Source organism: Campylobacter sp. MIT 12-5580 (genome assembly GCF_005406235.1).
Classification (GTDB): domain Bacteria; phylum Campylobacterota; class Campylobacteria; order Campylobacterales; family Campylobacteraceae; genus Campylobacter_D.
Genome location: NZ_NXLK01000011.1, coordinates 1 through 42,004, shown reverse-complemented (window position 1 = coordinate 42,004; position 42,004 = coordinate 1). Strand labels below are relative to the sequence as shown.

Genomic DNA, 42,004 nt, shown 5'->3' with positions numbered 1-42,004 from the left:
AGCCTTACTTAGCTTTTTAGCATAGGCTAAATTTGCAAAAGGATTATTAAGACTTGCTAGTCTTGAACCTATAGCCATATCATTGCTTAGATTCATTGTAGAGCTTACTGAACTTGAGGCTGAGTTTGCATTGGCTTGGGAGGTGGCGTTTGAGTTGATGTCATCAAGCGTTTTTGCGAAATTATCTTTGCTTAAAGCTATAGACACAGCTTCATTAAGACTTGCACTACTTGTAAGTATGCTATCAAAGATTTGATTTGCTGTAGTTTTATCGCTTGCCAAGTTTAAAGCTGAAGCTACACCTTGAAGGTTAGCACTATCTAAGAAAATGGCTCTTCTGTCATTGCTTACTCCAGCTCCTGCAGCTAATGAATCAAGTTTTTGAGTGATTTGAGTGCTGAGTTCTTTTTCTGCTTCGCTTGCATTTGGATTGAGTATATCAGCGATTTGTTTTCTAAGATCATCACTATAGTTGAAGTTGTAAGAGCTGCCAGCTTGATTTTCTACATTTTGAGCTTCAGCGATGAGAGTTGTTAAAGAATTGATTTGAGCGTCTAAATCAGCTACGATTGCATTTTGTAATGTAGTATCTATACCGCTTCCGCTTGATTGGACTTCTGTTTTTATGATTTCAAGTTGTTCTTTTTTCAAAAGAAGTTGCTTACTGAGTTTTTTCACTTCATCAGTAACCTTGCTTGTCATTAATAAAGATTTTTTATCTTCTGAGAGGCTGAGGGAGTATTCAAATAGATCTAAGCTGTTGCTTGTGCCAGCGTCATCGATAAACACATCAGCTGCTACTTCTGAGTTAAGTTGCTCGCCAAATTGCTCTTCAAAGCTTGAATAATCATTTGTTAAAATATCTCTATAACTTTGAACAAGCTGCAAGGATGTTCCACCGCCATTACTTGTTGTAACATCAGCGTTAAAGCCTCCATTGGCTCGTATTAAAAACTCGTTTGTAAAGCTTAGATTTCCAAGATTTTCTCTTGCAAAAACAAAACCTGTGTTTGTAATGTTTGCTGTGCCAGTAACTACGAATTGATCAGCTTTAGAATTCCCAACAAATTGAAATGCTGTTTCATTGGCTACTAAGTTGCCATTTACACGCACAGCTCCTGAAGTGATACTGCCATCTGGTAATCTTTGATCTGTTGCTACAATCACCCTAGAACCATAAGTGTGAAGAGTGCCACCACCAAAAGTATCAAAAGCTCCTCGATCTCCTTGAAGTGTTAGGTTGCCATTAAAAGTGCTTGTTCCATAAAAAGCTTGAAGGATCATATTTTTAAATGTAGTGTTTTTCGCTGTAATAGTAGGGCTTGAAATATAGGCTGGCTCGCCTGATCCTGAGCTAGCTGTGTTATTGTTGATAATAAGAGCATGTTCGCCCAAATCCATTCTTACACCACCTAAAATATCACTCATATCACTAATGTTTGAATTTATAGTAAGATCGTCATTTTTATATGCGTCTTTTAAAGTCGAAATTTGTGTGTTTGAATCGATATCAAAGTAAGTATCGATATTTGTTTTATCTTGTCCAGCATAATCTAAACTAATATCTACCGCACCTAAATTTGAAATTCCCAAAACAGCCAAAGTTGCTATACTTAAACAAAGTTTCTTACTCTGCACCTTTTTTAACTTCATAGTGTCTCCTTAAAGAAAAATTAAAATATCCATAAAATACTACCCCCCCCCCCCTGAAAAAATGCTTAAATTTAATATTTTTTTAAAAAAACTTGAATTTGAGGAGGAAAATTTTAAGTGATGATGGAAATTTTTAGATTAAAAATGAAGTTGGGTTTTGTGGATTTTGTGTATTGTTTTGCTTTTTTGGATTTATTTTTAAAAATAGTAAAACTTGCCTTTACTTAATTTTTGCTTATCACTCTTTGATCTTAGTTCGAAATGCCATAGCCTTATGCAAAGAGATAAAATCCACATTTTCAAGGCTCACGCCGCTTGGTATGCCTTGGGCGATTTTTGAGAAATGAAGATGAAAGTCTTTGAGTTTTTCCTCGATAAAAAAGATCAAAGCGTCTGAATTTATAGTGTGTGTGAGAGCAAAAATCAGTTCTTTGCAAGCATTTTCACTGATGAAATTTCTAAGCTTTAGCACAAGTTCATCACTGATCTCATCAAAGATAAAATAAAGCCCATCAAAACTTCCGCTTTCTTCAAGTATAAGTATATCTTTAGCACTTTGCACCACACAAAGTAAGTTTTTATCGCGGTTTTCATCACTACAAATTTCGCAAAGCTCATTTTCACTGAGGTTGCCACATTTTTGGCAGGGTTTGATAAAGCGGACTGCATTTTCTATATTGTGGGCAAGTTTTAGAGCAAGAGTGTGATTTTCAAGGAGCGTATAAGCAAGTCTTAGGGCTGTTTTTTTGCCTATACTTGGGAGGTTTGCAAAACTTTGCACGAGTTCGTTGAATTTTTCACTGCTATTGTGTGGCACTATTTTTTTCCTGATTGATTTGAAATTGATGAAAGCCATTTATGTATGCGTAACCAAGACTAAAATTATGCATCATACAAATTCTTTCGATGATATACAGCCCAAGCCCCATACCCTCGCTTTTGTTATCCTTATCTCTTGTAAAGGCTTTGAAGTATTCTTGAATGCTTTGTTTTAAAGGGGCTGCTTTGTTTTTAATCACGAAATGATCTTTATAGCATTCTACTATACAACTTTCATCATCTGAATGCTTAATCGCATTATCAATAAGGTTTTTAATCACCAAAGGAAAAATTTCAATATCAGCTTTAAAAATAGCGTCTTCAAAAAGCTTTACTTGTACTCTTTGTTCAAAGTCATCTCGCATAAGAAAAATTTTTGCTTCTTTTAAAAGCTCTGAAAAATGGTAGTTTTTAAATTGTAAATTATAATTTTTTGAAAGCAGGCTTTCTACTTTTGCAAATTCATTAATGAGTGAATTTAAACGTTCAAAAATCGCTATTAAACGTCCTTTTTGCTTGTTTTCTTCTATCATTTCAGCGATAATTCTTCCCTTGCCTATGGGTGTTTTTATCTCGTGCATTATAGTGCGTAAGAAAAGCTGTCTTGACTCTATGAGTTGGTGATTTTTATTCATAGTGTTGTAAAACTCAGTAGCGATTTTGCCTATCTCATTGTTTTGATAACCTTGAGGCGAAAAGCTCTTACCACTTGCCGTTTGGGCAACTTCAAGGCGAAGTTTTGTAAGGGGTTTTAAAGAGTTAATGATAGAAATATATAAAAAAGTCGTTAAAGCCAAAGAAAGCAAAAAGCCCAAAAAGATAAATTTAAAAGAGGTATTTTCTTTGTTTGATTCTAGGATTAAATCGTGATCTTGGTTTTGCACCTGTAAAAAAAGCTGATTGTTGTAAGAAATGGAAGTAAAAACCCCAAAATTTGTAGCAACTTTAAAAATTTCATTGCCCTTACTTTTGATCTTATTTGAGAGTTTTTCACCTTTGACGATACTAAAACTATTGCTTAGCAGGTAGTTTAGCAAGTCTATATTTGAGTTTTCATTGTAATTGCTTGTGAGTGATTTGATAACATTTTTTTGTCTTAGGCTTTGATTTTCATGGTGTATATCCATTTCAAGAATGATAGAAAGGGCAAATAAAGCACAAACGAGCAAAAAAACAACGATAAATAAAACACTAACTTTAGTGCGAATAGAATAAGATCTCATCCTATGAGTTTATACCCTATGCCCCTTACCGAAAAAATATGCTTTGGTGTCTTTGAGCTATCATTAATCTTTGTTCTTAAACGTCCGATGATGACATCAAGACTTTTTGAGTCTTTGTCTTTGAGGCTTTTGCAGTGTTGCACGAGCTGTTCTCTTGAAACTGAAAAACCATGCTGGCGGATAAGATAATCAAGGATTTCATACTCAGCTGGAGTAAGGGTTAAAACATTGCCATTATATGAAATTTCATGTTTTCTTTCATCAACTCTAAAGCTTGAATTTATAGTTTGATTGCCATGATCGCTTTGTTTTTTAGAGCGACGAATAAGACTCATAATCCTTGCATACATTTCTTTTGGATCATAAGGCTTTGGCAGATAATCATCAGCCCCGATTTGCAAGCCAACGACTTTATCGCTGATATCTCCACGAGCTGAAGAGATGATGATGGGAATATCACTTTTTTGTCTGATCTCGCGGCACACCTCAAGTCCATCAATACCAGGCAGGGTAAGATCTAAGATCAAGCAATCGTAATTTTTAATGCTTGAGCTAAGCCCAAGATATGGATCTTCATAGTTGGTAACCTTGATGTTAAATTGCGCAAGGTATTCAGAAAGCAAGGTAGCAAAATCTGGATCATCTTCTATCATCAAGACACTAATCATTCCTCTTCCTCCATGCTTTTGTAATGAAAAATAAATTTTTGATGTAGCTATTATAACAAAGATTAAATAATAATTATAAAAAATTTGGTAAAATACTTTTTTTAAAATTTATAACGAAACAAAATAAAGGAAAAATAAGTGGAAATAAGTTATTATGAACTTCTTGAAATTTCGCGTGATGCTGACAAAGAAACGATAAAAAAAGCCTACAGAAAACTTGCATTAAAATACCACCCAGATAGAAATCAAGGCGATAGCGACTCAGAACAGAAGTTCAAACTTATCAATGAAGCCTATGAAATTTTAAGCGATGAGAAGAAAAGAGCTTTGTATGATCGCTATGGAAAAGAAGGCGTGAAAGGTAGCTCTGGAGGTGGTTTTGGTTTTGAGGATTTTGATTTGGGCGATATTTTCTCAAGCTTTTTTGGAGGTGGCTTTAGCAGAGGTTCAAAACAAAAAGCAAATCCAGAAAACAAATACAGCCAAAACGCCAAAACTCAAATTCAAATCAGCTTTAAAGAAGCGGTATTTGGTTGTAAAAAAACGCTTCATTTTCATTATAAAAGTTTTTGTAAAACTTGTGATGGTAGCGGTTCAAAAGACGGAGCTTTGCAAACTTGCCCAACATGCAATGGTAAAGGGCAAGTTGGTTCTACGCGAGGTTTTATGACTTTTGTGCAAACTTGTTCAGCGTGTAATGGCATTGGGCAGATCATCAAAGAAAAATGCCCAGATTGTAAAGGTGCTGGCTTTAACGAACTTGAGGAAAAAACTGAGCTTGAAATTCCAGAGGGTATTGATAATGGTATGATTTTGCGAGTGCAAGGCAAGGGAAATATCCTTAAAAATGGCACTAGAGGGGATTTGCATATCGTTGTTTTGGTTGAAGAAGATGCTAATTTTATCAGAGATAATCTTGATATTTATATCGAATTTCCGGTATTTTTCACTCAAGCTGCTTTAGGACAAAAGATCAAAATCCCTACTATAAGGGGCTCTGCTTTTTTAGAACTTCCTGTTGGAGCAAAGGACAAGGATCATTTTGTGCTTGAAAATGAGGGCGTAAAAGATATACACAGCAACAAAATAGGCAGGCAGATCGTGCAAATTGCTGTGCAGTTTCCAAACAAGCTAAATGAAGAGCAAAGAACTTTGCTTGAGGAGCTTAACAAAAGCTTTGGCGTAAGTGAAGATGGACTTCATCAAGAACAAAAAGGCTTTTTTGATAAACTTGCTTCGTGGTTTAAATAAACTTTGTGCTGATTAAAGCGAATAAAATCAAGGCACAAGAAACCAAAATCAGTAAAATTACGCACAAAAAATGGTTGTTTTCATAACTTTATTGTGTTATAATCATACTTTTAAAATTCACAAGAGCTGTTTTTGTCTTTTGTGGGGGTTTATTTTCTAGGAAAAAAATGCTAAAAAAACACCTTTATATCGCAAGCGATCATGCGGGTTTTGAGCTAAAAAAAGCTCTTTGCGCTTTCTTTAAGGAACAAAATTTTGATTTTGATGATCTTGGCACTCATGATGAAAAAAGCTGTGATTATCCAGATTATGCACATTTGCTTGCTTCAAAGATCGATGAAAACAGCTTTGGCATACTTATTTGTGGTTCAGGTATTGGTATGAGTATAGCCGCAAACAAACACAAATGTGTCCGCTGTGCTTTGTGTAACGACTTAACAGCTGCTAGACTTGCTAGAGAGCATAATAATGCAAATGTTCTTGCGCTTGGGGCGCGTTTTGTGAGCGTTGATCGTGCAAAAGAGATTGTAAAAGAATTTCTAAATACTGAATTTGAAGGTGGCAGACATACTCAAAGAGTGCATAAAATCGAGGAAAAAGAATGTTGTTAGATTGGCTTGTTTTAACCTTATTGATTTGTTTGTGTTTGTATCTTACTGTTATGCTTTTGTATTACAAAACCTTGCTAAGTAAAGAAAAAATTTCAAAAGATTTTATCAAAAATAACCTTGATGACACTGAAATCGTCATTCGCAAGCTTCAAATTCAGCTTCAAAGAAGCTTAGGAAATATAGATATTTTAACTGAAGAACTCAATAAAATCAAAAGCGATTTAACCTCGCTTCGAACAAGAAATTCCCAGTATAGATTAGAAAATGACAAGCTCAGGCAAAGGATTAAAGAGCTTGAAGCTAAGATAGAGGCATTATTATGACAAAACTTACCCAACAAGAGCAAGAATTTCTTGCTTCAAGGATTAGAACAATTCCTGATTATCCTAAAAAAGGCATACTTTTTAGAGATATTACCACCTTACTCAATGACAAAGAAGCTTTGTTTTTCTTGCTCGATCATTTAGAGGATCGCTATAAGGATAAGGAACTTGATTTTATCGCTGGCACTGAAAGTAGAGGCTTTATCTTTGCAGCTTTACTTTGCGCAAAGCTTCATCTGCCTTTTGTGCCAATAAGAAAGCCCGGCAAACTTCCTTATAAAACCTTTAGCTGCGAATATACTCTTGAATATAGACATGACATTTTAGAAATTCATCAAGATGCCTTTGATAAGGTAAAAGATGCTAGAGTGCTTTTGGTTGATGATTTAATCGCCACTGGAGGCACAGCTCTTGCTTCTTATGAACTTATTAAAAAAGCAGGGGCTCAATGCGTCGAAGCTTGTTTTTTAGTCGATCTTGTTGCACTTGGCGGGTCTGAAAAATTGGCTAATCTTACTTCAGTGTATAGTGTCTTGGAGTTTTAAGTATGGAAGAGTATTTAAAAGAACTGCTGTATAATTATCAGCATTTAGCTTATATTATCATCTTTTTGTGGTGTATTTTAGAAGGTGAGTTGGCTTTGATTTTGGCTGGAATTTTTGCTCATGAAGGACATGTAAATTTAGCTATGATTATCTTTGTGGCTGGGCTTGGTGGCTTTGTGGGCGATCAAATTTATTTTTATATAGGCAGATACAATAAAAAATACATTCAAAAAAAACTTCGCTCGCAAAGGCGAAAATTTGCTGTAGCACATTTGCTCTTGCAAAAATTTGGCTGGCCTATCATCTTCATACAAAGATATATGTATGGTTTTAGGACGGTGATTCCTATGAGTATAGGTATCACTCGTTATAGTGGGAAAAAATTTGCCTTTATTAACCTCATCTCAGCTTGGGTTTGGGCGGCTATCACCATACTTTTGGCTTGGTTTTTTGGAGAAGAAATTTGGAAATTTGTGAAGTGGGCTGAGGAGCATTGGTATTATGCGGCTATACTTATCATCAGCTTTTTATCATTAATGATTTTTGGCTTTAAGCAAATGGAAAAAGCGATATTAAGAAAAAGGAATAGAACATGAAGATTGAATTCAGTGAAAAGAAACTTAGCGCTATTAAGGCTGATTTTGAACTTGTCTTTGTGCAAGATAAAAATCTCAAGCCTTTTAAGGAAAGCAAGGCTTTGTTTGATTTGCAAAACTACACAGGTGAGGGACTTTGCCTTGATAGTGCGAATAAAAAACTTTTTGTAGAGCTTAAAAGTCTTGAGTATGAGGATATTCGCCTAGCTTTTGCAAATGCGTATAAAGCCTTAAAAACACTTAATATTAAAAGCATAAAAAGCCCTTGCGTAGTTGGAAAATGCACTTTTAGAAGCTTTGCAAGTATGGTTGAGGGCATTGAGTTTGCAAGCTATGATTTTAATAAATACAAAAGTGAAAAAAAGCCTACTAAACTTGAAACCCTCATCATCTCAAAAGATGAACTTAATGGCAAAACTTATGAAGCTAAAGATGCAAAAGAAGGCTTAGAAGCTGGCAGAATTTTAAGCAAGGCAAGTCATTTTACCAAAGATATAGTCAATGAAATCCCAGAGCTTTACACTCCGCTAAAAATGGCAGAAGACGCTACAAAACTAGCAAAAGAAAATAAAAATATCACTTGCAAAGTGTATGATGAAAACTTCCTTGCTAAAGAAAAAATGAATGCCTTTTTAGCAGTAAATAAAGCCTCTATCCACCCACCTCGCCTCATTCACCTAAGCTATAAAGCTAAAAATGCTAAGCAAAAAGTAGTATTCGTAGGCAAAGGACTTACTTATGATAGCGGAGGTTTGAGCTTAAAGCCGGCTGATTATATGCTAACTATGAAAGCAGATAAAAGCGGAGCAGCTGCAGCTATGGGTATCATCAAAGCTGCAGCTGAACTTGAACTGCCTTTTGAAATTCATGCCATTTTAGGAGCAACTGAAAATATGATAGGAGGCAATGCCTTTAAGCCAGATGATGTGCTTATCTCAAGAGAAGGCGTGAGTATAGAGGTGAGAAATACAGACGCTGAGGGACGTTTGGTTTTGGCTGATTGTCTTTCTTATGCTCAGGATTTAAAGCCAAATTTACTCATCGATATGGCAACCTTAACAGGAGCTTGCGTAGTAGGACTTGGAGAATACACAAGTGGCATTATGGGTAATAACGAGGACTTGCAAAATGACTTTTATCAAGCGAGCAAAAAAAGCGGAGAATATGCTTGCGTTTTACATTTTAATCCTCATCTAAGAGAACTTATCAAATCAAATATAGCCGATGTAAGTAACACAGGCACAAGCAGATACGGCGGAGCCTTAACAGCTGGGCTATTTCTCGATAAATTTGTCCGCAAAGAGTATAAAGATAAATGGCTTCATCTTGATATAGCAGGACCTGCTTATGTGGAAAAAGCTTGGGGCTATCAAAACTTTGGAGCAGGAGCAGCTGGGGTAAGAATGTGCATAGCGTATCTTTTAGAGCTTGCAAGAAAAGATGAGAAAGAGAAAAAGGGCTTAAAAAAATGAACCTTTCAGTAGGTATAGTAGGCTTACCAAATGTTGGTAAATCCACGACTTTTAATGCCCTAACCAGATCCCAAAATGCTCAAAGTGCAAATTATCCTTTTTGCACCATAGAGCCAAATAAAGCCCTTGTTAATGTGCCAGATACTAGGCTAAAAGAGCTTGCTAAGATAGTAAATCCTCAAAAAATCTTGCATTCTGTGATAGAATTTGTAGATATTGCAGGACTTGTAAAAGGAGCGAGCAAGGGCGAGGGCTTGGGCAATAAATTCCTCTCAAATATAAGAGAAACCGAGGTGATCTTACACCTTGTGCGTTGCTTTGATGATGGAAATATCACTCATGTTGAAGGCGAGGTTGATCCTATAAGAGATATAGAAATCATTCAAACCGAGCTTATCTTAGCTGATATTGAACAACTTAGCAAAAAAATAGAAAAGCTAAACAAAGAAGCAAGGGCAAATGCTAAGGGTGCAAAAGAAAGCCTAGAGCTTGCTAATGCTTTGTTAGAGCACCTCAATAAAGGCTTAAGTGCGAGCAGCTTTGAAGACAAAGAAAATGAAGCTTTTAAAAGCCTTAACAAAGAACTCCGCTTACTTTCAGCCAAAGAAGTGATTTATGGGGCAAATGTTGATGAGGCAAGTTTAAGCAAGGAAAATGCTTATGTAAAGGCTGTGAAAGAATACGCCAAAACGCATCATCATGAAGTAATCATGCTGTGTGCAAAGATAGAAGAAGAGCTTGTTGGACTAAGTGAAGAAGAGGCAAACGAGCTTTTAGCATCTTTAGGCGTAAAAGAAAGTGGCTTAAATAGTATCATTAAAATCGCTTTTCATAAACTAGGGCTTATTAATTATTTTACCGCTGGTGAGATAGAAGTAAGAAGCTGGACTATTTATAAAGGCGATAAAGCCCCAAGAGCAGCAAGCGTTATACACAATGACTTTGAAAAAGGTTTTATTAAGGCTGAAGTGATAAGCTATGAGGACTTTATCACTTGTGGGGGAGAAGCCAAAGCAAAAGAAGCTGGCAAACTTCGCCTTGAAGGCAAAGACTATGTGGTTCAAGATGGCGATGTTATGCATTTTCGCTTTAATGTATAGCTAGAATTTATTTCTCTGGCTTGTGAATTTATAAATTTGGCGAGCCAGATTTTACATACTTTAAAAGCTTATCTTTTGTAAATTTGAAAAATATTTTCAAGAAAAGCAAATTTGCATTGACTTTTTGTTTTTTTTTTTTTTTGATAAATTTGAAATCATTTTTTTACAAAGGATTTCTATGAAAAGTTTAAAACTTTTAACTTCAACCCTCATCTTAGGTGCTGTGCTTACAGCTTGCTCTTCTGATTCAGACTCTGGAAATTTTAAACCAAAAAATGAATGGCAAGAAAAAGCTTTTGAGCTTGTAAAAGATGAGGAAAAAAATGCACAATTTTTAAGCTATGAAGAAATAAAAGCAAAATATAATATCCCAGCAAATGCTAAAATTTGTAAGGCTGAAGTGCATATAGGCACACCAACACCCGGAATTAAAGGAATGATCTTTCCTATAGCTTTTACTGATAATATAGAGGACTATGATAATTTTAAAAATGGAAAATATAAAGATTTTTATATCCCTATTTTTTATATCAATAAATACAAAATTGATGGTAAAGATATTGTAGAAGAACGCGCTCAAATATTAGCTTACAATAAAATACTTGGCTTATTTTCTACAAGTATGCTTTTGCCTAAAATTGATCCTAAAAGTATCGATCCAAAAACTTGCGAATAAGCAAAAAACAAGAGGCAAAAATTTTGCCTCTTGAAAAAATACAATTTAAAATTCAGCCATAACACATAAAACAAAAACTATATTTTAAATTTTAAAAAGATACAACAACGCACACAATTTCTTTAATGCTTTTAAAATTGGAACGAAAATTGCTTTTAAGCTTTTAAATTTAAAGACAAGGAAAGACAAATGAAAGCAGCGTTGATGATACTTGCACTTTGTATCGCAAGCTTTGCGGTGCAGGTTAAGGATGTGGCAAACACCGTTGGTGTGCGTGATAATCAGCTTATAGGATATGGGCTTGTAGTGGGGTTAAATGGCAGCGGAGATGGCACAAACTCACAATTTACCATTCAATCCATATCAAATTTACTTCAAGGTATGAATATAAAAGTCAATCCAGATGACATAAAGTCTAAAAACACCGCAGCTGTTATGGTTACAGCAAAATTACCGGCTTTTGCAAAAAGTGGGGATAAACTTGATATAACCGTTTCTTCTATGGGCGATGCAAAGTCTTTGCAAGGTGGCACACTTTTGCTTACAGCATTAAGGGGGATAGATGGTGAAATTTATGCTATCGCTCAAGGTGTTGTTTCAACAGGAGGCATTACAGGAGGAGCTGGTGGGCGTGGTGGCAATCACTCTACAAGTGCTTCTGTTTTAGCTGGAGCAAGTGTTGAGCGAGAAATTCCTCAAAATTTTAGTCAAAGTGATAATCTTACTCTAAGCCTTAAAACAGCAAGCTTTAAAACAGCAAATGATATAGAAAAGGCATTGAATTTTGCTTTTGATAGCGAGATCGCTCAAGCGCTTGATTCACGCACCATTCGCCTTACAAAACCAGATGAAGTTTCATCGGTTGAATTTATGGCAAGGGTTTTAGAACAAGATATAGACTTTGTGCCAGAAAATAAAGTCGTTATTGATGAGCGAAGTGGAACTATCATCTCTGGAGTAAATGTCGAGGTTGAGCCTATCTTAATCACGCATAAAGAAATCACCATCAAAATAGAACCAAACACTCAAGCACCACTAGCAGCAAACGAACTTGATATGAAAGATGGCGGTATCATCGATCCTACATCAAATACCCTAAGGATCAATGCAAATAAAACAACCGTAGCAAATGTAGCAAGAATGCTTAATAAACTCGGTGCAAGCCCAAATGATATTATTTCTATCATGCAAAACCTCAAAAGAGCAGGGGCTATTAACGCTGATTTGGAGGTGATTTGATGAAAGTGGATAATTTTATAGCAAGCTTTAATGCTCATACGCCAAATTTATATAATGCAAATAAAGCTCTTAAAAATGAGGTTGAGCCGAGCAAAACACAAAGCCAAACACAAGAAGATGCCGAATTTGATAAGGCTTTAAAAGAGCAAACTGATGCGTTTGAAGCCTTTTTGATTAAAACTGTGCTTGATATTTCGATGAAAAATAAAGCTTCGATTTTTGAAAAAGACGCAAGCGATGATATTTATACTTCTATGTATAATGATACCATGAGTAAGGCTTTAAGTGGTGGAATGGGCTTTTCACAATTATTGTTTAATTTTTTGAAAGAAAGGGCTTAAGTTTTTTCGCATTTAGTCGATCTAGCTTGTAGAAAAGAATACTTAAGGGAGTCTAGGATGATAAATGCGCTTACACAAAGCTTCGTAGGAAGCACGGCGACAAATGTTTCGCAACTAAATAAAGAGTCAAAAACAAATGAGACTCAAAAAACGGAAAATGAAAGGCTATCAAAACTAGCCGATCAGATCAAAAAAGGCGAATATAAGCTTGATATGAACGCAACCGCTCAGGCTATCAGCGATTCGCTACTTTAATAAGATCATTTCCCTTTTTTTGAGTTTGGGCTCTAAGAAAGGGAAAAAATGATCAAGGATTATCTTCGTAAAAGCAATGAGCTTTTAGACGAGCTTATCTCTCAAACGCAACTTGATATAGCCAATATCAAAGAAGGAAAACACAAAAGTGTTCCTGAAAGTGTTGAAAACAAAAACCGACTTATAGCTGAATTTAAGGCTGTGAAAAAACAGCTTGATGATACTCTTATTTCTTTAAGTGATAATGGGAAGAAAAACCTTGCTGAATTGCTTGATGAAGAGGATAAAGCTGAACTTGGAAATTTTAAAAATAAGCTTGAAAGCCTCCATACTATCAATAAAGAATACGCCAAACTTGTAATCGTTGTAAAAAATTTCTTTGATGGACTTTTAAACAATATGTTTGATCAAGGAAGTGGAACGAATAATGCTTATACAAATTCAAAGACAGATGTAGCTTCTCTTTTTAAGCTCAATGTATAAAGGATAAATCATGAGTATATTTGCTACTTTAAATAAGGGTGTTACAGGATTAAAAGCCTCAGAAATTCAAATCGCTACTGCAGGAAACAACATCTCAAATACCAACAGCACTTTTTATACGCGTCAAAGAGTGATACAAACGACTGCTGGGCATTATAATGTGCAAGGTGGCTTAGAAATCGGTATGGGGACAAATGTCGAAACCATAGTTAGACTTCACGATGAATACTCTTATAGCAAGCTAAAAGATGCAAGCACACAGCTTGAATTTACAAACTATATGAAAACGAAGCTTGAAGAGATAGCCAAGCGCTTTCCGGATATACAAACAAATGGTATTTTAGCGGATTTAGAAGCATATAATCAAGCATGGAATGATCTTTCTTCAGCTCCAAATGATGGTGCTGTTAAAGAAAATTTAGTCAAAGTTGCTCAAAGTTTTACAGAACATTTAAATAGCACTTATAAAGATATGCTTAAGATCGAGCAAACTATAAATGATGAGATTAAGCTTACGGTTGATGAGATTAATTCTATAGGCGAAGAAATCGCTAATATCAACAAACAAATCGCCAAGCAAGAAGTGCTTGATACAGATCACGCAAACGAACTTAGAGACAAGCGAGATGAACTTGAACTTACACTTTCAAAACTTGTTGATGGTGTGGCAACGAAGACGATTATGGGACAAAGTAGCCAGCTTGAATCAACCATGACAGATGGGGGCAAATACTATAATCTTACCTTGCACGGACATGTGATCGTAAATGGCTCAAATTTTGTTCCATTGAAAATCATCACAGATGAAGTTAGCGGAAGTCATAAAATCGTCTATGAAACAACTGATGAAAGGATCACTGATCTTACGACAAGGATTTCAGGTGGTAAGCTAGGCGCACAGCTTGAGCTTCGAGGAAGAACTTATATCAAAGATGAGCAACGTTATGATGGCGGTATGATTCAAGAGTATAAAGATATGATGAATACTTTCACAAAAACACTCATTACGCAAACAAATAATATCTACGCTTCATCAGCAAAAAGTTCTCTAAGCTCAGATACCCTGCCTCATCTTGATAATAATACAAGTTTAATAAGTTATGATAAAAACATACAAATAGGCACTTTTGATTTGGTGTTGTATGATGATAAGGGCAATAAAGTCAATACTAAAACTATTACCATAGATGTTAATACAACTATGCAAGATCTTGTCAATCAAATCAATTCAAACACTGATGATAATGCAAATAACAATGGACTTGATGATATAGATGATTATCTAAGAGCGACTTTTAATTATGATACTCGAAGCGAATCTGGACTTTTTCAAATCAATCTTATCAATCCAAACTATAAAATCGCCATAGAAGATAAAGGCACAAATTTCAGTGGCTCTTTAAATATAGGTGGTTTTTTCAGTGGCTCAAGTGCAAGTGATATTCGTGTAAAAACAGAATACCTAAGCGATCCAAGCAAGCTTAGAGCAAGCTATAATGGTGCTGATGGGGGCAATGAAGTAGCAAATGCCTTACAACAACTTCAGTATGATGAGGTAAATTTTTACAATGAAGATGGCACTATAGTCAAAAAGTCTTTGGATGGATACTACCGCCTTTTTACAGGAAAAATCGCAACTGATGGCGAGACAAACAACAACACTCACGCTACAAATACGACTTTGTATAATTCTGTGTATGAAGAATTTCAGTCTTTAAATGGCGTTAATACAAATGAAGAATTAGCAGCTCTTATTCAATATCAAGCAAGCTATGGAGCGGCTTCAAAAGTCGTTACCACCGTCGATCAAATGCTTGATACCTTGCTTGGACTTAAGTCATAAGTGCTTGCTTTAAAGAAAAGGCTAGAGCACTTTGCGCGTGAGAAAAACACGCTTGAAGCTCTAGCTCTTGCTCCTGATCCTTTGCAGATTGCTAAAGCTCATCAAGATGAGCTTATAAGTCTTATTTGTGCTTTGTTTGCGTATGGAAATGCTAAAAATATAGTGAATTTCTTACAAAAACTTGATTTTTCCGTGCTAAAACTTGATGAAAAGGCGATAAAAAGCTATTTTTCACAAGCTAAACTTAAATACCGCTTTGAAAACAGCAAGGATATAGAGCAAATTTTCATTACCCTAAGACGTTTCGTGCAAAAATACACACTTAAGGATTTTTTCACAAAAAACTATCAAGAAAAAGGCGTGATATACGCACTTAAAGCATTTATTGATGAAATTTATCGTTTGAATCCATATAGAAGTTATGGCTATGAGTTTTTCTTTTCAAAGCCTTTTTTAAACGAACCAAAATCACCCTTAAAACGTTACAATATGTATCTTCGCTGGATGGCGCGAAAAGATGCTTTAGATATGGGGCTTTTTGATGAAATCAAAGCTAAGGATTTGTTTATCCCGCTTGATACACATACGCACAAAGTCGCTTTAAAACTAAAACTTATGCAAAGAAAAAATTATGATTTTAAAGCCGTGCTTGAGCTTACTCAAAATTTGCGTCAATTTGATCCAAACGATCCTATAAAATACGACTTTGCACTCTATCGCTTGGGACAAAGTAGAGAGTATATGAGTTTGTAAAACTTATATTTTATTTATTTAGCTTTATTTTGTCTTAATTTTTTTATCCTACGCACATCGATAAAAATGAATTTGATAAGCCCCCCCCCCCTTCCAGCGATTATTATAAGCTTTAATAAAAGCTTCACCAAGTTTATATGATAAATGTTCTTTGAGTTTTAAAGCTTCTTTATAGTCTGCATAAGTTTCAAGTGGAGGAAGTTTTAAGCTTGGATTATTTTTTATTTTTTCTTGATAAATTCTTTGCTCTTCTTTGTGTTTATCTTTGATATAAGATAATACATAAGGCATTCTTATATATCCAAGTAAAGATTTTGAATTTTCTATCATCACCATGCCCATTTTATATGAAAGATGATTATAAATTCTTTGTTTTGCACCTGTTCTTATCAGCAATTCTTGTGCAAGTTTTTGTTCTGTATGTTTATTTATGGTAAGTAAATTGATCTTTTCTTGTTCTAGCTTTTTCTTTTCTTGGGCGAGTTTTTGTAATTTGTAAGCAAAATCTACATTAAGCTTGATTTTTTCATCTAAAAGCTCTTCTTTGAAAACAGGTGTTTTAGAAGCCATATCCCACCACAAATCAAGATAGTTGTTATAATAAAATATGCTATCAGCATAGCCTCCACGAAAATTCATATAATCATAAAGCTGTAGCCAAGGCTTAGGGCGTATATAATGAATGATTTTTACTCTTTGTTTAAACTGCTTGAAATCCTCGTAAGCAAAGATATCTTTTTTATCTGAATCATGAGTTTGAAGCCAATAATTATAATATATTGGAATTTTTAAAGTATCATTAGCGCATATTGCATTAAATATATCTTGATCGGAGTAAATTTTTCTATTGGGATTTTTAGCAAATTCTAAGCATTTTTGCTTTAAAGTTCTTGCATTCCAGTGTTTGAGATTAAAATAAATAAAACCACAATTTATGCTAAGATTGTTTGTATTATTCTCAAACATATAAGCTGTTATTAAGCTTTTATCTTTAAAATCAAGGCTAAAAAGCATTCGTATATCTTTCATTACAAGCATATCAGCGTCGATAAAAAGGCAGGTTTGAGCTGATACAAAATCACCCACAAGTAAATTATAATATGTTGCATAGCAATTTTTCCATTTTGGCACTTTAAGTTCTTCTTCAAAAAGTTTATCATCAACAAGATGAATTTCAAGCTCGCAAGGATATATTTTGTTTAATTCATCAATGCAATTTTTAAGCTTTGCTCTTGAATGCTCGCTGATGGCATTGATGATGATATGAAAAACATAGCCTTCTTTTTGCTCAAGCTGACTTAAGCTTTCATAGTCCAATCTTGCATAATTTTCAAGCTCTTTATCTAAGGCTAAATGAGTAAAAAAATCCTTAAAAACAAGAGTAGTATCAGTATGTTTAACTATGCTTGTCATAGTAACAGCACAATATTTAATGTATTTTTCATCTATGGTAAAAGCTATGTGAAACATTTATTCTCCTTTAAATTTATGTTTTGACAAAAATTACCCAGTTACCAATGGCTAGTGGTATAAAATCAAGTTTGTATTTTTCACTAAACTCATCAACGGCTTTTTTTACTCCGCTATGTAATGAAAAATATCCAGCCACGCAAAGCACCCCATTTTTTACTAAACGAGGATAGAAAAACTCTAAACCCTCTAATACAGGATTGTATAAATCCGGATCAAGATTAACCAGACAAAATTTTTTATTTTCTAGCCCTTGTGTGGTTTGTGGAAACCAACCTTGCTTGATAATGACTTTTTGAGGATTTGGCATTTTGCTTAAAACCAGCTCTTTAGAAGTGTTGCTTAAATGCCCTTCTCCAAATTCTTTGGCAAAAACATTGTCTCCTTTTTCAATATCATCTTTTGCATAGCCTTCAAAGGTATCAAAAAGATATAAGCTTTTATCTGGAAAGTATTTATTGAATCTTTTTGCAGTATCGCCTTGATATACACCAAGCTCAGCTATACTTCCTTTAATATCCTTTTGGGCAAAAATTTGAGCTAATTTAGCTAAAAATTTTTCAAGTGGTTCATAATAACTTTGATAAAAAGGATTAATGATCTTATCTTGAGCTATGTTAAACTCATCTTTAAGTTGCTTTATAATGTCTTCTCCACAAACTGAAGCTACAAAAATTTGATCAAAATTTGTTTGTGTTAAGATTTGAGGTGCTTGCACCATAAAGCTTTTTTCTTGCAATTCAATCATCGTGCCATGCTTTTTTGAATCATTATCCACAAAAAAGAGTATTTCATACCCCCCCCCCCAGCCTATTATTTAAAATTTGAGCAGCGACTTCTCTACCGCCAGTAGCTGCACCAAAGATGATGATTTTTTTCATTGTTTCTCCTTTAAAATTTGATTTGCTTTTTCTAAATCCTCTTTAGTATTTATATCAAGGCTTTCTTTTTCGTTCATTATATAAGGCAGGCTTTTTGGGATTAAAAAGCTTTTGTATTTTTTGAAAAGTTCTGTTTTTACTATATAAATTGCACCATTGCTCATAAAAACTTCAGGCAAAGCTTGACGAGGTGTGAAAGGAAAGTCATTATTACAAATTCCTTTTAAGTCCCCATTTTCATCTAATATAAAAGCTTTTAACAGCTCTTTGTCAGCTAGCTTAACACTCATTAAGCTATTGGCATTTTCGCTTTGAAATTTATGAAAGGCTTCATCAATGTGCTTGTGTGTTCTAAAAGGTGAAGTTGGTTGAAGTAGGATAATATTTTCAAAACCCTCAAAATGCGTTAAGGCGTGCAGTATCAAGCCATCGCTTCTAGCATTATCTGTTGCAAGTTCTTGAGGGCGAAGCAAAGGTTTAATGTTGTTTTCTTTAGCATAGGCTAGATATTCTTTAGAATCACTACTTAAAACAATTTCATCTATACAAGTAGCTTTTTTAGCTGCTTCAAAAGTGTAATAAAGCAAAGGCTTGCCATCAAGTAGGGCAAGATTTTTGTTCTTTATGCCTTTTGAGCCAGCCCTTGCTGGGATTATCGCTAGAGTCATGACTTTTCCTTAACCAAAACTGGCTTTGCCAAAGTCAAATTCGTTACAATCATATCTTGGCAGAGCTTGTGGACGCATTTTTAAGTCCTCTAACTTTGTATCTCTTGATTCTACATTGAAAGAAAAAGCTACACCAAATTCACTTAAGCTTTTTTCAGTAAAGTCTGTAAAGGTGTGAAATCCCCCATAAGGATAACAAAAAAGCTTTGTTTCAAGCTTTGTCAAAAGCTGTTCTAAAAAATCAAAAGAATGATGAATTTCTTTGATTTGCTCATTTTCACTCAGCTTTGAAAAGACAAAATGCTTAACGCTATGAGAGCCAAGTATCATTTTGTTTTCATGCATTTTTATAAGTTCTTTTTCACTCATATAGAGATTTTTAAATATAAGCTCATCATTTGCAAATTTTTTCACAAGTTCATCTAAAATTTGTTCCCTAAATTCATATTTTATATAATAATTAAACATTTTTTTAAAATCCTGCGTTGCTTCATCATTATCTTGTTTTGTGTAGGTTTTGGCTTTGAAATTTTCTAGCTTATCCATTTCAAGCATATTTTCACAAACTAAGTTCCTAGCTTCTTTCATCAAAGCCCCCCCCCCCTATCTTGCCTAGTAGATAATGAATGCGGTGCACATCAAGTGCTTTTTGTCTTTCATACACTCCTGTTGGGATAAAAAATAAACCAAAAATTCCTCTTTTTAAAAATTCTGGCAAAACAAAATTATAATGATCGATAAAGCCATCATCAAAGCTGGGTAAAATTTTATTTTTTACTTTAGCAAAGATATGCTCATCATGAGGATTTTCACAAAGTGCTAAAAAATCCTCATATTTTACAAAGCCAAATTTTTGCCCAAAAAAGTCAAGCTGCTTTTTAAAATTTTCAACTGAAAGATAGCGAAAATACGGGAAGTTTTTATCGCTTTTTCTTACATAGTGATACATTATGGTTTTCATTGTTTGTCCTTTGTTAGAGCTGGATTTTCTAGGATTGAAGCTTTTTGCGATTCTGGTTTTTGTAGGTATTTTTCTACCAAATTATTGGCAAAATTATCATACATTTTCAATGTGGCTTCTAGGGTAAAATCTTTCTTTTTATAGAGCTTGCCACTTTTTTTGTCGTTTGGCTGTTTTAGGGGAACTAAGTTTTCATAATTTTTAATTAAGTCCTTATAGGTGCTTGCAACTTTAGCAATTAGCCTATTGCCTATTTTATGGCAGTCATCATTTATGCAAACTTCAGCACGAATTTGATGGATAATATCACCTGTATCAATGCCTTTGTCTATATACATAAAGCTTGCACCTACAAATTCTGGTTCATTATTTACAAGAGGAAAAAAATTCGTTCCACTGCCTCTATAATATGGAGATAAGCCCAAATGCACATTTAAAAAAGCCTTGCCAAAAAAATCAATCAATGGAGCTTCTATCAAAGAACAACCATAAGCTATAAGCAAATCAGGCTTTAAATCAATGATCTCATCTATAAATTCTTGATTGTTAATAGCTTTATCTGGTATAAAATGAGGCTTTGATAAATCAGGACTCAGATCAACAAAGGCTTGAAAAAAATCTTTTTCACTTTGAAGTCTTAAAGCAAGATGTTTTTCTTGCAAATCTTGTGCATTTGTATATGTATATGCTTGAGTGTTTTTTAGCTCACAATAGCTTTTTAAAACCTCAATTTCACTATCTAAAGCTATCGCTTTACGCATAAAGCTATGTCTTAGCTCATTGCTTGTAAGTATAATGATTTTTTTCATAACAATACCCCAGCAAAGCACTTTAAGCACATAGTAAGTTCTTAAAATGATAAGGGTATGGAGGATAAAAGCTAGAGCTTTTGAGCCTTTCATGAATTAAAGCCCCCCCCCCAGAGCTTAAAGGAAGTATATTTGGTCTATCTTGATCGCCATCAGCCTTACAAAGTATATAATCTTTAGCCTCGCTTTTATAAGCAAATTCTATATTTACATTTTTTTTCTCAAAGGGTTCAAAATAATTTGGCACTAAATCCTGTTCATTTTTACATATAAAACCAGCTTTTACAATTTGACTTGCATTTTCTGTATAACATAGTAGATCAAGGTATTCACACTGCCTTTTTTGAAGTAGGGTTTGAAACTGAGTATAAAGATTGCTTGGAAAAGTTCCTGCAAAATCGACTATTCTTAAACATTTTGCCCCTTGTATTTTGTTTTCTCTCATAACTAGAATACATTGTAAAAAATCTTTTTCAAAAATTCCAAAGAATTCATATGTATAAAAGGGGTGTTTTTCATATCTATTAATAAAAAAATCCAAACTTTTTCGTGGTGAATGAGCTAAAAATAACTTTGTATTTTTAAAAGAAGCTAAAGAAATTTGTTCTATTTTATGAGTAGATGAGGAGCTTAAAGCTTGTAAATTTTGAGAAAATGAGGCGATTTTAAAATCCTTTAAAGTCTCATTTTTGATATAAAAATGTTGCAAAAAATCAATTTTGTATTTAAACGCCTTGTAAATTTTCTTTGCATCTTCACTAATGCCTATTATACCAATGCTTGAAGGCTCAAAGCATTTGATAAAATGATAATACAATTTTAAGCCTATGCCATGTTTTGCAAATTCTTTCTTTACCATCCAAATAGCTAGCCAATACTCATTTAAGTTTTTTAAGCTTGTATCATACTTGCTTAGTGGGATAAAACCAAGTATGGCATCAAATTCCTTGCTTTGAGTGTTGAAGGCTACGACGAAATTATATCTTTTGTTTTCTTTATCTAAATGCTGAAAATCAAGCAATTCTTTAGAATGAGCCAATATATGCCCTTTTTTCCAGTGATTTTCTATGAAATTCATGAGTAGATCAGCTTCATCTATATGGCAAAATCGTATTTCATGCTGACTTGCTTGCTTAATATCATTCATCATAACTCCTTAAACACTTTTTGCTTAGAAATCTTAAAAAAATCCCCTTTTTCAAGATGAGTAAAAAACTCTTTTGAGCTATTGATAAGCTTTGGTTTTTCTTGTTTGGTATTTTTATTTTTATGTATATTTTCTATGGCGTTTAGAATTTTTTCTGCTTTTGCTGGCACTTTTGTTACGCTTTGAGAGCCTGATCTGTTATTTTGTCTTGAGCCGACTAAAATTCCTGGTGTTTTAAGATATAAGGCTTCTTTAAGTATGCAGCTTGAATTGCCTATGATAAAATCAGCATGTTTTAAAAGAGTGATAAAATACTCAAAACGCAAAGAAGAAAATAGTCTAAAATTTGGTAAATTTTTAAGCTCTTCATAGCTTTGCATGATAAACTCAAAACCTAAATCATTATTTGGATAAATCACTATATAGTTTTTAGCGCTTTGTTTGAGGGCTTTTACAAATTCAAAAGCTTGCTCTTTCATAGAGTTAAACTCGGTTGTAACAGGGTGAAGTGTAGCGATAGCATAATTTTGAAAATTTATTTCATAATAGCTTTTTGCTTGTTCTAGTGAGACTTTATTATTAGCTAAAATTTCAAGGTCTGGAGAACCTATGATAAAAATTGATTGCTCATCTTCTCCAAGTTGCATAAGGGTTTTTTTAGCCTTTTCATCATTGACTAAATGAATGTGAGCGAGTTTTGAGATGGCATGTCTTAAACTATCATCTATAGTGCCAGAAAGCTCGCCTCCTTCAATATGAGCTACAAGTATGTTGTTTAATGCTCCTACGCTTGCAGCAGCAAGTGGTTCTATCCTATCGCCATGAACCACGATGAGATCAGGCTGTATTTCAGCAACAAATCTTGAAAAACCATCTATAGTAGAGGCTAAAGCCTTATCCATTTGATAATATCTATCATGGTTTATAAAGCGGAATATATTTTTAAATCCTGCCTTACTTACCTCATCAGCTGTAAAGCCAAAACCTTTGCTCATATGCATGCCTGTTACAAAGATAAAAAGCTCAAAATTTGGAGCTTCTTCAACTTTTAGCATTAAGGATTTTATCTTTGCAAAATCAGCCCTAGTGCCGGTTACAAAAACTATTTTTTTCACTCAAAATCCTCAAATTGCAATTGTGTGTCATGAGCTATATCTTTTTTAGCTTTTTTGCCAAGTATGCTTTCATAATGCTTAGCATGAATCCCGCCTTTGCCAGGTCTTTTTACCCAAATATTTTCCTTGCTTAAAAGCTCTCCTTTTTTAATATCTTTTATACTTACAACGCTTGCAAAAGCAAAGTCTATGGTAACTTGTTCCTCTGTTGCTGCTTGCTTTAATGCCCCATCTCCTCTCATTATACGCATTTGCTCACTTTGTATAATAAGCTCTTTTAGGGTATGTTCATCCATTGAGCAAACTATATCTGGTCCCTCTCTATGCATAGTATCAGTAAAGTGTCTTTCTAACACACAAGCTCCAAGTGCAATTGCTCCAAGGCAAGCAAGATTGTTTAAGGTATGATCGCTTAATCCTACAAGGCAGTCAAATTCTTTTTCAAGCTTTTTCATGGCATTTAAACGCACGAGCTTTTGCGGCGTGGGATAAAGATTGGTTGTATGAAGTAGGACAAAAGGCACTTCGGCTTTTCTTAAGATAGCTACGCTTTCTTTTATATTTGCAAGTGAGTTCATGCCTGTGCTTAAAATCATAGGCTTTTTAAAGCTTGCTATGTGTTTGATTAAGGGATAATTATTGCATTCTCCAGAGCCTATTTTATAAGCTAAAACACCCATATCTTCAAGTCGGTTCGCTGCAGCTCTTGAAAAAGGTGTGCTAAGATAGACAAGTCCTTTACTTTCACTATACTCTTTTAATGCTCTTTCATCTTTTTCATTTAAAGCACATTTTTGCATGATTTCATAAATGCTAATTTTTGCATTTCCGGGTATTACACTTTTTGCAGCTTCACTCATCTCATCTTCAACAATATGAGTTTGATGCTTTATAAGCTTAGCTCCAGCACGAGCCGCACTATCTACCATAAGCTTTGCAAGTTCTAAACTACCATTATGATTAATGCCAATTTCAGGTACAACAAGAGGCTGTGTATCTTTTGATATGGTAATTGAAGCTATTTTAATCTCTTTTGCATTTTTCATCTTTTATTTCTCTTTATTTTTCACTCATCTTTAAATTCTTTTTTTATCTTAGGCATATCGATAAAAAAGAATTTGACAATCCCCCCCCCCCAGCGATTATTATAAGCTTTGATAAAAGCTTCACCTAGTTTGTATGGAAGCTGTTCTTTAAGCTTTAAGGCTTCTTTATAGTCTGGATAGGTTTCTAAAGGAGGAAGTTTAAATTTTTTGTTAGCCTCTATAGTTTTTTGATAAGCTTGAGTTGCAAATATATGTTGTGCTTTGATGTAACTTAACACGAATGGTATTTGCATATAACTAAAGAAAGATTGTGAGCAAATAACTAATGCTGAGCCCAATTTATAAGCTAGATGATTATGAATTCTAGTTGTCGCACTTTCGTATTGTATGAAATTTATTTGAGGTGTAAAAAATTCAAGCTTTTTACCCATTTTCTTAGCTAAAAGTTGATTTTGCAGTCTTTTGGAAATGAGCTCTTGTTCGAGGTTAGAAATCTTTAATTCTTGTTTTTTAAATTTCAAAGATTTTTCTTCTTGTTTAAAATTTTGTATTTTTGATTCTAAAATATTTTCATATGTTTGAAAATTTAATTTTTTAAGACTTGTTTCTAAGAAGTTTTTAATCTGCAAACAAATTTCTTTTGCTCTAAGATCGGCATTTACGAATATATTAAATCCAAATTCTTTTGTAATAGAAGAAAAATCCATTGTATATCCATCCAAGGAATGTGCTGGACGTCGTAGTTGCGCTACTCTTTTAAGTAGAATTTCATTTTTGTTTAAAATAAAACTATCTTTAATTTCTTGCATAATTTTATTAGAGAGGCTTTGAAATAGGTCCTCATCCTTAAAAACTAGTTGCATATAGAGCAATTCTCTCACACAACCGGGTAGTATTAATCTAAAAAACACCTTATCTTTAAAACAATATGAATGAATATCTACAAAAGGCAAAGAATGGATTGACTTGATATATAGGCCAAAACTTTTAAGCTCATTTGAAAACAAAAACGATAAGTGTGTATAAATATGAGAAAAGCATTCTAAATTATACAAAAAAACATAAAATTTTGAACTCGAGTATAGTGGTATATTTGTTTTAATATCTGGTTGAAGTTTATCTTCTCCTTTGTATAAATGTATCCAGATTTTATAATTAACCAGCCATTCTTGATAAGAGGCTAAAAATATGGGGTTTTTAGCCTTGTAATTAATTACAAAGTGAGTTACACAGCTGTTTTCGCTTTTACCTGGAAGTGTATTTGCAAGTCCTGTGATATCTTGGCAAATTAAATCATATTTATAAGCTAATATTCCGGTTATCATTTCATCTGTTCCAGGAAAACTATCCCAAGTTTTCAAGTCAATTTTTTTCTGCCAACGCATTTGAAGGTATAAAATCAAATGGCAAAAAGACTCTTTTAGCAAGTCATTTGCTTTTGTTTTCAAAAGTATGGATTTATTTACAACAATGACACCCCCTCCTAGCATAAAGCATTGTTTATCTAGTTTTTCCTTTTTTTCATAATGGCAAAAATATTCAGTAATTCTTTGAACATGCCAAAAAGCTCCAGCTAGTTCTTTTGTATTTAGAATAAGTGTTTCAAGGGATTTGTTGACGATCGTGTCTGAATCTAACCATATAACATAATCATACTCCTTAATTAAATCAAACATATAATATTTGGCATAGAGTAAATGACTTCTACGATTGGGTAAGTTTTCGATTAGATATAAATTTTCCTCGCCTATATCTTTTAAAAATTCTGCATAATCATAATTTTTAAAAATGATTTTTTCACTCCATATAGAACTAATTTTTTCTCGAGTTTGCAAGTCTATACTATCGTGCATAATTATAATATTAGTTATTAAGTCATAATTATATCTTTTAAGTCCTATAATCGCATTTGCAAGCATATAATCGTAATTTTGATCACTTGCTAATAAAACAGCTATTTTAGTTTTCATTGTTTTCCTTCTTAAGTTTTGTTGTATAAATATCTTTAAACAAACCTTTCAATCCTACAGGATTAATTGATATGATTTGTGTGTGTGGATAAAATTTAGAGATAATATTTCTAACTTTTTTCCAAGTTTGTATATTGTGTTCTAAGATAAAGCCATCGGATCTATTGTAAAAATGGCCTTGAGAACAATCTATGCCAACCAAAAATATTTGATGAAAATCCACATAACAGCAAAATTGCAAGGCTGAAAAAGCCACATTGCCATAATCTGCTATAGGCTCATAAGCTAAATTATAAGCCCAAACATTATGTCCAATATGCTCCATAATATAAGCAGATACATTATGATATGAAAAGATATTTGGACTATGTCTAAAATGAATTTGGGATTGTAAAAAACGATCTGGAAGTAGTCCTAAGAAAACTTTGCAATCTGGATTGTTAATGATAAAGCGTCTTAATAAGGCATCAGAATCTGGATACATCGCATCATTTATAAATAAAAAATCTAATTTTACATTAGGGAGTAAGAAAGCGCGGTTTAACCCTATGTGAATAGTATTTTCCATGGGCTTATCATACAAAGATGCACTAGGACCAGTGCCAATTATAGCTACTTTTTTACCTTGAAAGTAGCCTTGAAGACTAGTAAAGCTTTTTTGATGAACTATTGCTGCTTGAATATTTGTTTTTAAATTTAGCACCTCATTTTCAATGCGATTTAATTGGTTTATGATTTGTTTATTAATATCATTTGCGTCTAAAGATTTTGATTTTTTATGATTTTTGTAAATTGATGCAATTTTAAAAGGTAAAAATAAAGGAGCTGCAAAATACCACATTTTCATGTATTTAACTACAGCTTGTCCTATTTTATAGCTTAAATGATTTTTTATTTTTAAAGCTTTATCATAATCAGGATATTGGCTTAAATTTGGCAATTTTGCTGCACCCTGTCGCTTTTTATATTTTTTAAATTCTCTAAAGTTTTTATAAAGCAAATAGGGACTTTTTAATACATCTTTAAAGGTTTTTATTTGATGAACCAACATATATCCTATCCTATAGGATAGTTGATTTTGAATTCTAGAACTTGCATTGGTAAACGCTATAAATGCAAGTTCTAAAGCCCTTTTATAGTCATCATCTAAAACTGCTTTAACAAAATCAAATTGATATTGACCAAGCCATCCATTTTGGATGAAATAAACAAATTCCATATCTTTATCATTGCGTAAATCTTCAAGAAAATTCTTCATACCTTTAAAAAACTCTTGCTTATATTTAGGGTCAATATTTGCAAAAAACCTAAAAGAAGTTACAATGGAGTTAAAATATACTGCTTCTTTTAAAAGTTTATATTTTTTATATTGTTTGATAGTTTGTTTTGCTTTTTCTATAGAAGGGATTATGGTTAAAAGCTTTGAGTCGCTTCTTAAATTAGTTGATGATGCATTTGGATTATCGGTTCTATAGTGGTATAGATAAGAGTTGATTCTTGTCATTGTTTTTGCGGTGCAAACGAGTTCCACCCAATATGGAAAATCACAGTAATATCCTGAATTTTTAAATTCCGGAACTCTGATATTTTTAAAAACTGCTCTCTTATAAAGTTTTGACCATAAAGAGGTATGTAGAGTAAGAAGTTGCGGATAATCTTCTATTGAAAAGATAACATCGCTTGGGATGGTATGTATAAGTGCTTGATAAGGTCGGTTGCTTTTTTCTGCTGTAAAGAAAAATCCACCCAAAACTATATCTACCCCTGATTTTACAGCTCTCTCGCACAACTGCTCATACATATTAAGCTCTATAAAATCATCACTTTCTACAAAGCCTATATAATCTCCGCTAGCTAAATCTAAACCGGTATTATAAGCTGCTCCTAAACCAGCATTTTCTTTATGTATAACTTTTATTCTTTTATCTTTTAAAGCATACTCATCACAAATAGCTCCACAACTATCAGTAGAGCCATCATTGACTAAGATGATTTCTAAATTTGTATAAGTTTGATTGACAATGCTATCTAAACATTCTCTAAGATATTTTTCTACATTATATATAGGCACGATGATAGATATAAGTGGCTTCATCATTGTTTTTTCCTTTTCCAAGTTTTATAAATTTTTCTTACCCTAAAAATAAAACTAAAAGGGTGATTAATTAAAGCATTGCCCAATTTATAAGATAGGTGTTCTTGTATTTCTAAGGCTTCGTGATAATCAGCATAAGTATTTAATTTTGGTAGTTTTAAATCCGGATTCGCATTGCCTACTTGTGCAAATATAAAATTTCGAATTTTGTGTTTTATAGTAATATAAGACAAAGTTATAGGCAAAAACAAAGCTTTAAGTGGACTTTTTGCTTCAAGCAAGTGTGAACCTAGCTTATATGAAAGTTGGCTTTTTATTCTTTGACTTGCTCCGTATATTGTTCGCGAGTTTATCATTTTATCATAAAAAGGGGTTTTTTTGGCATAGTACCAAAATTTGTCAGCATAAGGGGCATCTATATAAAGCCAAGGTTTTTTATATCCAGCCCAATGAATAATTTGAGGATTTGAGAAAGCTTCCTTTTCTTGCTTTTTATTGGCATACGTCTGAATAGGCATAGCATTGTATATATGAGATAGATATTTTACATGCTTGTATAAAGTTATATTTAAAATATCTTGATCTGGAAATGCTAGAATTTTATGATATTTTTCAATGTTTTGAAAGAAAAGTGCTTCCACTTTATCTTCTCTCCATTTTTTAAGATTAATTAAAGTAACTCCAGTATTTATATAAGCATAATTGGAAGGTAGGGGTAATTTTGAAATCCAGCTCAAAATCCAATGATTATCTTTTAATAAAGGGGTTTGGTCGCTGACTGCTGCTATATAATAATCTTTTATATCAATTTGCCATAATTTTGAAATATCGCCTAAAAAAATTAAATCAGCATCCAAAAAGATACATTTATCTAAATGGGATTTTAAAGAAGAGACTAAAAATCTATAATTTGTTTCTATGCTAATATGTTCTTGTGAGCTTTGTGGAAATTTTTGAAATAATTCTGTATCGATGGTAATAAATTCTATGATATATTTTTCGTCGATTTGTAGATTCTGTATTATTTGTTTGTTTTCTTGGGATATACCTCCATCTATGATATAAAAATGTAGAATATATTTTGGATCCACATTATCAAGTATAGAAGCAATACAAGTGCTTAGATATCCACAATAACTATTGTTTATGGTAAAAAATATATGAATTGTGTTTTGAATATTTTTTGAGTCATGTGATAAATTGTTCTGTTTTTGTGTATTTTTAGTGCTTTTGTCTAAATTTTCCCTTTTGTATTGAAAATCAGCATTTTCAAACTACAAAATGGCTTGTAAATGATAATGGAAGTTGTTCAGTGGCTATTTTATTGACTTTTTGTGTATTTTTTTAAAATTGAAATGAATATAAAATAAATTCAAAGATTAAACAAAATTTTAGCTCTTTTTTGTTTTAATTTTTTATTTGTTAATTTGAAATTAAAATGCGTTTTTTATGTTTAATTTGCAGCCGTAATTTAACCAGGCGCCAACACAATTAAAGGCTAAACTTTATGCAAACTCCTGAAATTTCAGTAATCATTCCTATTTATAATAGCATTTTGTATATTCGTCAGTGTTTAGAAAGTGTGATTAATCAAAGCTTTAAGAACTTAGAAATTCTTTGTATTGATGCTTATTCAAATGATGGCACAGCAGAGATTTTGGAGGAATTTGCTACAAAAGATGCTCGCATTATTATCATTAAAAGTAAGAAAAAAAGTCTTGGAGCACAGATTAATCTCGGCTTAGCAAAAGCAAAAGGAAAATATTTTTGTATAGTAGAAAGTGATGATTATGCCCATCTTAAGATGTGTGAAGTGCTGCATAAGCTCATAGAAGAAAAAAACTGCGATATTGTTAAAGCTGATATTTGTGCTTTTAAAAAGGTTTTTTTCAAAACGCATTTTAACTACAAAAGCATAGCCTATGAGCAAGCACTTTATGGAAAAATTTTGTTTTTGCAAGAGGATTTAAATCCCTTGCTTAAGAGCTGGAATATGAATCAAAGCTCCTTATATAGGCTTGATTTTGTAAAGCAATTTAAAATTAAAGCCAATGAAAGTTTAGGCGCTTCTTATCAAGATACTGGACTTTGGATACTCTTTTTAAGTTTTGCAAAGACTTTGTATTTTCATAATGAGGCTTTGTATTTTTACCGCCTTGATAATGCCAATTCTTCAAGCCTCAATAAAGAAAAAATTTATTGTGTGTGTGATGAGTTTGATTTTGCACAAAGCTTTTTAAAACAATATCCAGAGCAAAAAATACGCTTGCAAGAAGCTTTAACTTATGTGCAGTTTAAGGTATATTGGTGGAATTTCAAACGTCTGGCAAATCGATTTAAAAAAGAATTTGCTCTATATTTTGCTAAGGAATTTCAAAAAAAATATGCTGACAAGCACATAAATGAGGCTTTTTTTAATCAAGCAGAGCTTCAAATTCTAAAAGCACTTATGAATGATCCTGAGCATTTTGTGAAAACTTGGCTAAGTTTTAATTTTATTTTAAGAAAAAGACTTGCAAGGTATAAGAGAAAAATTATAACTTTTGTCAAAATAAAGAAATAAAAATATTACGATTAGTAATAATTTTTACCTAGAATTAACCATGGTTTTATGCATAAATATTCATTATATCTTGCGAGTAAGAATATATTACAAGTCTCTTAAAATAAGGATATAGATACAAGTATATTCCTCATAGTTATAAAAATAATAACTTAAGTAGCAAAATAGTATTACTATTATGAATATTTTTTTTATGCAAAATAAAGCAAAAATTTGCTAAAATCATTCCTTTTTGAATTAAGGAAAAACAAAACAAGGATAAGCAATGAAAATCATACTCATCACAGGTGGAACAGGGTTTTTGGGTTCAAATTTATGCACTCGTTTATTTGACGAGGGTAATCATATCATTTGTGTGGATAATAATTACACAGGCAAGATGAGCAATGTCAAGTCCTTGCTTGATAAGCCTCGTTTTGAATTTATAGAGCATGATATCTGCCAGCCTCTTAACATAGATAAAAAAATCGATCAAATTTATAATTTTGCTTGTCCAGCTTCTCCTCCAGCCTATCAAGGAAAACACGCCATTAAAACCACTATGACTAGCGTTTATGGGGCGATAAATATGCTTGAGCTTGCCAAAAAGCATAAGGCTACTATCTTACAGGCTTCAACTTCTGAGGTGTATGGCGATCCTTTAATGCATCCTCAAAAAGAAGACTATAGAGGTAATGTCAATCCCATAGGCATTAGAGCCTGCTATGATGAGGGCAAACGTTGTGCTGAGAGCTTGTTTTTTGACTATCACAGACACGAGGGCGTGGATATTAAAGTCATACGCATTTTTAACACTTATGGGCTAAATATGGACGCAAATGATGGACGCGTGGTAAGCAACTTCATCTGTCAGGCTCTAAGTGGTAAGGATATTACTATATATGGCGATGGCTCGCAGACTCGTTCTTTTTGTTATGTTGATGATTTAATCGATATTATCATTAAAGTAATGAACTCAGACAAAAACTTCACAGGACCTATCAATACAGGCAATCCGGGCGAATTTACCATCAAAGAACTTGCTCAAAAAATCATACAAAAAACAGGCTCTAAATCAAAAATCATCTACAAAGATTTACCAGCTGATGATCCAACCCAAAGACGCCCAGACATCAGTCTTGCAAAAGAAAAATTCAATTGGGAGCCAAAAATTGAGCTAGATGAAGGGCTTGATAAAACCATAGCCTTTTTTAAAGAAAATATTCACGAATTTAGAGGATAAAAAAGATGAAAATAGCAATCATAGGCACAGGCTATGTAGGACTTCCAAGCGGAGTTGGTTTTGCTGAACTTGGCAATGAAGTTATTTGTGTTGATAAGATAGAAAGCAAGATTAAAGCTTTAAACGAAGGTAAGATCACGCTTTATGAGGATGGACTTGAAGAGCTTTTTCATAAAAATGTCAAAGCTGGCAGGCTTCAATTTAGCACTTCTATGAAAGAAGCAGTAAGTAAGGCTGAACTCATCATCATAGCAGTAGGCACTCCACCTCATCCAGTAACAAAAGAAGCGGACTTGCAGTATATTTATGCTGCTGCAAAGGAACTAGCTGAGTATCTTGATGGCTATACAGTTATAGCAACCAAATCAACCGTTCCAGTAGGCACAGGAGATGAGATAGAAAAGATTATCAAAGAAACAAATACAAAGGCTGAATTTGATGTGCTTTCTTTGCCGGAGTTTTTGCGTGAAGGCTTTGCGGTGCGTGATTTTTTCAATCCAGATCGCATCATAGTTGGCACAAACTCAACTCGTGCAAAAACTTTGATAGAAGAGCTTTACAAGCCTTTTAAAGATAAATCTAACTTAGTTTTTGTCAGTCGTTATTCAGCTGAGACTATCAAATACGCTTCAAATTCTTTTCTTGCGATTAAAATTCATTTTATTAATGAAATGGCAAATTTTTGTGAAAAAACAGGGGCAGACATACTAGAAGTCGCACGTGGAATGGGTCTTGATGAACGTATAGGCAAACGTTTTTTAAATCCAGGTCCAGGTTATGGGGGTAGTTGCTTTCCAAAAGATACTCAAGCTATGGCATATATGGCAAAACAAAAAGGTGTAGCTCTTAGCCTTGTAAATGCAGCTATAGAGGGTAATGAAGCACGAAAAGAGCAAATGAGTGAAAGGATTTTAAACGCACTTAAGGGCATTCAAAAGCCAAAAATTGCTGTGTTAGGACTTGCTTTTAAAGATGGCACTGATGATTGTAGAGAAAGTCCAGCTGTTGAAATAGTTTTAAAACTTTTAGAAAAAGATTTGTCTATCAGTGCTTATGATCCAAAAGCAAGGGAGCTTGCAAAGCAAATCATAGGAGAAAAAATTCATTATGCAAATGATATGTATGAAGCTCTAGAAAACGCTGATGTTTTGGTTATCTTAACAGAATGGAGCGAATTTAAAAATCTTGATTTGCAAAAGGCAAAAGCTTTGATGAGACATAATAATATCATCGATTGCAGGAATTTGCTCAACAAAGAACAAGTTCTTGAGCTAGGTTTTACTTACCAAGGCGTAGGTAGATGAAAAGAATTTTAGTTTTTGGAGGAGCTGGCTATATAGGCTCTTTTACCTTAAAACACCTACTTGACAATGGCTATGAATGTATAGTAGCTGACAATCTCATCTATGGACACAAAGAAGCCGTGGATAAAAGGGCAAGCTTTGTGCATGCTGATTTGCTTGATGTGTTTTCACTTAAAAATTTGTTTAAAACCTATAAGATAGATGCTGTAGTGCATTTTGCAGCCTTTGCTTATGTAGGAGAAAGCGTTCAAAATCCAGCAAAATACTATCAAAATAATCTCATAGGCACGATAAATCTGCTTAATACCATGCTTGAATTTAATGTAAAAAATATCGTTTTTTCAAGCACTTGTGCGACTTATGGAGAGCCAGTTTATACGCCTATAGATGAAAAACATCCTCAAAATCCTATCAATGCTTATGGACGCTCTAAGCTGATGATAGAGCAAATTTTCAAAGACTATGAACTCGCTTACAATCTTAAGCATATCAGCCTTAGGTATTTTAATGCTGCAGGCGCAAATAAAGATGCTCTTTTAGGAGAAAGCCATGATCCAGAAACTCATCTTATCCCTTTAGTCTTGCAAGCTATAAAAGGCGAGAGGGAACATATCAGCGTTTTTGGCAGTGATTATGATACCAAAGATGGCACTTGCATAAGAGATTATATCCATGTAGATGATCTTGCTTTAGCACATCGCTTAGCTCTTGAAAACTTAAGCCAATTTAGTGGCTGTATCAACCTAGGCACTGGCATAGGCACAAGTGTAAAAGAAATCATTGAAGTAGCTGAAAAAATAAGTGGCAAAAAATGTCCAGTGCTTTATGCTCCAAGAAGAGCTGGCGATCCAGCTAGGCTTTTTGCTGACAATAAAAAGGCTAAAGAAATTTTAGGCTGGCAAGCTTTGCAAAGTGATATTCAAAATATCATTCAAAGTGCTTGGAACTGGGAAAACAATAGGAAGTATTAATGCAGAAAAGAACTTTAATCATAGGCTGTGGCTTAAGCGGTACAGTTTTAGCTGAAAGATTAGCAAGTGTAAAAGATGAAGAAGTTTTAATCATCGATAAAAGAGAGCATATAGCTGGCAATGTGTATGATTATGAAGATAAAAAAACGCAAATCAGCGTGCATAAATATGGACCACATGTTTTTCATACAAGCATTAAAGAGGTGTGGGAGTATCTTAGTAAATTTACAAAATGGCATTATTTTATGTATAGGGTTAAAGCTTTTATAGATGGCAAGGAAGTCAATATCCCTTTTAATCTTGACAGCTTACATAAAGTTTTTCCAAAATATCTTGCAAATGATTTAGAGCAAAAGCTTGTGAGAACTTTTGGTTTTAACAAAAAAGTGCCTATTTTAGAGCTTAAAAATACTGATGATAAAGACTTGCAATTTTTGGCTGAATATATCTATCAAAAAGTATTTTTAGGCTATACTATGAAGCAATGGGGCGTAAAGCCTGAGGAGCTTGACTTTTCAGTCAGTGCTAGAGTACCTGTGTATGTGAGCCTTGATGATAGGTATTTTCAAGATACTTATCAAGCTATACCGCTTCTTGGCTACACACAAATGGTGCAAAATATGCTTACTCATCAAAATATCAAGCTTAAGCTTAAAACTCATTTTGATTTTAAAGACTGCAAGCTTAATGCTAACTCAAAGTATGAGTATAAAGACTTTGGAGAATTTGACAGAGTAATTTATACAGGGGCTATTGATGAGTTTTTTAACTATACACTTGGCAGGCTTCCTTATAGAAGTTTAGACATAGTTTTTGAACGTTTTGATAAAGAGTATGTCCAATCCACCGCACAGATAAACTACCCAGAAAATTATGATTTTACAAGGGCTGTAGAATACAAATACTATCTTGATGAAAAATCAAGCAAAAGTATATTAAGCTATGAATTTCCTTGTGCGTATGAGGAGGGCAAAAATGAAAGATATTATCCTATACCAGATGAAAAAAACCAAAAGCTTTATGAAGAGTATAAAAAGCTTACCAAAGAGCTTAAAAATGTCCATTTTCTAGGTAGGCTAGCAGATTATAAATACTATGATATGGATAAAACAATTGCTAGGGCTTTGAGCGTGTTTGCAGAGTTGAACTGAAAAACTCGTTTTCATCATTGCCAAATACAATTTGCATTTGGCAATGATGAATTTTAATGAGCTATAACTTTGCTAAAGCATCTCACTCTTTCACAAAAAACACGCTAAAAGCATCACCTATTGGATAGAATTTGAGCTTATATTTCTTACCGAATTCATTTACTGCCTTTTGTGTGCCTGTGTAATAAGGGTGAAAATAATCATGTACGAGAATAATTCCACCCCTTACAAGTCTAGGATAAAAATATTCAAGTCCAGCTAAAATAGGCTGATATAAATCCACATCTATATTTACAAAACAAAATTCCTCATCACTTGGAATTTGCTCTGCACTCTCTGGAAAATACCCCTTGATAAAACGACAATTTTCAAGATGAGGCATTTTAGCTTTTACAAGTTCAAGTGATGTTAAGCTAAAATCACTACTATCTGCTTTTGAAAATCCTTGTTTTTTTTCATTCTCACAATCCCTTGCATCAAACCCTTCAAAGGTATCTAAAAGATAAAAAATACTATCTTTGAAGAATTTGTTGATATGCTTTGCAGTGTCACCTCTAAAAACTCCAAGTTCTGCAACTGCACCTTGAATATTGTTAGTTTTAAAATTATCAGATAGTGTTTTAATAAAGTTTAATCTTGCATAATAAGGAATAAAAGTTAAAGATAAATCTATCTTATCTTCATTGATATTCATTGACTTTAATACCTCAATAATTTGATCAATATAAATTGGTATTTCCGTGCCAATAAATACTTTATCAAATTCTAATTCTTTTAATTTTTCAGGTCCATAAATAAGATAATCTCTATTGTATATCTTTAAGCCTAAGCCATTATTATTGCAAGAATGCTTTCTTGGATCGCTATCAATAAAACATATGATTTCGCTATCAAAAGATACATGCCAAGCAATTTGAATTCCAAGTTGAGCACTACCATAAATAACCACTTTTTTCATTTTCAATCCTTTCTAAATTATGTTTTTATATTTTTCCAAATCTTCAGGAGTTCCAATTCCATGCATTTGAGAAAAATCGATGTTATAAATACCTATTTTGGCGCCATTTTTTATAGCATAATTATAAACAGGGCAAGTATAGAATTCATTATTAATTCTATCGTTTTCTATAATCATATCTATAGCACTTTCAACAAATATTTTTCCTTTGTTAAAAAAATAAATTCCAACAGTAGCAAATTCGCCAATAACCTCCTTTTCTTTAACTTCTACCACCAAATCATCTTTTAATTTTACAAATGACCATTTTGGATTTTTTTCTTGATCAATGAAAGTGAGTATTGAACCATCTAAACCTCGATTCAAACTATCATCGATAAAATCAGCCATATTTATATCAACAATCTGATCAGAATTTGCTATCATTAAAGGTTTATCATTGTCGATATATTTTCTCGCATAAAGCACAGTACAAGCTGTTCCTTCTGTGAGTTTGTCAATACCTATAAATTCGGCATTAAAATTATTTTTGATTTCATCAATTAACTTTTTTTCTTGAATTAAATGCTCTTTTCTTGCTATTAAAATATATTTTGCACCTTTATATCTCAAATTTTCAAGCACTCTAATTATCATAGGCTTGCCTAAAACATCGATAAAAGGTTTTGGTTTATCAAAGCCAGCCTTTACAAAGCGACTTCCAAGTCCAGCCATAGGAATAACTATATTCATTGACATTCTCCTAAATATTTATCATTATTAGCTCCTGGAAGTTTCACAACAACACTTATCGTGTCTTCTAAAGCTTCAAAATCAGTAGCTTCCCCTGGATAAATCACCACTATATCGCCTTTAGAATACTCCATATCATTCATCTTTACTTTACCACTAATAATGACGGTAATTTCTATTGCAATTTTATGATGATGTTTTTCCTCAGCATCACCTTTTTTGTACTCTTTTACGCCAACTTCTACATCGTTAGTTTTAAAAATACTAGGCTCAAAATTGCCTACAAACCAACCACGAATCATTTCATCGAGTTTATAATTTTTCACGATCAATCCTTTAAAACAAAATCATCATTTAATAGATTTGCTGCTTCACTTAATGATATATTTTTAGTTAATTTCTTAAGCGTTTTTAATCCTTTCGTATTCATTGATTTTTGTATGGGAATAAAAAGTAAAATAACGATTTTTATCAATTGAAATATTTATAACCTTTTTATTTTCCAAAATTAATTCGTTTAATACTGGAGCAATAAAATATTTTCCATCATAATTAACATCTTTTTTAATCATACTAAAAGCCGAGTTTATAAAATATTTGGCTTTATTAAAATAATAAAATCCTGCTATTGCATTCTTACTCACAGGTCTTTTCTCAAAAGCTTCCAAAACAAAATTTGCCTCATTGCATTTTACATAAGCCCATCTTGGATGAACGCTTTCAAAACTTAACACACCCGCATCATTTAAAGATAATTTAGAAATAAATTCACTCAAATCATACTCAAAAATCTGATCCATATTGACGATGAGTAGAGGTTCATTTAAATCAATCTGATCAATGGTCATTAAAGCAGAACAAACCATACCACTAGTTTCTTTTTTAAGAATAACAATTTTACTTTGATTATTGGTTAAAACATTGATTGCATCATCTAAGTGATAGCGCTTTACATCCTCTTCTTTTAATATAAAAATAAAACACTTATTTTCAATATTTTCATAATTTTTGATAAAATGTTCTAGCATAGTTTTTCCACAAATTTCAATAAAGGGCTTTGGAAAGCCATCTTTTGCATCGTCAAAAAAATAACTTTTACCTGCAATAGGAACCATTATATTTAACACTTTAATTCCTTTTCAAATTTTAAAATATAGTTTTTGATATTTTCATAATTTACCTCATCAACTTCACCAACAACCATAACATTAGCTCCACTTGCCCTAGCTGCTTTTATGCCGTTTTCATTATCTTCTATTATCATGCACTCTTTAGGTTTTAAATTTAATCTTTTTATAGCTTTAACATACATTTCAGGATCAGGTTTTCCTTTTTTAACATCTTCATTGGAGATATAAAAATCTAAATAATTTTCAAGAGCCGATTTTTTCATCATTAAATCAATACTATTGCGTATAGAATTAGAACAAACTGCCATTTTATAGCCCTCATTTTTCAACTTTGATAAAGCATATTGGTGATGAAATCTAGGTTTGCATAAGCTATAAACCATTTCCATAGTGTATTGTTGTTTTAATTCATTTATAAAATCATGCAAGGATTCAGGCAAATTTCTATCTAGCGAAAGCATTTTTAGCTTATCCTTAGTTGGCAAACCATCAAAAGTCGTTAGGTGTTCAAATCTAGTGATTTCCATACCAAAAAGTTTTAAAGCTTTATTTAAAGCCTCATAATGCCAATCCTTAGCTTCAATTAATACTCCATCCATATCAAAAATGACAGCTTTTATTTTAGTCATTAAAAAACTCCCTTGCTTCATCAGGATAATCGGTACAAATCATTAGTTTGTCTTTTACTTGCAGTTCTTTTTCTATTTGTTTGTATTCTGACCACTCTTTTTTATAGTCTCTTTTATGGAGCTCTGGAGAAACTATACAAACTAATTTATTGTTATTGATATGTTGTTTTATAATATTTTTATGTATCCAGTGTGAGTAAAATTCATCCATCCAAACACCGCAAGCTTTTTCATAGAAACTAGGTTCTTTTTCATATTCGCTTTGTCTAGTAAAAACATTAAAATTTAAATCAATATAGCTTAAAGCATCAGGAATTGACATATCAAATACAAAATAATTTGTAATTTCATATTTTTGAATCAGTTGCTTAAGTAAAATTTGAAGACCATCAGCCTTTATATTTAAGGCTAAGGGCAAATTTGTATCCCATTTTTTATAAAATTTGAAAAAATCTTCTAATTTTAAACAATTCTCATCAGCCATATCATGAGATATAACTATCTCTTTTCTCCAATCTCTTAAATCCGTCTCAAGACCATAAGAATTAATAAAACTTTTCTCAAAAGCTACAATAGAATTTTTTTCTTTTTCAGTTTTCCAATAGCCACGATGTGAAAGTACATTCATTAATTTTTGCCTTTATCTTTTTTTAATTTTGGAAGTTCTATAAACAAAAATTTTAAAAATCCACCTTTATACCAATTTTTGGCGGCTTTAGCTAAAAGTTTCCCTAATTCATAGCAAAAACTCTCTTCAATCTTTAAATTTTCTTGATTGTTATGAAATTGTTGTGTTATTTGGTTGTAATTTATAAATTTTCTTTTCCAAATTTTATGTTTTATATAAGAAAATATCAGCGAAAAAGGCAAAAGTATATTTTTTTGATTTATGCAAATATATCCTAATTTATAAAATAAGCGATTTTTTAAATATTGTTCATTTGTGTAGAAAATAAAAAGCAGTTTTCTTTCTAAAATTTTAAAATCTTCCAAAAAAGGCTGGCATTTATATGCCAAATTCCACCATATTTTATAATATTTATGCCACAATTCACTTTCATTAAAATAATTAATCTGCAAGCTATACTCCCAAGGTTTGAGCACAGGTAAAAAATGAATAATTTTTGCATTTTGATGATAAAATGAAATGTCTTTTTTATTTATTGTTTGTTTGACGTCGATAGATTCTTCGTCTAAATATGGCAATAAAAGAAATAGAAATCGATGCTTAAAAAGTCTGCCTAGAAAAAAATCATAAGTTTGCGGAAGCGCTAAAAATTCACTCGCATCCAAAACAGCATGCAATACAGATTCATCACAAAGAAAATTTTCTTCCATTAAGTATGAATTTATAATATTTAAACATTTTTCATATATATTATGCTTTTCCCAATTTCTGCAATGAAATAAAACAACTGCTAAATTATAATGTTCGCTACACAATTTTAGTTGTTCATTTGGATTTTGTTTATTTTTTATAAACCAATTTTCATTTGTAAAAACATGATAAGATGATAAAATTTTATCACCAAGATCTAAAGTAAATAATTCTCTCAAATCACAATTAATTATCATATCAGAGTCGATATATAGACACAAATTGACATCTTTAGGTATAAAAGAAACTATGAAAATACGTAGCCATATGGCATAAGAACCCTTCCACCTAATCGCACCTTTAGATTCGAGGAAATCTGTAGCGATTTTATGTATTTGGAGTTTACAAGGGTATTTTTTATTTAATATTGTTTCTAATTCATTTAATTTTGCCAAATTAGAATCATCAATTCCATCTGTTAATATGTGAAATACACAACCCTCTTCTTGTTCTTCTGTGCTTAAGCAATTATAGTCTAATTTTTTATAATCTTGCAATTCTTTGTTTATTTTAGAATTATCAAACATATCCTTGAATTTTTTCTTAGGATCTATACGATCAATAACATTGCACATAGCAACGGCAGCGAATTTACAATGCTCATTGCTACAAACTAAAGCTATATGAAACATTACACCCTCCCATACAATATTATAAATGGATTTTTCATCACTCTTTTTCCTAGTTGATAAATTTCAGATTTTTGAATTTGCAAAGCTTTATAATAATCTGCATAACCATAGATGGGTGGTAGCTTTAGATAAGGGTTAGCACCACATACAATATTAAATATAAATTTTTGAAAATAGTGCTTAATGGTTATTTTTATTAATTTAAAAGGGAGTAGTAATTTTGTTTTGGAATGCTTTACTTCAAAGCCTAATTTATATGTCAAGTGATTTTTTATTCTCCAAACAGCACCATTATGTATTAAAGTTCTAGAATAATCCTTGTCTAAAATGCAAAGCAAGAAATCTTTTTCATGTTGATGAAAATATTTACAAGTTATTTTTTGCGAATCGCTACAAAAAAAATCTACAAGTTTTTGAAAAAATAAAGGTTTTAAATCATCTTCAATTCTATAATAAAAACCATGCAAAGATGCTATAGCATGTGAGTAAAATTCTTCACGAATTTTATCAAATATATTTAAAGATACTAGTTTTTCTCTTGCGTATGAACACTGCTCTATCATTTTTAATAAACTAATATCAGTTTTTTTCATTGAAGACATATTGGCAGGTTCTTGTCTATAATGGTATAAGGCTTTTCGTAAGGTTGAGATGTTGTTCGCTATTGATAACGCTTGCATCATAAAAGAAAAATCCGGATAAGCTGCGCCTTTAAGCTCATTAAAACGAATTCGAGAAATTAAGTCTTTATGATATAGAGTTGCCCAAATTGAAGAATGATATATCAATAGTTTAGGATATTCTAAAATTGAAAAAGTTTTATTATCTGGACAGCAGTTTTCAAGTTCAAAATCAATTCTTTTTTGTCGATACGGTAAATCTTTTGGTTTTCTTGTTGAGTTATAATCAAAAAATTTACATTTAACTAAATCGCTGTTTAATTCTTCAGCTTTATTATAAAGTTCCTCATACATATTTAATTCTATCCAATCATCTGATTCCACAAAACCAATATACTCACCTTTTGCTATTTCTAGACCTGTATTATATGCAGCACCTAATCCCGCATTTTCTTTATGGATAACTTTTATTCTTTTATCTTTAGTCGCATACTCATCACAAATTGCACCACAGTTATCAGTAGAGCCATCATTGACTAATATAATCTCTAAATTTGTATAAGTTTGATTGACAATGCTATCTAAACATTCTCTGAGGTATTTTTCTACATTGTATATAGGCACGATGATAGAAATCAAAGGTTTTTCTTTTGTTTGTAATTTCGCTAACTTTTTATATTGAAAATCAGCATTTTCAAACT

43 protein-coding genes are annotated in these 42,004 nt (G+C 32.6%); 19 read left to right on the top strand and 24 right to left on the bottom strand.

What is annotated here, in order from left to right; all coding sequences use genetic code 11:
• The 4 genes from CQA38_RS08730 to CQA38_RS08715 form a co-directional block, all read right to left on the bottom strand.
• A partial coding sequence (locus tag CQA38_RS08730) for a hypothetical protein (protein WP_137633620.1) occupies positions 1-1,653 on the bottom strand: 1,653 nt, incomplete at its 3' end.
• A gap of 238 nt (positions 1,654-1,891) precedes the next feature.
• The gene (recR, locus tag CQA38_RS08725) at positions 1,892-2,509 is read right to left on the bottom strand and encodes a recombination mediator RecR (RefSeq protein ID WP_137633619.1); all 618 of its coding nucleotides are present in this window, start codon (positions 2,507-2,509) and stop codon (positions 1,892-1,894) included.
• Positions 2,457-3,695, bottom strand: a complete 1,239-nt coding sequence (locus CQA38_RS08720) for an ArsS family sensor histidine kinase (RefSeq protein WP_137633618.1) — start codon at positions 3,693-3,695, stop codon at positions 2,457-2,459. The genes recR and CQA38_RS08720 overlap by 53 nt, the downstream gene beginning before the upstream one ends.
• A complete protein-coding gene (locus tag CQA38_RS08715; protein ID WP_137633617.1) occupies positions 3,692-4,363 on the bottom strand; it encodes a response regulator transcription factor in 672 nt (223 codons plus the stop codon). Before CQA38_RS08715 ends, CQA38_RS08720 begins: the two co-directional genes overlap by 4 nt.
• Before the next feature lie 138 nt (positions 4,364-4,501).
• On the opposite strand from CQA38_RS08715, the gene dnaJ reads away from it, so the two are divergent.
• From dnaJ to CQA38_RS09340, 14 genes are all read left to right on the top strand, one after another.
• Complete coding sequence (gene dnaJ, locus CQA38_RS08710; RefSeq protein ID WP_137633616.1) at positions 4,502-5,614, top strand: molecular chaperone DnaJ; 1,113 nt, start codon at positions 4,502-4,504, stop codon at positions 5,612-5,614.
• Positions 5,615-5,781: 167 nt separating this feature from the next.
• Positions 5,782-6,225, top strand: a complete 444-nt coding sequence (rpiB, locus tag CQA38_RS08705) for a ribose 5-phosphate isomerase B (RefSeq protein WP_137633615.1) — start codon at positions 5,782-5,784, stop codon at positions 6,223-6,225.
• Positions 6,216-6,548 carry a hypothetical protein gene (locus CQA38_RS08700; RefSeq protein WP_137633614.1) on the top strand — a complete coding sequence of 111 codons (333 nt, stop codon included), beginning with the start codon at positions 6,216-6,218 and terminating at the stop codon, positions 6,546-6,548. Before rpiB ends, CQA38_RS08700 begins: the two co-directional genes overlap by 10 nt.
• Positions 6,545-7,093: an adenine phosphoribosyltransferase gene (gene apt / locus CQA38_RS08695; protein WP_137633613.1), complete on the top strand. Its 549-nt coding sequence runs from the start codon at positions 6,545-6,547 to the stop codon at positions 7,091-7,093. Before CQA38_RS08700 ends, apt begins: the two co-directional genes overlap by 4 nt.
• 2 nt (positions 7,094-7,095) lie before the next feature.
• Positions 7,096-7,689 carry a DedA family protein gene (locus CQA38_RS08690; protein ID WP_137633612.1) on the top strand — a complete coding sequence of 198 codons (594 nt, stop codon included), beginning with the start codon at positions 7,096-7,098 and terminating at the stop codon, positions 7,687-7,689.
• Positions 7,686-9,161, top strand: a complete 1,476-nt coding sequence (locus CQA38_RS08685; RefSeq protein ID WP_137633611.1) for a leucyl aminopeptidase — start codon at positions 7,686-7,688, stop codon at positions 9,159-9,161. Before CQA38_RS08690 ends, CQA38_RS08685 begins: the two co-directional genes overlap by 4 nt.
• Positions 9,158-10,261 (top strand): redox-regulated ATPase YchF, encoded by a 1,104-nt coding sequence (gene ychF / locus CQA38_RS08680; protein ID WP_137633610.1) that lies wholly within the window; start codon positions 9,158-9,160, stop codon positions 10,259-10,261. The genes CQA38_RS08685 and ychF overlap by 4 nt, the downstream gene beginning before the upstream one ends.
• Positions 10,262-10,439: 178 nt before the next feature.
• Positions 10,440-10,937, top strand: coding sequence for a hypothetical protein (locus CQA38_RS08675; protein WP_137633609.1), 498 nt, complete (start codon positions 10,440-10,442; stop codon positions 10,935-10,937).
• A 189-nt stretch (positions 10,938-11,126) separates the two neighbouring features.
• The gene (locus CQA38_RS08670; RefSeq protein WP_137633608.1) at positions 11,127-12,176 is read left to right on the top strand and encodes a flagellar basal body P-ring protein FlgI; all 1,050 of its coding nucleotides are present in this window, start codon (positions 11,127-11,129) and stop codon (positions 12,174-12,176) included.
• Positions 12,176-12,517: a hypothetical protein gene (locus CQA38_RS08665; protein WP_137633607.1), complete on the top strand. Its 342-nt coding sequence runs from the start codon at positions 12,176-12,178 to the stop codon at positions 12,515-12,517. The genes CQA38_RS08670 and CQA38_RS08665 overlap by 1 nt, the downstream gene beginning before the upstream one ends.
• Positions 12,518-12,574: 57 nt before the next feature.
• Positions 12,575-12,772, top strand: coding sequence for a flagellar biosynthesis anti-sigma factor FlgM (locus CQA38_RS08660; protein ID WP_137633606.1), 198 nt, complete (start codon positions 12,575-12,577; stop codon positions 12,770-12,772).
• 48 nt (positions 12,773-12,820) lie between these two features.
• On the top strand, positions 12,821-13,255 hold the full coding sequence (gene flgN / locus CQA38_RS08655; protein ID WP_137633605.1) for a flagellar export chaperone FlgN: 435 nt from the start codon (positions 12,821-12,823) through the stop codon (positions 13,253-13,255).
• A gap of 10 nt (positions 13,256-13,265) precedes the next feature.
• Positions 13,266-15,098, top strand: coding sequence for a flagellar hook-associated protein FlgK (flgK, locus tag CQA38_RS08650; RefSeq protein WP_212741828.1), 1,833 nt, complete (start codon positions 13,266-13,268; stop codon positions 15,096-15,098).
• Complete coding sequence (locus CQA38_RS09340; RefSeq protein ID WP_212741827.1) at positions 15,099-15,851, top strand: TIGR02757 family protein; 753 nt, start codon at positions 15,099-15,101, stop codon at positions 15,849-15,851.
• 48 nt (positions 15,852-15,899) lie between these two features.
• Here CQA38_RS09340 and CQA38_RS08645 read toward each other — a convergent pair whose 3' ends face one another.
• The 12 genes from CQA38_RS08645 to CQA38_RS08595 all read right to left on the bottom strand — a co-directional run bounded on the left by CQA38_RS08645 (position 15,900) and on the right by CQA38_RS08595 (position 29,173).
• Positions 15,900-17,321, bottom strand: coding sequence for a glycosyltransferase (locus CQA38_RS08645; RefSeq protein ID WP_137633604.1), 1,422 nt, complete (start codon positions 17,319-17,321; stop codon positions 15,900-15,902).
• A 16-nt stretch (positions 17,322-17,337) separates the two neighbouring features.
• The gene (locus CQA38_RS08640; RefSeq protein ID WP_137633603.1) at positions 17,338-18,099 is read right to left on the bottom strand and encodes a TylF/MycF/NovP-related O-methyltransferase; all 762 of its coding nucleotides are present in this window, start codon (positions 18,097-18,099) and stop codon (positions 17,338-17,340) included.
• A 99-nt stretch (positions 18,100-18,198) separates the two neighbouring features.
• Positions 18,199-18,870: an acylneuraminate cytidylyltransferase family protein gene (locus CQA38_RS08635; protein WP_137633602.1), complete on the bottom strand. Its 672-nt coding sequence runs from the start codon at positions 18,868-18,870 to the stop codon at positions 18,199-18,201.
• A 9-nt stretch (positions 18,871-18,879) separates the two neighbouring features.
• Positions 18,880-19,458: a polysaccharide deacetylase family protein gene (locus CQA38_RS09395; protein WP_249355257.1), complete on the bottom strand. Its 579-nt coding sequence runs from the start codon at positions 19,456-19,458 to the stop codon at positions 18,880-18,882.
• A complete protein-coding gene (locus tag CQA38_RS09390; protein WP_249355255.1) occupies positions 19,445-19,831 on the bottom strand; it encodes a hypothetical protein in 387 nt (128 codons plus the stop codon). The genes CQA38_RS09395 and CQA38_RS09390 overlap by 14 nt, the downstream gene beginning before the upstream one ends.
• The gene (locus tag CQA38_RS08625) at positions 19,828-20,640 is read right to left on the bottom strand and encodes a formyltransferase family protein (protein WP_170999500.1); all 813 of its coding nucleotides are present in this window, start codon (positions 20,638-20,640) and stop codon (positions 19,828-19,830) included. Before CQA38_RS08625 ends, CQA38_RS09390 begins: the two co-directional genes overlap by 4 nt.
• Before the next feature lie 22 nt (positions 20,641-20,662).
• Entirely contained in the window at positions 20,663-21,787 is a 1,125-nt protein-coding gene (locus CQA38_RS08620) for a hypothetical protein (RefSeq protein ID WP_137633600.1), read from the bottom strand.
• Complete coding sequence (neuC, locus tag CQA38_RS08615) at positions 21,787-22,902, bottom strand: UDP-N-acetylglucosamine 2-epimerase (protein ID WP_137633599.1); 1,116 nt, start codon at positions 22,900-22,902, stop codon at positions 21,787-21,789. The genes CQA38_RS08620 and neuC overlap by 1 nt, the downstream gene beginning before the upstream one ends.
• Positions 22,899-23,948, bottom strand: coding sequence for an N-acetylneuraminate synthase (neuB, locus tag CQA38_RS08610; protein ID WP_137633598.1), 1,050 nt, complete (start codon positions 23,946-23,948; stop codon positions 22,899-22,901). The genes neuC and neuB overlap by 4 nt, the downstream gene beginning before the upstream one ends.
• Positions 23,949-23,968: 20 nt before the next feature.
• Complete coding sequence (locus CQA38_RS08605) at positions 23,969-25,918, bottom strand: glycosyltransferase (protein WP_137633597.1); 1,950 nt, start codon at positions 25,916-25,918, stop codon at positions 23,969-23,971.
• Positions 25,908-28,016: a glycosyltransferase gene (locus CQA38_RS08600; protein WP_212741826.1), complete on the bottom strand. Its 2,109-nt coding sequence runs from the start codon at positions 28,014-28,016 to the stop codon at positions 25,908-25,910. The genes CQA38_RS08605 and CQA38_RS08600 overlap by 11 nt, the downstream gene beginning before the upstream one ends.
• Positions 28,013-29,173 (bottom strand): glycosyltransferase family 8 protein, encoded by a 1,161-nt coding sequence (locus CQA38_RS08595; RefSeq protein ID WP_283202099.1) that lies wholly within the window; start codon positions 29,171-29,173, stop codon positions 28,013-28,015. Before CQA38_RS08595 ends, CQA38_RS08600 begins: the two co-directional genes overlap by 4 nt.
• Before the next feature lie 347 nt (positions 29,174-29,520).
• On the opposite strand from CQA38_RS08595, the gene CQA38_RS08590 reads away from it, so the two are divergent.
• The 5 genes from CQA38_RS08590 (at position 29,521) to glf (ending at position 35,224) form a co-directional block, all read left to right on the top strand.
• Complete coding sequence (locus CQA38_RS08590; RefSeq protein ID WP_137633595.1) at positions 29,521-30,576, top strand: glycosyltransferase family 2 protein; 1,056 nt, start codon at positions 29,521-29,523, stop codon at positions 30,574-30,576.
• Between the two features lie 265 nt (positions 30,577-30,841).
• Complete coding sequence (locus CQA38_RS08585; RefSeq protein WP_137633594.1) at positions 30,842-31,798, top strand: UDP-glucuronic acid decarboxylase family protein; 957 nt, start codon at positions 30,842-30,844, stop codon at positions 31,796-31,798.
• 5 nt (positions 31,799-31,803) lie between these two features.
• Positions 31,804-33,102 carry a UDP-glucose/GDP-mannose dehydrogenase family protein gene (locus CQA38_RS08580; protein WP_137633593.1) on the top strand — a complete coding sequence of 433 codons (1,299 nt, stop codon included), beginning with the start codon at positions 31,804-31,806 and terminating at the stop codon, positions 33,100-33,102.
• Positions 33,099-34,073: a UDP-glucose 4-epimerase GalE gene (gene galE, locus CQA38_RS08575; RefSeq protein WP_137633592.1), complete on the top strand. Its 975-nt coding sequence runs from the start codon at positions 33,099-33,101 to the stop codon at positions 34,071-34,073. Before CQA38_RS08580 ends, galE begins: the two co-directional genes overlap by 4 nt.
• Positions 34,073-35,224, top strand: coding sequence for a UDP-galactopyranose mutase (glf, locus tag CQA38_RS08570; RefSeq protein ID WP_137633591.1), 1,152 nt, complete (start codon positions 34,073-34,075; stop codon positions 35,222-35,224). Before galE ends, glf begins: the two co-directional genes overlap by 1 nt.
• An 82-nt stretch (positions 35,225-35,306) precedes the next feature.
• Here the strand turns inward: glf and CQA38_RS08565 are convergent, their stop codons facing one another.
• The 8 genes from CQA38_RS08565 to CQA38_RS08530 all read right to left on the bottom strand — a co-directional run.
• On the bottom strand, positions 35,307-36,182 hold the full coding sequence (locus CQA38_RS08565) for a TylF/MycF/NovP-related O-methyltransferase (protein ID WP_137633590.1): 876 nt from the start codon (positions 36,180-36,182) through the stop codon (positions 35,307-35,309).
• Positions 36,183-36,194: 12 nt separating this feature from the next.
• Positions 36,195-36,914 carry a glycosyltransferase family 2 protein gene (locus tag CQA38_RS08560; protein WP_137633589.1) on the bottom strand — a complete coding sequence of 240 codons (720 nt, stop codon included), beginning with the start codon at positions 36,912-36,914 and terminating at the stop codon, positions 36,195-36,197.
• Positions 36,911-37,240: a hypothetical protein gene (locus tag CQA38_RS08555; RefSeq protein WP_137633588.1), complete on the bottom strand. Its 330-nt coding sequence runs from the start codon at positions 37,238-37,240 to the stop codon at positions 36,911-36,913. Before CQA38_RS08555 ends, CQA38_RS08560 begins: the two co-directional genes overlap by 4 nt.
• Positions 37,241-37,315: 75 nt before the next feature.
• Positions 37,316-38,041 carry a glycosyltransferase family 2 protein gene (locus CQA38_RS08550; protein ID WP_137633587.1) on the bottom strand — a complete coding sequence of 242 codons (726 nt, stop codon included), beginning with the start codon at positions 38,039-38,041 and terminating at the stop codon, positions 37,316-37,318.
• On the bottom strand, positions 38,035-38,673 hold the full coding sequence (locus CQA38_RS08545) for an HAD family phosphatase (RefSeq protein WP_137633586.1): 639 nt from the start codon (positions 38,671-38,673) through the stop codon (positions 38,035-38,037). The genes CQA38_RS08550 and CQA38_RS08545 overlap by 7 nt, the downstream gene beginning before the upstream one ends.
• Complete coding sequence (locus CQA38_RS08540; RefSeq protein WP_137633585.1) at positions 38,666-39,301, bottom strand: hypothetical protein; 636 nt, start codon at positions 39,299-39,301, stop codon at positions 38,666-38,668. The genes CQA38_RS08545 and CQA38_RS08540 overlap by 8 nt, the downstream gene beginning before the upstream one ends.
• Positions 39,301-40,683 (bottom strand): glycosyltransferase, encoded by a 1,383-nt coding sequence (locus CQA38_RS08535; protein ID WP_137633584.1) that lies wholly within the window; start codon positions 40,681-40,683, stop codon positions 39,301-39,303. Before CQA38_RS08535 ends, CQA38_RS08540 begins: the two co-directional genes overlap by 1 nt.
• On the bottom strand, positions 40,683-42,004 hold a 1,322-nt coding region (locus CQA38_RS08530; RefSeq protein WP_212741825.1), incomplete at its 5' end, for a glycosyltransferase. The genes CQA38_RS08535 and CQA38_RS08530, both read right to left, overlap by 1 nt.

Excerpts from the sequence above, each read along its gene's own strand:
- recR (WP_137633619.1), bottom strand. The coding sequence starts at position 2,509 with ATGGCTTTCATCAATTTCAAATCAATCAGGAAAAAAATAGTGCCACAC.
- CQA38_RS08720 (WP_137633618.1), bottom strand. The coding sequence starts at position 3,695 with ATGAGATCTTATTCTATTCGCACTAAAGTTAGTGTTTTATTTATCGTT.
- CQA38_RS08715 (WP_137633617.1), bottom strand. The coding sequence starts at position 4,363 with ATGATTAGTGTCTTGATGATAGAAGATGATCCAGATTTTGCTACCTTG.
- rpiB (WP_137633615.1), top strand. The coding sequence starts at position 5,782 with ATGCTAAAAAAACACCTTTATATCGCAAGCGATCATGCGGGTTTTGAG.
- CQA38_RS08700 (WP_137633614.1), top strand. The coding sequence starts at position 6,216 with ATGTTGTTAGATTGGCTTGTTTTAACCTTATTGATTTGTTTGTGTTTG.
- apt (WP_137633613.1), top strand. The coding sequence starts at position 6,545 with ATGACAAAACTTACCCAACAAGAGCAAGAATTTCTTGCTTCAAGGATT.
- CQA38_RS08690 (WP_137633612.1), top strand. The coding sequence starts at position 7,096 with ATGGAAGAGTATTTAAAAGAACTGCTGTATAATTATCAGCATTTAGCT.
- CQA38_RS08685 (WP_137633611.1), top strand. The coding sequence starts at position 7,686 with ATGAAGATTGAATTCAGTGAAAAGAAACTTAGCGCTATTAAGGCTGAT.
- ychF (WP_137633610.1), top strand. The coding sequence starts at position 9,158 with ATGAACCTTTCAGTAGGTATAGTAGGCTTACCAAATGTTGGTAAATCC.
- CQA38_RS08675 (WP_137633609.1), top strand. The coding sequence starts at position 10,440 with ATGAAAAGTTTAAAACTTTTAACTTCAACCCTCATCTTAGGTGCTGTG.
- CQA38_RS08670 (WP_137633608.1), top strand. The coding sequence starts at position 11,127 with ATGAAAGCAGCGTTGATGATACTTGCACTTTGTATCGCAAGCTTTGCG.
- CQA38_RS08665 (WP_137633607.1), top strand. The coding sequence starts at position 12,176 with ATGAAAGTGGATAATTTTATAGCAAGCTTTAATGCTCATACGCCAAAT.
- CQA38_RS08660 (WP_137633606.1), top strand. The coding sequence starts at position 12,575 with ATGATAAATGCGCTTACACAAAGCTTCGTAGGAAGCACGGCGACAAAT.
- flgN (WP_137633605.1), top strand. The coding sequence starts at position 12,821 with ATGATCAAGGATTATCTTCGTAAAAGCAATGAGCTTTTAGACGAGCTT.
- flgK (WP_212741828.1), top strand. The coding sequence starts at position 13,266 with ATGAGTATATTTGCTACTTTAAATAAGGGTGTTACAGGATTAAAAGCC.
- CQA38_RS08645 (WP_137633604.1), bottom strand. The coding sequence starts at position 17,321 with ATGTTTCACATAGCTTTTACCATAGATGAAAAATACATTAAATATTGT.
- CQA38_RS08635 (WP_137633602.1), bottom strand. The coding sequence starts at position 18,870 with ATGACTCTAGCGATAATCCCAGCAAGGGCTGGCTCAAAAGGCATAAAG.
- CQA38_RS09395 (WP_249355257.1), bottom strand. The coding sequence starts at position 19,458 with ATGAAAGAAGCTAGGAACTTAGTTTGTGAAAATATGCTTGAAATGGAT.
- CQA38_RS09390 (WP_249355255.1), bottom strand. The coding sequence starts at position 19,831 with ATGAAAACCATAATGTATCACTATGTAAGAAAAAGCGATAAAAACTTC.
- CQA38_RS08625 (WP_170999500.1), bottom strand. The coding sequence starts at position 20,640 with ATGAAAAAAATCATTATACTTACAAGCAATGAGCTAAGACATAGCTTT.
- CQA38_RS08620 (WP_137633600.1), bottom strand. The coding sequence starts at position 21,787 with ATGAATGATATTAAGCAAGCAAGTCAGCATGAAATACGATTTTGCCAT.
- neuB (WP_137633598.1), bottom strand. The coding sequence starts at position 23,948 with ATGAAAAATGCAAAAGAGATTAAAATAGCTTCAATTACCATATCAAAA.
- CQA38_RS08605 (WP_137633597.1), bottom strand. The coding sequence starts at position 25,918 with ATGAAAACTAAAATAGCTGTTTTATTAGCAAGTGATCAAAATTACGAT.
- CQA38_RS08600 (WP_212741826.1), bottom strand. The coding sequence starts at position 28,016 with ATGATGAAGCCACTTATATCTATCATCGTGCCTATATATAATGTAGAA.
- CQA38_RS08590 (WP_137633595.1), top strand. The coding sequence starts at position 29,521 with ATGCAAACTCCTGAAATTTCAGTAATCATTCCTATTTATAATAGCATT.
- CQA38_RS08585 (WP_137633594.1), top strand. The coding sequence starts at position 30,842 with ATGAAAATCATACTCATCACAGGTGGAACAGGGTTTTTGGGTTCAAAT.
- CQA38_RS08580 (WP_137633593.1), top strand. The coding sequence starts at position 31,804 with ATGAAAATAGCAATCATAGGCACAGGCTATGTAGGACTTCCAAGCGGA.
- galE (WP_137633592.1), top strand. The coding sequence starts at position 33,099 with ATGAAAAGAATTTTAGTTTTTGGAGGAGCTGGCTATATAGGCTCTTTT.
- glf (WP_137633591.1), top strand. The coding sequence starts at position 34,073 with ATGCAGAAAAGAACTTTAATCATAGGCTGTGGCTTAAGCGGTACAGTT.
- CQA38_RS08565 (WP_137633590.1), bottom strand. The coding sequence starts at position 36,182 with ATGAAAAAAGTGGTTATTTATGGTAGTGCTCAACTTGGAATTCAAATT.
- CQA38_RS08560 (WP_137633589.1), bottom strand. The coding sequence starts at position 36,914 with ATGAATATAGTTATTCCTATGGCTGGACTTGGAAGTCGCTTTGTAAAG.
- CQA38_RS08545 (WP_137633586.1), bottom strand. The coding sequence starts at position 38,673 with ATGACTAAAATAAAAGCTGTCATTTTTGATATGGATGGAGTATTAATT.
- CQA38_RS08540 (WP_137633585.1), bottom strand. The coding sequence starts at position 39,301 with ATGAATGTACTTTCACATCGTGGCTATTGGAAAACTGAAAAAGAAAAA.
- CQA38_RS08535 (WP_137633584.1), bottom strand. The coding sequence starts at position 40,683 with ATGTTTCATATAGCTTTAGTTTGTAGCAATGAGCATTGTAAATTCGCT.